This window comes from Micromonospora sp. NPDC000668 (assembly GCF_042897975.1).
Taxonomy (GTDB): domain Bacteria; phylum Actinomycetota; class Actinomycetes; order Mycobacteriales; family Micromonosporaceae; genus Micromonospora.
Genome location: NZ_JBIAYP010000001.1, coordinates 709,037 through 764,176 on the forward strand (window position 1 = coordinate 709,037; position 55,140 = coordinate 764,176).

The following is a 55,140-nucleotide window of genomic DNA, read 5'->3' on the forward strand; positions in this document are numbered from 1 at the left end:
CGGGGGGATTCACCGCGTTGCCCCGCGGTTGCCCCCGGTTTAACACAAATCCCCACCAGTATTGGGTGGGCGGGGGGGGGGGTGCCCGGCGCCCCGGGGCCGGGGGGGGGGGGCGGGGCCCCCCCCGCGACGGCGTACGCCAGGAACGGGCTGGGCTGTCCACTCCATGACACATGCAGCGCCTCGCGGGCGCGGGTGCTCGCCACGAACAGCAAGCACCGTTCCCGGAGCAGGTCGCTCTCGTGCTGCATCGGATCCACCTCGGTCGGGGTGACCTCCTTCGCGAATGGCACCGCCCGCGCGGTAACGCCCACCACCGCCACGCACCGGAACTCCAAACCCTTCATCGCGTGCATCGTCGCGAGTCGTACCCCGTCGACATCCGCGCCCGGCTGGTCTCGAACGAGCGCCGACGGAATCCCGGCATCGGCCAGCGCATCGCGCACCGCGTTCAGCGTCAGGTTGAAGCGGGCGCACACCGCGATCTCGCTGGCAGCCACGCCCTGCTTCAGCCACTCCCCCACCCGCTCCACGAGCGCCGCAACCTCAGCCTGGCTCGTCGGGTACCCCGCGGCGTGCGGCCGCTTGCCGTGCAGCAGCGACCGATAGCCGGCGAGGCTTTCGTCACCGTCGCCGCCGAGGTCCTCGATCCGCGAGCCGACGAGCACACCGGTGGACCAGGCGAGGATCTCCTCGGTGCTGCGGTAGTTGACCCGCAGCCGGCTACTGCGGCCGATGACGGAGATGCCGAGCGCGCCCAGCGAAACCCGGGAGTCATAGACGTGCCAGTGCAGTGATGTCGTCTCCGGTAGCTGGTTCTGCACCTCCACGAGCACCCGGTCCCCCCGCCGCGCCCGCAACGTCGGGCCGAGGATCGTCCCGTTCGCACCCCACGTCCTCGTCGTCGTGCGGGGCAGCAGCTCGGTACGACCTTCCGCGAGCGTGAGCCGGAATCGCCGAACCCCGGCGGCGGTGACGGACGGGCGCAGCAACGGCGGGATCCTGAGCCGGTTTCGGAACGTCAAGGTGCCGACGTTGCTCCGGACGGAGCCCAGATACAGGTGACCGGCGAACCCGGCTGTGGGCAGGACGACTAGCCCGCCCACCGCGCCGAGCCAGCCGAGCACTCGGCGGCGGGTGGTCACCGGCGGGTCCGGCGGTGGACGGCCCATGCCACGAGCGCGAGGCCGATGGCGACCACCCACCACCCCAGCAGAACCTCGGGCATCGGCACGAACCCCGGGTCGTCGAGCCACACGTGTGGGGGGACGAAGAACCACCCGAGGTTGAAGACGATGCCGACGAGGACGACGGCCATACCGGCCCAGAGGCGCCGACTGGCGAGCAGCGAAGCACGTTTCCCGGTCATGGCAGGGACCGTACGAATCACCGGGCGGGGTGCACATCCGCTCGACGAGGTACTCCGTGCGATGTACCTAACCATCCGAGCGTGATCGGGATCGGCGGGTGCGTAACGTGCAGGGGTAACGCTGACGCGACGAGGAGAGACTTGATGTCCAAGCCACCGCTGCCCGAGCCCGCGATCGCCATGCTGCGGAAGCCGAACCCGGCCGTCATGACCACGCTTCAGGCGGAGGGTCAGCCGGTGTCCGCCGCCACCTGGTACCTGTGGGAGGACGGCCGGATCCTGGTGAACATGGACGAGAGCCGGCGCCGGCTGGACCACGTCCGAAACGACCCCCGGGTCTCGCTCACCGTCCTGGATGAGGCCGGCTGGTACACCCACGTCAGCATCATCGGGCACGTCGCCGAACTGCGGTCGGACGAGGGCCTCGCGGACATCGACCGGTTGTCCCAGCACTACACGGGAAATGCGTACCCACGGCGGGAGCGCGCTCGGGTCAGCGCCCTGATCGAGATCGACCGCTGGCACGGCTGGGGCGCGCTCAAGGACAACAACCAGATCGGCTGACCAACGCGGCCCGGCCGGCGGCACCGGCGGCCGGGCCAGCGACCCCACGGTCAGGGCTACACGGTGGTGACGGCCGGGGCGCCGACTCGGGTCACCAGGTAGCCGAAGGCCGCCGCGGTGAAGAACATGACGATGCCGTAGACGGCCCCTGGGATCGCCATCTGGGTGCTGTCGAGCAGCGCCGGGCTGAGCGCGATCGTGATGGCCAGGGTGCTGTTGTGGATGCCGATCTCGAACCCGGCCGCGGTGGCGGCGCTTCGATCGACCCCGGCCAACCGGGGCACGCCGTACCCGATGGCGAGGCTCAGCAGGTTGAACGCGAGCACCGCGAGGCCGACCGAGACGAAGTAGTCGGCGATGTTCTCGCGCTCGCCGAGCACGGCGCCGGCGATCACCGCGACGAGCACGACGACGGACAGGATCCGGACCGGGCGGTTCAGGCGCTCGGCCACGCGGGGTACCCGAGCCCGGATCAGCATGCCGATCGCCACCGGGACGAGGACGATGGCGAACACCTGCAGCACCTTGTCAAACTGCAGGCCGATGCTTTTGCCGTCGGGCAGGAAGTACGCCGCCGACAGGTTGACCAGGATCGGCAGGGTGAACACCGCGATTATCGAGTTGATGGCGGTGAGGGTGATGTTCAGGGCCACGTGCCCGCCGAACAGGTGGCTGTAGAGATTGGCGGTCGTGCCACCGGGGGAAGCGGCAAGCAGCATCATCCCGACGGCCAGCTCCGGCGCCAGGTCGAAGGCGACGACCAGCCCGAAGCAGAGCGCCGGTAGCACCAGCACCTGGCACACCAACGCGATGACGGCGGCCCTGGGATGCTGAGCCACCCGACGGAAATCCTCAGTGGTCAGCCCGAGACCCAGGCCGAGCATGATGATGCCGAGGGCGATGGGCAGTCCGATCAGGGTCAAGGCTGAGTCCATGACACGACATCGTTACCACCCGGTAACGCCCCCACAATCCCCCGTGCGGCTGGTGGCTCTTGACCTCAGACCGTGGTCGGCTTAACTTCATCGATCAGATAAGTCTCTTTACTAATTCCGCTCCATTCCTCGTGGGAGTGCCGATGCGACAATTCCGTCACCGCCGCCTCACCGCCATCGTTGCCCTGGCGACCATGCTGGTCACCGCCGCCCCGCCGACCGCCGCGAGCGCGGGCGACAAGCCTGACCACCGGGCCGGTTACCACCGGGTCGGCTACTTCACCCAGTGGGGCATCTACGGCCGGGCGTTCCCGGTCAAGAAGCTCGACACCTCCGGGGCGGCCAGCCGCCTCACCCACGTCAACTACGCCTTCGGCAACGTCAGCGAAGACGGACGCTGCTTTGTGGACGGTGGGCCGGGCGAGGGCGACGCCTGGGCCGACTACCAGCGTCCCGTTCCGGCGGAGGAGAGCGTCGACGGCGTCGCCGACGGCCCGGGTCAGGCGCTCAACGGCAACTTCGGCCAGTTGGCCAAGCTGAAGGCCAAGCACCCCGGCCTGAAGGTGCTGATCTCGCTGGGTGGTTGGAGCTGGTCGACGTACTTCTCGAACGCCGCCCGTACCGACGCCTCCCGCAAGGCGTTCGTCGCCTCCTGCATCGATCTCTACCTGAAGGGCAACCTGCCGGGTGGGGACGGGAGCGCGGGTGGCCCGGGTGCCGCCGCCGGCGTCTTCGACGGCATCGACCTCGACTGGGAGTGGCCGAACTGGGCCGGTGAACCGGGCAACGTCATCCGCCCGGAGGACCGGGAGAACTTCACCAAGCTGCTCGCCGAGTTCCGCCGGCAACTCGACGCGTACGGCCGCAAGACCCGCGCGCACCACCCGCTGACCGCGTTCCTGCCGGCCAACCCGGCGACCATGGACGCCGGGTACGAGGGTCGCAAGATCTTCAAGTACCTGGACTTCGCCACGGTGCAGGGGTACGACTTCCACGGTGGCTGGGACGCGGTGGCCAACCAGCAGTCGGCGCTGCGCGTGCCGGCGGGCGCGCCGGACAACCCGGACTTCTCCGTCGAGGTGGCGATCGACGGCTGGATCGCCCGTGGTGCGCCGCGCGACAAGCTGGTCCTGGGCATCCCGTACTACGGTCGGGGCTGGACCGGCATCACCGGGGGCGGCAACGGTCTGTTCCAGCCCGCCACCGGGCCCGCGCCGGCCACCTTCGAGGCCGGGTACGAGGACTACAAGAAGCTCAAGACCCTGGCCGGCAACGGCTTCACCGTGCACCGCGACCTCCGCGCCGGGCACGCCTGGTTGTTCGACGGTACGACGTTGTGGACGTACGACGACCCGGCGGTCGTGCTGCAGAAGACGCTGTACATCCGGCGGGCCGGACTGGGCGGCGCGATGATCTGGTCGTTGGACGGCGACGACGACAACGCCACGTTGACCAAGACGATCGGCCTCGGGCTGACGACCTGGTAGCCGTACCCCGCTTGCGGCAGTCCCCCGGCCCGTCGCCGACCGATTCCTCGGCCGGCGGCGGGCCGGTGGTCCATGCGACGGCCTACCCCTGGGCGGGTGCCACCGCGCGTACCGCGGCCTCGATCAGCGCGGTCACCTCGTCCATGTCACGAGCCCGGCGCACGTCCAACTCGGCCGACCATCCGTCCGGGCCGGTGAGCGTCACCGTCACGTCGTCGCGGCGGTGCGTCAACCAGCCGGCGATGGCCTGGACCAGCACCATGACGACTCCGCCGCTGTCGACGGCCACCAGCAGCGCGTCCGTGCCATCCACCGACCTCTCGTCGGACGGCGTCGTGGCACCGGCGGCGCGCGGCGCCGTCACCTTTTCGCGAAGCCGGGCCTCGGACCGCAACCAGGACGCGAGAGAACGCCGAGAGTCGGCGGACGGAAGATCCGGATGGACCGAGAGCGTGATCGTCTCCAGAAACGCCGGCATTGTCTCCTCCTTCCGGGCGAGGACAACGAGTGCGGGTTCCCCCGTCATCCTGCCAGCCGGCGCCCGTGTCGGCACCCCACGCAGTCGCCGAAGTCGATCAGACCTTGACCGGGGTATCGACGGTTCATAGGCTCCGGCCACTGTGAGGCATTTCCCGAGAAGGGAAACACGAGACATGGCCCGATCGAGAAGTCCGTTCTGGACGGTTCCCCCGAAGCGGCTGGCGAGTGCCGCCGCGATCACGCTCCTACTCGGCATGACTCCCCTGCTCAGCGGCACGGCCGCGAGCGCCGCGCGGCCCTCCCCCTGCAGCAACGACCCGACCGCCCGGCTGAGCACCGTGCCCACTCCGGAGGCCGTGCTCGGTTTCCCGCTCGGGGTCGGCCAGGAGCGGGTCGTCACCAACGACGAAGTGCGCGGATACCTGGGGGCCGTGGACGGAGCCTCCGACCGGGTCGTCACCGGCGTGATGGCCACCAGCGTGCTCGGGCAGCCGCTGCCGTACGCGGTGGTGTCCAACGAGCGCAACGTGCGACCGTCGGAGCTGCGCCGGATCGCCGACGACGTCCGCGACCTGCGGGACCCGCGCCGGACCAGCGCGAGGACGGCCGCCCGGACGGCGAAGGACAGCCCGGCCATCGTCTGGGTCACCGCGAACGTGCACGGCGGCGAGAAGAGCGGCACCGACGCCGCGCTCAAGACGCTGTACGAGCTGGCCGCCGGACTGTCCTGCGCGGTCGCCCAGCGCAACGACAACCTGGTCACCATCATCGTGCCGACCCAGAACCCGGACGGCCGGGATGCCACCCGGCGGCAGAACGAGTTCGGCTTCGACATGAACCGGGACTGGTTCGCCCGCACCCAGCAGGAGACCGACGGCAAGCTCGAACTCCTGCGCCGGTACCCGCCGCAGGTCTTCATCGACGCCCACGAGATGACTGGCCGCCAGTACTTCTTCCCGCCCAACGCCGACCCGATCCACCACGAGATCGCTGGCGAGGCGGTGGACTGGATCAACCGGATCGGCGAGGCCAACAAGGCCGGCTTCGGCTACAACGGCGCCTGCGCCGACGACGACGCCACCGAGTGCTACTTCAACTACTCGACCTACGACATGTTCTTCATGGGCTACGGCGACACCGTGCCGACCACCGGGTTCGGTGCGGCCGGCATGACGTACGAGAAGGGCAGCGCTTCGGCGGTGGCCGACCGGGTCCAGCAGCAGTTCAACACCCAGTGGGCGACGCTCGGTTGGGCCGCCGCGAACAAGCACGAGGTGCTGACCGACTACTTCGACATCTGGACCGACGCTCTCGCCCAGGGCAGGGCGGGCACGCTGGAGCCGAACGAGGTGGTCGAGCCCACCAACGAGGTCCAGTTCCCGGTGCCCGACATCAAGATCCGCTCGTACTTCCTGCTGCCCGACCGGCAGCTCGCCGACGTACGCCAGCTCGTCGAGCGACTGCGCCGGATGGACGTCGAGGTCTACGAGGTGCAGAAGCCGACCCGGGTGCCGACCGCCCGGATCTTCGGCGGCCGGTCGGCCAGCAACGTGACCGTGCCCAAGGGCGCGTACTGGATCCCGATGGACCAGCCGCAGAAGCACTGGATCCAGTCGATCATGGGCGAGGATCCGTACACCCCCTTCCCCTACTTCTACGACGTCTCGTCCTGGAGCAACCCGCTGCTCATGGGCGTGTCAACGATCTACACCGGCGACAACGTCAAGCCAAAGGCCCAACTGGTCCGGAAAATCTCCGGCGGCCGGACCGCGCCGGCGTGGCCGTGGGGCTCGTACACGTACCCGCTGGACTCGGCGGCTACCGCGGAGCTCACCTTCACCCTGCTCGGCCGTGGTGTGCCGCTCGTGCGTGACCTGAACACCAGCGCGGTCGCCCTACCGGCGAGCAAGCTGAGCCGCGAGGTCGACGAGCTGGCCGAATCACTCGGGGTGACCCTCACCCCGGGTGGGCGGGCCACCGGGACACGGCTCGCCCTGCCGGACGTGGGGCTGTTCCAGGGCACCGGCATCTCCACCACGTCGGGCTCGCACGGCGAGGCCCGGTACATGCTCGGCAAGCGCTGGGGGCTCGACCTGAAGCCGGTGACCACGGCCGACATCAACGACAACACCGAGGCGTTCACCGGACGTACCGTGCTGCTGGTGCCGGACGGCAGCAGCCCCACCGGCGGTCTGACCGCCACCGGGCAGGCCAACCTGCGCGACTGGATCGCCCAGGGCCACACCTACATCGGGCTGCGCAACGAGGGCACCCGGGTGGCCCGGGCCGCCGGGCTCACCTCCACCACCGAGAAGCCCAAACCGGCCGGCTACCAGGTGCTCGGCTCACACCTGCGGGTCGACGTCGACCACGACAGCCCGGTGGCGCTGGGCCGCCCGGCGGAGGACTTCGAGTTCAACAACAGCGACCCGATCCTCAATCCGAGCACGACCGGGACCAATGTGCTCCGCTACCCGACGGGTGACACCTTCTGGGCCAACGGCTACACCGTCGGCGGTGACACCCTGAAGGGGACGGCGGCACTGGTCGACGAGCCCACCGGAGCGGGTCGGGCGGTGCTGTTCGCGTTCAACCCGCTCTTCCGGGCGTACAACGAGAATGGTCTGCACCTGGTGGCCAACGCGCTGCTCTACCCGGCGGGCGCGGGCGCGACCGCGCCGGACGCCCGGCGCTCGCCCGGGGTCGACGCGGCACGCGCGAGCGCCGCAGCCGCGCCGGTGACGCCGGAGTTGGGCGGCGGGTGGCGGCCGACCACCATCGAGGTAGCGGCGACGGACCTGCCACGTACCCGGGCGATCGTCGAGCGTTTCACCATGGACGCGCAGTCGTCCGAGGCGGGCGGGTCGGCCTACCTGGTGATTCCGAACCCGGAGGGACGCCAGGCCGATGAGCACCCGTTCCTGGGTGATCTGGTACGCGCCCTGCACGATGCCCAGGTGCCGCTGCGGTCCGTGGTGGGCTGACGCCGGACCTGTACAGCGAAGCGCCCGTCCCCGCGTTGGGGGGCGGGCGCTTTCGTGCGTTCTGAGATCGGCTACGGCCGCCCGGCGACCTGGGCGACGAACGCCCGCCACGACACCGGTCCAAAGACCAGCCCGACGTGGCACTGCGCGACGCGCGGCCCTGGGCGACCGGCCGATAGCGGACCACTCCACGCAAACACCACCTCGACGTAGCTGCGCCGTCGATTCCGCGCGGATCTTGGACAGTCTCCGTTCGCAGATAACGGAAACTGTCCAAGACCTTCGGGCGGAGGCGGAGTACCTGGTCCAGCAGTCCACCGTGCGATAGGAGAGGCCTGGCCCGCCAGGAGTGCGAAACGCCACGAGAGCCGACGTCCGGAGCCCTCGGTGGCCGGCGGTTCGGCGTCTCGTCGGGGCTGCGGTCCGGGCGACGCTCGCCGAGCCGACGTACCTGCATCGTGGACGCCGCGACACAACACGACGGTCCGGCCGGCCCTACGAATGGGCCGGCCGGACCACGCTGGCGGCGTCAGGCGGTGGTGCAGACGGTGCCGTTGAGGGTGAACGCCGTCGGCAACACGTTCGGACCGCTGTACGCGCCGACGAAACCGGCGCTCACGCTGCCACCGGCGGCGATCTGCCGGTTGTCGTCAGTCGGGATGACCCGCACGGCCGCACCGACCTGTTCCCAGGTGGCGCTCCAGCCGCTGCTCACCTGCTGCCAGCCGGTGGGCCAGGTCCAGGTGAGCGTCCACCCGTTGATCGGGCTCGTCCCGTTGTTGGTGATATCGATGCCGCCGATGTAGCCGTTGCCCCAGTCGCCGCTGGTGGTGAAGCGGACGGTGCACGCGCTCGCGGCCGGGCTGCCGGTGTCGAAGGTGCGCGGCGGTGAGGACCAGGACACCCGGCCGGCGGTGTCGCGGGCCAGCACGTTGACGGTGTACCTGGTGCCCTGCACGAGGTTGCCGACCGTGAACGAGGTGGCCGCCGTCTCGCCGAGTTGCTCGCCGATCGCACCGTTCTGCCGGTACACCTCGTACTTCGCGATCGGGCTGGCGCCCGGTGCGGCCGCCGGCCAGGAGATCGTCGCGGTCCGGTCGGTGACGCCGCTGGCGGTGGGCTGACCCGGCGCCGAGGGACGCCCGGCGGTCGAGCCGGCTGGGCGGAGCACCAGCGTGGTCAGCGAGTACGGCGGCAACGTCCGGCTGGTCGCGGAGCCGGACTGGCCGGTGGCGATGCCGGTGGCGCCGTTGGCGAGGGTGGACACCGTTGGCGCACCGGCGGACGGGATGAACCCCGCGTAGCCGATGGTGACCGGATACGCCGTGTCCGGGTCCTTGTTGACCAGCAGCACCGCGAGGTCACCATTGCCCCGGCGGACGGCGTGCGCGGTGACCATCGGCTGGTCGGTGCCGGCGCGGACGAACTGGTCGCCGGGCTGGGCGAAGCGCTTCATCATGGTCAGCCCGTGGTACGGCGCGAACGGCGTGTTCAGCGGCGGCTCGCAGACCGAGCCGTCCTCGGTGCAGGCGCCGCTGGAGAGCATGCCGAAGTCGCCGTAGTCGGTCTGGCCCGCCACCTCCGACACGGTGCCGATGCCGTTGTGCACGTTCCACCAGTGGGCGCTGAAGACCCCGTTCTCCAGCAGCGCGCTGTAGGCGTCGGCCAGGAAGAGCGCCGCCGGCTGGGTGGTCCGGCCGGCGTCGACGTTCAGCTCGGTGAAGCTGATGCCGATGCGTGCGGCGTTCGGGCCGGCGTACCGGGCGAGCTGCTCCCGGAGCAGGTGGGTCGCGTCGGGGATGTGGCTGATCCGGGCCAGCGACTCCGCGGCGGTGCCACCCGGGTACCAGTGCACGTCCACGAAGTCGATCTTCGGGCCGGCGAGGGAGAGCACGGTCTGGTTCCAGGAGCCGGGGTCGCTGCCGGCGGTGATCCCGTCCGGCCAGTTGCCCGGCATCGTCAGCACCGCGCCGACCTTGATGCTCGGGTCGACGGCCTTCATCGCGTCGGCGTACTCGACGACCAGCCTCGCGTACTGGGTCGCGCTCTTGTCCGGGTGGTCGTCCGCCTCCCAGGCGGCTCCATAGTGGCCGTTGCCGTAGTTCTCGTTGCCGACCGTCCAATATTTCGCGCCGTAGCCCTTGGTCACGTTGGCGTACCGCACCCAGTCTGCGGCCTCGGCCGGCGAGCCGGTGCCGTAGTTCGCGATGATCATCGGTTGCGCGCCGACCCGCCGGACCGCCGCCATGAAGGTGTCGAAGTCGGTCCCCGGTGCGACGTAACCGCCGGGCGCGGTGTGGTCCTTCCAGTGGTAGATGTCGGCGTACGAGCCGCCTGGGTAGCGCATCATCTGCACGCCGGCGTCGCGCAGCAGGTCCGACGTCTCGGCGCTGCCGAGATGCTGGTCCCAGATGGCGTGGTTGACGCCCAGTGCGGTGTCGGGCACCGTCGCCAGCCCCGCGCGGGCGTTCACGGTCACGGCGACCGAGTCGGGTGCCGCGCTGGCGGTCGGGGGGTTGATACCGGAGAGCGCGCCCACTGCGAGCAGCAGGCTCGCCAGGAGGGCCGCGCGAGCTTTCGGGTTCTGCATGGGCTGGGTTCCTTCGCGGAAATGGGTCGCCCAGCCGGTCAGGGTGCAGCGCGGCGGCGGGCAGACTCGTGGACGGATGGCGCTCGTTGGTCCATCGCTCGTTTCACCCGTCCCCCGGAATCCGTGCTGGATCCCGGCTGCCCATTGGACGGACGTCAGCCCCGCGCGCGCGGCATGTCATCGACGCACAAGAATCTCATGCTCGGTTCGATGACCTCAAGGGAGTACGCGCCGGCCTGGTAGACCAGCGCCGCTGCGTCTCAAGGACGAGCGTCGTCATCGTCTCGCCCACCATGACCTGAGCGGCGCCCCGGACACTGACGGCGGCCAGCAGAGTGACGACCGCCGCCGTCAACTGCAGCACGCCACCGAGCAGATCGACCAGGCTGGAGATGGCGGTAGCGTCGGGAACAAAGTCCATGGCGGCCTCCGGGTTCGTGCCCACCGTCCGCTTCCTGCGGAAGGCCCTCCCCCTGGCCCAGCAGACAACCGCTTGAGCGCCGCCGTCATTGTGGCACCCTCCCGCATCCAGGCGGAAGGCGAGGACTGCGGGCGGCCACACCGCCCGGTCCCGGTCGTCGCGACCGGAACCGGAATAATCCGGCGGCATGCGGGGACGATTCGGTGCGGTCAAGCGGTGGTACGGAAAGCGTCGGCGGTTCGTCCGCTACACGCTCCTCGCGCTGGTGGTTGGTGCGGTGCTGCTGACCGGCGGCACGGTGGCCAGCGTGGCGTGGATCCGCGGTGACGCCGAGGGCCACCTCTACAGCGAGGCCGACGTACCGGACGCGCCGGTCGCCCTGGTACTGGGCACCAAGGTGGACGCGGATGGCACGCCGTCCCCGTTCCTCGCGGCCCGCTTGGAGATCGCGCGGCGGCTGTTCGATGGCGGCAAGGTCCGGGCGATCCTGGTGTCCGGCGACAACATGAACGCCGACTACAACGAACCCGCCGCGATGCGGCGCTGGCTGGTCGACCGGGGCGTGCCGGCGCGGAAGGTGGTGCTCGACCACGCTGGCTTCGACACGTACGACTCCTGCGCACGGGCGGAGCAGATCTTCGGAGTGACGCATGCGACGGTCGTGACCCAGTCCTTCCACCTCCCCCGCGCCGTGGCGCTGTGCAGGCGCCTCGGCATCGACGCCAATGGCGTGGGCGACGAGACCGCGAAGCGGTACGCCCAGACGTGGCGGGTCAGCTCTTCCCGCGAGCACGGCGCCTGCCTCAAGGCCGCGCTGGACCTGGTCTCGGGTCGGGACCCGGCCCACCTCGGCCGCCGAGAGACCGGCATCGACGACGCCCTCCGGAGCGGCTGAGAACGAACGCCGAACTGCGCGGAGAGTCCTTCCGTCAGGGGTGGCGGGGTGGTGCGGCGCTGTCGCGGAGGACGAGTTCGGTGGCGAGTTCGAGGCGCTGGATCTCGGTCCTCTCGCCGCCGGCGAGCCGCAGCACGGTGCGTGCGGCCAGCATGCCCATCTCGGCCAGCGGTTGGCGGACGGTGGTGAGCGGCGGGGAGCACCACCGGACCTCCGGCAGGTCGTCGAAGCCGACCACGCTGATGTCGTCGGGCACCCGGAGGCCGCGTTTGCGGACGGCCTCGTAGACGCCGAGTGCCATCTGGTCGCTGGAGGCGAAGATAGCGGTGGGCGGCTCGGGCAGGGCCAGCAACTGCGCACCGGCCGTGTAGCCGGCCTCGTGGTAGAAGTTGCCGGCGCGGATGAGGGAGTCGTCCACCGGGATTCCGGCCGCGCCGAGGGCGGCCCGGTAGCCGTCCAGCCGCGCCCGGCTGCACGTCAGGTGCGGTGGCCCGGCGATGAAACCGATGCGGCGGTGGCCGAGGCCGAGCAGGTACTGGTTGGCGCTCAGGCTGCCCGCCCAGTTGGTGGCGCCGATCGTGGGTGACTCCTGCGGATCGACCCCGGCGGGGTCGATGATGACCACCGGGAGGCGGAGCCGGCGCAGCTCTGCCTGGAGCGGCGGGTTCACCATCGAGGTCACGAAGATGACCCCCGAGGAGGTGCGGGTACGCATGTTGTCGAGCCACTGTTTGGCCGAGGAGATGCGCCAGTGGATGGCCGAGACGACGGTGCCGACGCCGCTGCTCAGCGCGACGTCCTCCACCCCACGGATGATCTCCACAGCCCACGGGCTGTCCAGGTCGTTGAAGACCAGGTCGATGAGGGCGGCGGCATTACGGCGGCCCGCCGAACGGCGGCGGTAGCCGTACCGGTTGAGCAGTTCTTCGACCCGTTCCCGGGTCCGCGGGCTGACGTCGGAACGGCCGTTGACGACCCGGGAGACCGTGGGCACGGAGACGCCGGCCAGCCGCGCGATCATCGCGATGGTGACGTTTCGGGCGTTGTCGAAGGCCACGGTCCGTCCCTTCGTCTGGTTGGCAGTCTGTGGTCGGCTCGGTCGCTCCCGGAACTTTCGGTTTCCTGCCGGAATTACCGATCGATGGCCGGACGCTACGAGCCGTTTGCACGCTGGTCAAGGTCTCGGCTCCTATTGCGAAAGTCCGGCCGACGTACGCAGGGTTGGCGACGGTGCGGGTACCCAGGTTTCCGGAAGTTCCAGCCGCCGGACGGCGACTGCGACGGCCCTCGTAGGGTGAGGGCATGGCTGAGCGATCTCTGACCCTGATGGCGGTACACGCCCACCCCGACGACGAGGCGACGAGCACCGGTGGCATCCTTGCCCGCTACGCGGCGGAGGGGATCACGACAGTGCTCGTGACCTGCACCGACGGGCGATGCGGTGACGGCCCCGGTGGGGTCAAGCCCGGCGACCCGGGGCACGATCCGGCCGCCGTCGTGGCGATGCGCTCGGCCGAGCTGGAGGTGAGCTGCGCGGCGTTGAAGGTCACCCACCTGGAAACGCTCGGCTATGCCGATTCGGGGATGATGGGCTGGTCGAACAACGACCAGCCGGGCTCATTCTGGACGACGCCCGTGGACGAGGCGGCGGACCGGCTGGCGGACCTGATCCGGCAGTACCGACCGGACGTCGTCGTCACCTATGACGAGAACGGCTTCTACGGCCACCCGGACCACATCCAGGCCCACCGGATCACCATGGCCGCTGTCGCGAAGACGGACATCCCCGCGAAGGTCTACTGGACCACCGTGCCGCGCACGATGTTCGCGGAGTTCGGCCGGATCATGCAGGAACTCGGCGTCGAGTGGGCCGATCCGGACGCAGCGGACGAGCCGGGGCCGCAGCTCGGCCTGCCTGACGACGAGATCGACACCTGGGTGGACACGAGCAGCTACGGCTCGCAGAAGTTCGACGCGTTGGCCGCGCACGCCAGCCAGACCGAGAACATTTTCTTCCTGCAACTGGGCCGGGAGCGGTTCACCGAACTGATGGGCGTCGAGACCTTCGTCCGCGTCCAGGACAGCACTGGCGCGCCGCTACCCGAGGACGACCTCTTCGCCGGACTGCGCTGACCGGGCAGGTGCTACTCGTCGCCCGCTCGATGACCCACCTCGGTGGCCACCACGCCGTTTGCCGTCTCGCCGCGTAGGTCACGCCTACGGAGTACGTCACGCAACGCTCGAAGGAAGAACCACAGCACGCCGACGAGGACCGGAACGACCGTCCATGAGCGCCAGCTACCCTCGGCCAGGATGTCGGGGGTACGGATGCCGGAACAGAGGACCATCAGACCCGCGACGAACAGCTTGCCCCACGAACCGCCAGACCTCACCATGCCACCTCCACCTCTCGAGCCAGCCTGTCAAGGAAGCGGCCGGCCGTCACCACGACCGACCCGGCCCGGAGCTGCGTGCCTCAGCGACGGCGCGAACGAGAAGACCCTGACTTTTAGCATGACCGCATGACGATAGATCTCTTCGCGGGCATACCCGTCCGCGACTACACGACGGCAGCGGCCTGGTACGAGCAACTCCTCGGCGCCCCGCCGTCGTTCCTGCCGAACGACACCGAGGCGGTATGGGAACTGGCCGACCATCGGTACGTGTTCATCGAGGTACGGCCCGAGCATGCCGGGCACGCCATGCACACCGTCTTCGTCAGTGACTTCGACGCCCGCCTCGCCCAGATCGCCGAACGCGGCCTGGAGCCGGCCGAGCGCGAGACCTACGGCAACGGCGTTCGCAAGGCCACCTTCCGCGACCCGGACGGCAATGAGATCGGCTTCGGCGGCGCGCCGACCGCCGCCACCGTTTGACACCGAATAGACGTGCTGCTGTCTGTTAGCGCTCGCGTGGCTCCTCGCGACAACCGACGGTTGGATGTGTGCATCACATCAGCCATGCCGGAGTGTGATCAAACAACCGATCCACGGCGAGCCACAACGATCAGTTGTGCGCGCCTAAGGTGAACCAGTGGACACCGAGGCATTGCGATCGTTCGTCCGGGCGGCCGAGCTCGGACAGTTGCAACATGCGGCCGATGAGCTGGGCGTGACGCAGCAGGGAGTCTCCAAGCGGATCGCCGCCCTGGAACGCGAGCTGGAAGTCCGTCTGTTCAAACGTACGGCCCGAGGAGTTGAGCTGACGCTCGATGGTCAGGCATTTCTCCCCCACGCGCGGAGCATCGTCGCGGGTGTCGAGCGCGCCATCACCGCGGTCAGGCCGGGCTTCCGGGCCCTTCGGATCGACGTTCTCGGCCTGCGAAGCGCGCAGGCCGTTGTTCTGCACGACTATTGGCGGTCGCATCCCGAAACCAACCTCGACGTGGTGACCCTCCGGGTCAACGACCCACGCGTGGCCGTCGCCGCCGTCGAAGCGGGCGATATCGACGCCTCGTTCCGTACCGTCACTGCCCCGGACACACTGCCGCCCGACGTGCAAATGATTCACGCGTTCGACTCTCCGCTGGAGCTTCTCGTCGGCCCGAGACATCCGCTCGCCTCCGCGCGCAGACTGACGCCACTGCAGTTGCGTAAGCACCGGATATGGGTGCCGGGTATCGCGCCCCGAAGCGAATGGGCAGAGTTCTACGATCAGCTCGCCACCGAATTCGACCTACGCATCGATGCGGCAGGCCCGCACTTTGGAGACGAAGTACTCCTGGACACCCTCGCGGATTCCGCGGACGTGGCCACCCTCGTTGGGGCACGCGACCGGTACATCTGGCCGACGAACTACGACCTACGCCGCATCCCTATCGTGAATCCGACCCTCGCATACCCACTCTCTCTCGTCCTGCCCAGAACGAACCCACATCCAGGACTCCGGGCAATCATCGCCCACCTCGGAAGCCTGCCAAGGCTCCCTGAGACGGTCTGGCTCCCGTCCTGGGCAACGACGCCACGGCGCGGCGACCGCGACATCGCAAATGCTCGCAGGTCCCAGCCCCGACAAGGGTGACTCGACCGGCTGCCGACCGCAATCTCCACCAGCGCCTAGTGAGTCTTATCCAGTCGCCGATACCCCAGAAAGGATCGTGGCATGTCCAGCGACCGTCTCATGCGCATCCACAGCGCCGGGTTCCAGGCCATGGCCGAGAGGGTCCTGCGGGTCACCGAGCTCACCTCCCGCCTGAACGGGCCGAAGGCCACATTCATCACCGTCGGTCACCCGGTCGATCCTGAGGAGCGACGGGGGTGGCTGAGCGGCGCGCCCATCGATGTGGCAGAGAACGTGTGGATCGGCGCCGGGGCCACGATCCTTCCTGGCGTCAGCATTGGCCGTGATGCCGTGGTCGCCGCTGGCGCGGTCGTGACCGATGACGTTCCGCCGGCAAGCCTGGTGACTGGCAACAAGGCAACCGTGCACCGACGGTGGTGACGACCTCTCCGGGGCCACACAACGGCTAGGGTCCGGCAGGGCTGCTCAGTGGACGACGGCGGGCGCCGTGGCCTGCTCGATCTGCTGCCGCAGGGTCGGTAGGGCCGGCGCCAACGCCACGAGCATGCACAGACCACTGAGCGGGAGCAGGTCAAGGGTGGCTACCGGCAGGACGATCCCGACGAACAGCAGTGGCGCACTCCACCACCGCAGCTGCCGCTTGGCGGCCAGCATGCCCGCGAGGATGACCAGGCCGAGGAAGAAGAACTGGGGTACGACGTCGTAGAAGGCAACCTCGACCCCGGGAATGTCCTTGAAGTCCGCGGCGAGCGCGGACATTTCCGCCCGGTCCGCGGCCATCAGCCCTTCCACGATGTCGGCGCCGAACTGCACCATCGTGGCGGCGAGCCCGACCAGCGTCAGGACGACCACCCCGACTCGCCAAGGGCTGCGCGGCAGCAGGCGGGAGAGTGCGAGGACAGCCGGTACGAAGAACACCATGCCCGCGAGGCCGAGCAGATGTGCGGCCTGCCAGTCGAACCCCGGGCCGTACACCTCGTCGGACTTTCCCCACAGTCGTACCAGTCCGTAGGCGGCGATACACACGGGGCCAGCGATCACAAAGAATGCAGCGCGTCTCATGCCGGGAATCATCTGCCCGTCGGCGCCGCACCAGCCTCCGGGCAGAGCCCCGGTACGGCCCTTGATTCTGTCTCAGGTCTTTCACCGAGCGACCCTGAACAGGGACCCGGACAAGCGGCGGTCAGCGGCGGTTGAGTTCCGCCTGAAGCCGCTGGATGAGCGTCTTGCGAGCCTTGCCGGCGTGCTCGTTGCGCAGGGCAGCTTTGAGCTGTCGAGTGTCGAGGCCGCGGACGAGTTTGGCCGCCTCGACGACTGGTAGCTCCGACAGCCGTCCGGTCGACGTGGCATCCCTGCGCGCCCGCTTGGCCGGCCCGGTGTTCGCCACGTACTGCTTGCCGGATCGCGACGCCTCGCGCTTCCTGGTGTCGGTCGCGCGCTTCTGGTCATCCGACAGCTGCTCCCAGGCACGCTTGGGCAGGTACCGACTCGTCGTACCGCCACGACGTGCTCGGGTGTCGCCCTGTCTGGTCTGCCAGTTCTCGTTTCCCCACCGCTGCAGAGACTTCTGCCGCTCGTCCTTGGGGCCCTCGAATCCCCCGCCGCGCCTCTTGTACTCCTGCGTGAGCAGCTGCGACTTACGTGCCGACCACTGCCCCTGCCGGCCGCCCTTGTCGGAAGCCTTGATCTCTTCCTTGATCTGCTCTCTGAGCTCGGGCTTCGTGTAGCGCGCCATGAACGGCAGCTACCCGGGACCGCACCGTCTATGCCTCCCGCGCGCCGGGCTTGACCTCAACCTCACACGAGGTTCTAGCCTGCTCGCGGAGGTACGGCATGAGCATGGAAGTTACCGCGTGGACGTCCCTGCACCACGCGATGAACGCGCAGGACGAACGACCACTGTCCCGGGCCACCCTGAAGCGCATCGCGCGGTTCGCGCGGCCGCACCGTTCCCTGATCATCAGGTTCCTGCTGTTGAGCGTGGTGACGGCGGTCCTCACGGTGGCGGCACCGGTCCTCGCCGGTCGGGTGGTGGACGCGATCGTCGACGGCGCCGACAGCAGCATCGTGATCCGGTTGGCGGTGCTGATCGCCGTGATCGCCCTGGCCGAAGCCGGCCTGGGTCTGGTGACGCGGTTCCTGTCCGCCAGCATCGGTGAGGGGCTGATCGTCCAGCTGCGGACAGCCGTCTTCGACCACGTCCAGCGCATGCCGGTGGCGTTCTTCACCCGGACCCGTACCGGTGCGCTGGTCAGCCGTTTGAACAACGATGTGATCGGCGCGCAGCGGGCCTTCAGCGACACCCTGTCGGGTGTGGTCGGCAACGCCGTCACACTGCTCCTGACGCTGGCGGTGATGCTCAGCTTCTCCTGGCAGATCACGCTGCTGGCGCTCGTACTGCTGCCCATCTTCGTCCTTCCGGCCCGCCGGATGGGTTCGCGGCTCGCCCAGTTGCAGCGCGAGGCCGCCGAGCACAACGCGGCCATGAGCACCCGGATGACCGAACGCTTCTCGGCATCCGGCGCGACACTGGTCAAGCTGTACGGGCGTCCGGCCGAGGAGTCGGCCGAGTTCGCGGCGCGGGCGCGACGGGTGCGCGACATCGGCATCCGCGCCGCCATGCTCCAGTGGGTCTTCATCACCGCGCTCACCGTCGTCGGCTCGCTCGCGCTGGCCCTGGTCTACGGGCTGGGCGGTCTCTACGCCCTCCGGGGCAGCCTCGACGCCGGCACCGTGGTCGCGCTCGCGCTGCTGCTGTCGCGCCTCTACGCGCCGTTGACGTCGCTGGCCAGCGCCCGGGTCGAGGTGATGAGCGCGCTGGTGAGCTTCGAGCGGGTGTTCGAGATCCTCGACCTCAAGCCGCTGATCCTCGACAGGCCCGACGCCCGGCCGCTCCCTGACGGACCGGTCGCGGTGGAGTTCGACGCGGTACGGTTCGGCTACCCGTCGGCCGACAAGGTGTCGCTGGCGTCCCTTGAGGATGTGACGAAGCTCGATACGCGCGGCGGCGAGGAGGTGCTGCACGGCGTGTCGTTCCGCGCCGAAGCGGGACAGATGGTCGCCCTCGTCGGCTCCTCCGGAGCGGGCAAGTCGACGATCGCCCAACTCGTGCCGCGCCTGTACGACGTCGAGGATGGCGCGGTGAAGCTCGCCGACGTCGACGTACGCGACCTGTCGGCCGAGTCGGTCCGAACGGCACTCGGCGTGGTGACCCAGGACGGGCACCTGTTTCACGAGAGCATCCGCGCCAACCTGGTGTTCGCCCGGCCGGACGCGACCGAGGAGGAGATGTGGGAGGTACTGCGACGGGCCCGGCTCGACGCCCTGATCCGCTCACTTCCGGATGGGCTCGACACCGTCGTCGGGGAGCGCGGGTACCGCCTGTCGGGCGGCGAACGGCAACGGCTCACCATCGCGCGGCTACTGCTGGCCCGCCCCCGGGTGGTCATCCTCGACGAGGCCACGGCGCACCTGGACTCCACGTCGGAAGCCGCCGTACAGGAAGCCCTCGCCGAGGCCCTGACCGGCCGGACCAGTGTGGTCATCGCGCACCGGCTGTCCACCATCCGCGCGGCCGACCAGATCCTCGTCGTCGAGGACGGACGCATCGTCGAACGCGGGCGACACAGCGAGCTACTCGCCGCCGGTGGCCGGTACCAGGAGTTGTACCGCACCCAGTTCGACCAGGACGAGCCGGCGGCCCAGGAGGAGCCCGTCGCGGCCGTCTGAGAAACGCCTTCGTACCGCCGCCCACCACGGTGAGCCCGTGGTGGGCGGCGGCAACACGGCGTCAGTCGTCGTCGCCGGACCTGTCGTCATCGTCGTCGTCGGACTGGTCGTCATCGTCGTCGTCATGGTCGTCGTCGACCGGCTCCTGCTCGGCCTTGACCACCGTGCCGTTGTCCCGGTCGACGTCCACCTCGTGCTCGGTGTCACCGGCGACGATCTCGACGCTCCAGACCGGGCGGCCGTGCTCCTGCTCTGCCTCGATCTCGACGATCTGACCGCCGCCGGCCCTGGCGAGCGCGATCTGGCCGGCGCGCTGCTCGTTGACTGCCCCGCCCGCCGGCGAACTGCCGCCCGACGGGGTGCCGCTGGTCGGCGTACCGCTGGTCGGCGTACCGCTGGCCCCTGGTGCGGCGGGCGTAGCGCTGGTGGCGCTGTCGTCCGGTGCGTCGGTGGCCGTCGGGTCGGCGGTGGCGGCGGCGAGTGCCGTGCCACCGACCGGCCGAGAGTCGTCTGCGGCGCTGACGCCGAGCGCGACCCCGGCCACAGCGAGCACCGCCGCCCCGCCGACCGACGCCAGGAGCAGAGAGTTGCGCTTCATCGTGGTGTCCACCTTTCCTCGGTTGTCGACATTGAGGATCGGCTGGATCGGGATAGTGCCGCGCTGTCCGGAGGCTAAGGCCGGGTTAAGCCGTTCTCGTCCGGCCCGGACCCGCCGTCTGTCGGCCGCTGCTGCGGCAGCGGCGGTCCGAGCCGGAGCAGTACCTGAGCCCCGCCTCCCGGACCGGTACGCAGCTCCAGCCGTCCGCCACCGGCCTGCGCGGCCCGCCGGGCGATGTCCAGGCCGAGGCCGGTCGACCCGGCAGCGCTGGCGCCCCGCCGGACCGCCCCGGCCGGCATACCCGGGCCCTCGTCGGTGATGGTGAGCAGCACCTGCCCCGCCTCCGGGGCCAGCCGGACGGCGAAGGGCGTGCCGTCGGGGGTGTGCGCGAAGACGTTGCCGAGCAGGGCGTCCACGGCCGCTGCCAGGTCGTCGGGGGGCACACCGACGGGAAGCGGGCCGGGCGCCAGGTCGAGGGTGACGGCACGGCCGGTGTCCTCAGCCAGCACCGACCAGAACGCCACCCGGTCACCCACGATCGTCGCGGCGTCCGCGGTGACCACTCCCGCCGGTGGGCGGCGCCACCGGGCCTGCCGGATCAGTCCGGTGACCGCCCGTTCGAGCCCGTCGGCGGCAGCGGTGATCCGGGCCGCGTCATCCGGGTCGCGCAGCGACTCCGCCTCCAGCCGCAACGCCGTCAACGGTGTACGCAGCCGGTGCGACAGGTCGGCAACCTGCTCACGTTCCTGTAGCAGGAGCACCTGGATCCGACCGGCCAGGTGGTTGAGCGCGCCGGCCACCTCGCGCAGCTCCGCCGGGCCGGCCGGCACCACCCGGGCGTCCAGCTCGGCGTTCGCCAGACGGTTCGACACCGCGGAGAGTTCGCTGATCGGCCGGACCAGGGTGCGCGCCAGCCGGTCGGCGACGGCCAGCCCGATCAGCACCAGGACCACTCCGAGCAGGGCCAGCACCAGCCAGGACCGGGTCACCCCGCTGGTCAGCTCGTCCCGCGGAACCACGGTCCGGATCACCCCGGTGCCGTCCGCCCTGCCCTGCACCGCGATGACCACCTCCCGTCCGGCCGCCGACTCGCCGGTGAGGCTCTGCCCTCGCTCGGCCAGCGCCACGGCGGGCGTACGGGGTATCTGGGCGCCGAGCACCGTGCCGTCCGGCAGGAAGACGCTCACCGGCCGGCCGGACTCCGCGGCGAGTTGCTCGACGGTGAGCCGGATGGTCGCCGCGTCGGCGGTGCCGACCACCGGCACCAGGCTCTGCGCGTCGGCGGTGGCCCGGACCGTGGCACGGTCTTCGGCGACGGTGCGGACCAGCAGTGCCAGCGGCACCAGGAACGCGATCAGGGTGAGCACGCTGACCGCGGCGACCAGCAGCGCAAGGCGCGCCCTCACCGCTGCTCCCCCGGTGCCTCCAACCGCACCCCGACGCCACGTACGGTGTGCAGGTAGCGAGGCTGCACGGCGCTCTCGCCCAGCTTGCGACGCAGCCAGGACAGATGCACGTCGACGGTCTTGTCGGCGCCGCCGTACGGGATCTGCCACACCTCGGTGAGCAGTTCACGCTTGGTGACCACCTGACCCGGCCGACCGGCGAGATGGTGCAGCAGGTCGAATTCGCGCGGCGTCAACTCCACCGCCGCCCCCTCCAGGGTGACCTGCCGGGCGCGCGGGTCGATCCGCAGCCCACCCACGACGAGCGACGGGTCCGCCGCATCGGCTCCGGAAGGGCCCCGCCGGAGCACCGCCCGGACGCGGGCGTCGAGCTGTGCCGCGGTGAACGGCTTGACCACGTAGTCATCGGCGCCCGCGTCGAGGACCCGAACGATCTCTGCCTCGTCGTCACGGGCCGTGGCCACGATGACCGGCACCGAGCTGACCGCGCGCAGCATCCGCAGCAGCTCCCGCCCGTCCAGATCGGGCAGGCCCAGGTCGAGCACGACGAGGTCGGGCCGGTCGTCCAGCGCGTCGCGGAGCCCGGCCATCGCGGTCGAGGCGGCGGCCACCGCATGCCCCCGTTCCCGTAATGCCCGGATCAGCGGCGTACGGATCGTCAGGTCGTCCTCGATGAGCAGCAGGCGGGCCACAGCTGGCAGGCTAGCCGCTGCGGCCAGGGCCGGGGCGCGCGTTAACCCTGCCTTAGCGTCCGGATGTGCCGGCCACAACCATGGATCGGGGATAGTCAGGGGATGGGCCGTCGTTCGATCCTCGTCGCCACCGGGTGGGTGGCCACCGCCGCCGTGGCCACCCTGATCGGGTTGGGCGCGATCCGGCTGGTGGGTGAGAGCATCACCGGAACCCCGGGCGGGGTGCGCAGCGAGGCGGAGATCGAACGGGCACTCGCCTCGCCGGAGCCGGCGCCCGCCAACACGACAGACGCCTCACCGTCCACGCCGGGCACGGCGAGCGCCGCGCCGACCGCCAGCTCCGGGGTCCGCCGGGGGTTCGCCACCACGGGCGGCACGGCCGTGGCCGAGTGCGGCGCCGGCGGGGTACGCCTCGTCTCCTGGGCTCCCGCGCAGGGCTACCGGGTCCACGACGTGGATCGGGGCCCGGACGACGACGTCGAGGTCAAGTTCGAGGGGTCGGCCGGCGAGTACGAGCTGAAGGTGCGCTGCATCGGCTCGGAGCCGGTGGCCGTCGCCGACGACTGACGTCGCCGCAGGTCGGTGCTGGCGGGTTGTCTGCCCGAGGGCTGTAAGCCACCATGGCGATCATGTTGGCTCAGTGGCGGGACGAGTCGGGTCAGCTGCGCGCATGGCGGGTGGGCCGCCGCCGCCTCGCCTGGCGTCCGCGCTTTCCTCGACCGACGGCGCTTGAAGGCGCGGACGGCGGACCCTTCGAAATCATCGTGTTCGCCATCATTCTTGTGCTGAGCCTCGGTTACCTCCTCAACTGGTTTGCCGCGCTGCTTGCCACTGCGGTCGTATGGCCGTACCGAGCGGTCTCCGGGCGCTGGCTGGTCGTGGCCTACCCACTTGATCCATCCCTGGTCGCGACGGACGACCACCGCGGCGACCGGTCGCATCGGCGAGCGGTGACGGGCCGCCCCGCCGCCCTGGCGCTGACTGAGCAATGGGTGAGGGACATCGAACGGCAGGGCCACCTGGAAACGAGTGGCTACGGCCACGCCGGACCGTAGGTGCGCCGAGCGAATGATCGAGCCGGATGAGAATGAGCCGCCCCGACCGCCGCGGGCCATGGACCGAACTGCATGTCGAAGACGGCCATCAGCACCGTTGACATCCTCCACCGCCCTGAAGGGCGGGGATTCCCTCAGTCACCCGAGGGAGTTCCTGCTTCACGGGGAAGCGCCTTCACCGCTGACGCGGGTCGGGTCTTACCGTCCCTCCACAGGCGTTTTACCTCTCCGCCAGCCCGGCGGCGAGGATGTTGCGGGCCGCGTTGACGTCCCGGTCGTGCACGGCATCGCAGCCGGGACACGTCCAGGCGCGGACGCCGAGGGTCATCGCGGTGTTGATCCGCCCGCACGCAGAGCAGGTCTTCGTGCTCGGATACCAGCGGTCGACGGCGATAACGGTCCGCCCGTACCAGGCGGCCTTGTACTCGATCATGCTGCGCAGTTGCGTCCACGCCGCGTCGGAGATGGCGCGGGCCAGGCTGTGATTGCGCAGCATGGTGCGCACGCTGAGGTCTTCGATCACGACCGTTTGGTTCTCACGGACGAGTCGAGTCGACAACTTGTGCAGGTGATCCCGCCGCCGGTCGGCGATGCGGGCATGGATGCGGGCCACCGCAAGCCGGGCTTTGGCCCGGTTCTTGGTGTCCTTGCCCTTACGGGACAGGTCGCGCTGCGCCTTGGCCAACTTGCGCCGGTCAGCGCGCTCGTGCCGAGGGTTGGTGACCTTCTCCCCGGTGGACAGAGTCAGCAGACTGGTGATGCCCGCGTCTATCCCCACCGCAGCGCCCACCGGCGGCAGGGCCGCGACGGACGGGTCTTCCACCAGCAGGGACACGAACCAGCGGCCGGCCGCGTCGCGGGACACCGTAACCGTGGACGGTTGCGCGCCCTCGGGCAGAGGCCGGGACCACACGATGGTCAGCGGCGCGTCCATCTTGGCCAGGGTGAGCTGCCCGTCGCGCCAGCGGAACGCCGAGCGGGTGTACTCCGCCGACGCCCGAGACTTACGCTTGGACTTGAAACGCGGGTACCGCGACCGCTTACCCCAAAAAGCCGCGAACCCGGCTTGCAGGTGCCGCAGCGCCTGCTGCAACGGCACCGAGCTGACCTCGGTGAGGTAGGCCAGCTCCTCGGTGCGCTTCCACTCGGTCAACCACGCCGACGACTGCACATAGGTGCTGCGCTGCCGGTCAACCGCCCACGCACGGGTGCGCGCATCCAAGGCCAGGTTGTAGACCTTGCGCACACACCCGAAGGTGCGGTTGAGCTGATCGGCCTGCCCTGGGGTCGGATAGAAACGGTACTTGTACGCCCGCTTCACCACCTCACCCACGCCTCACATTCTATCCGCCCATCACGCAAGACGAGCATCGAGGGGAGGGAGCGGCGTTACCTCCCGGCCCTAAACGGCCGGGTTTCCACGCCGCGATCCTGATGACTGCGGCCGCTACCACTGACCAAGGCTCCCGATGACAGTCCAACTCGTGCACACCGGTCATCTCTTCATCAACTTTGCCAACCAAACATTTCAGTGGACGGATATCCACCGGTTCGTGCTGCCGGAGCCCGTTGAGCCTGACGCTGGCCTTCTCGCCGCCCTGATCAGCCACGAACGGTTCGGCAACTACGCGCCGCCGACCGCGTGTACCGGCTGCGCGACCTCGGTCGGGCCGCCTTCCACGACTGGGGCGGCGTGCACAACGACTTCCACGAGTTCGTACTCATCGACCACGCAAACCGCACCCTGGTCCTGATCGTGGCCGCTGATGACTGAACCCGTCACCCCGGTGACCGGGTGAAACCGGGCGCCGGCCACGCCGCAGCGTGAGCACTGCGCTGCGCGCCATCAGGTCGACCGATCCCGGCGTCCGGGAGGCCGGTCAACGACTGGGGCTGGCAAGCAAGGAAGCCGGCGACCTCTGGGTCAAGAATGACCCCGACATCGACATGGGTCCGGCCAACCTACGCTTGGTCGACGCGCAGCACGGGCTGCTCTCGGCGTGCGCCAACCTGTTCGGCGATCCACCGTGGGCGTTCGTCAAGCAGCCCTCGCCGAAACCCAGCAGCTGAACGGTGGCCGGCACGGGATACTCCGTGCCGGCCACGTCATCGGTGGTGGTTCAGCTGGCGTACGCCTCCAACTCCCAGAGCGAGTGTCCGTACGGGGTGCCCCGGGCGGTGCCGTAGATCCGCAGGTAGCGACCGTTGGCGCCGAGCGCGGTGTGCTCGTCCACGCCGCCGTCGGCCCCGGTCACCGTCTTCACGTTGCTCCAGGTGGTGCCGTCGTTCGAGGTCTGGATGATGTACGAGCTGCTGTACGCCGTCTCCCAGCTCAGCTTGACCCGGCCGATCGCGGTGGGGCTGCCGAGGTCGACCCGGATCCACTGCGGGTCGGAGAACGCGCTCGACCAGCGGGTGGTGAGGCTGCCGTCCACCGCCTGAGCGCCGGGCACGTCGGCCCCCTCGTTGCTGGAGGTCAGCGTCGGCTTGTTCAACAGCAGATTGGTACCGGGGCCGGTCGGGCCGCCGGTGCCGGCGTACACCTCGAACTCGAACAGGGAGTAGCCCCAGGCGGTGCCCCGGGTGGTGCCGGTGAGCCGGACGTACCGGCCGGAGCCGCTCAGCCCGGTCAGGTCGTCCACACCGCCGTCGCCGCCGGTCACCGTCCGGATCGGGGTGAAGTTGACCCCGTCCGACGAGGTCTGGATCTGGTACCCACTGCCGTACGCCGCCTCCCAGGTCAGCTTGACCCGGTTGAGGTTGTACGTGGCGCCCAGGTCCACGTCGATCCACTGCGGATCGCTGAAGGCGCTGCCCCAGCGGGTGCCGAGCACGCCGTCGAACGCGTTGGCCGCGACGAAGGCACCCTCGAAACTGGAGGCCCGAGCCGGTTTGCCCTGGGCCAGGTTGGTGCCCGGATCAGGATCCGGGTCCGGGTCGGGTCCGGGACCGCCGGGGCTGGTGGAGAGGGTGAACTCGTCCAGGTCGTACATCCCACCTCCGCCCTTGAACACCAGGAACAGGGTGCGGGTGCCGGTCGGGGCGGTGACCCCGCCGGTGACCGTGGCGAACGTGCCGTGCCCGCCGGTCGGTACCACGGTGGCCGAGCCGACCAGCGGCCCGGTGGGCGAGTCGACCCGCAGTTCCAGCGTGCCGCCGGCACCGGCCGGGGCGCCGGCCCGCGCGCTGAAGGACTGGATGCCGGTCAGGTTGTACGGCTGGAACGATATCCAGTCGTTGTTGTCGATGTAACCGATCGCGGCGCCGCCGTGCGCGCTGCCCGGGGTGACGACCTGGATGCCGGACGAGTCGCCGAAGTGCTCGGCCTGGCGCACGCGCGGTTGCAGGACCGCCTGGGTGTGGGTGGTCAGCGGTGGCTGGCCGCCGCCGCCCAGGTCGGTGTATTCGGCGTCGATGATGCCGAAGATGTTCGCCGCGGTGTCGTGCTCGCCGTCGGCCGAGGTCTGGATGACCCCGGTGCAGCCCTGCACGCTGCCGAGTTGGTGGCCGTGCGAGTCATGGCCGAGGACGTAGTTCACCTTCACCCGGGCGCAGTTGATCGCACCGTCCTGGGCATCGGTGACGGTCACGTTGAACGGCACCGCGTCCCCGAAGGTGAACGTCTGCCCGTTCAACGGGGTGTTCACTCTGACCACCGGGGCACTGTTGCCGACCGTGATGACCACGCTCGCGGTGGCCGTCTTGCCGGTGGTGTCCCGGACGGTCAGCGTCGGGCTGCGGGTCCCGTTGGTGGTGTACGTGAAGCTCGGGTTCGCCGCCGTCGAGTCGGTGGTGCCGTTGTTGTCGAAGTCCCAGGCGTAGGTGAACGGGTCACCGTCCGGGTCGAGTGTGCCGGCCGACGAGAACGCCACCGTCAGCGGCGCCGTGCCGCTGGTCGGGGTGGCCGAGACCACCGCAACCGGCGCCCTGCCCTCGCGGGCGTACTCGATCCGGTACAGCGCCGAGTTGGCGTCGCCGTTGAACCAGCCGGTGCCGTAGTCGAGCACGTAGAGCGCGCCGTCCGGGCCGAACTCCATGTCCATGACCTGGGTGCCGGTCCATGGGAACGGGTTGATCTTCAGCGGTTGGCCGGCCGGGTCGAGCTTGATGTTCTTGATCCAGCGGCGGCCGAACTCACCGGCGAAGTAGGTCCCGTCGTAGTACTGGGGGAACGCCACGTCGGAGGTGTTGTTCGGGTCGTACCGGTAGACCGGGCCGCCCATCGGGGACAGGCCGCCGCCGGTGAACTCCGGCGGGGAGCCGGAACCGCCGTACGGGAGCCAGGCCGGGACGGCCGGCGGGAGCTGGGTGATGCCGGTGTTGTTGGGCGAGTTGTTCACCGGCCCGCCCGCGCAGTCGAACTTCGGCCCGGACGGGCCGGACGGGAAGGTGTAGTCGTTGTAGGCGTCGTTGCGGGCGGTGCAGTACGGCCAGCCGTAGAAGCCGGGCCGGTCGATCCGGGCGAACTCCACGTTGCCCGCCGGTCCCCGGTTCGGGTCGGCGGTGCCCGCGTCGGGACCGTAGTCACCGAGGTAGACGATGCCGGTGGCCCGGTCCACGCTCATCCGGAACGGGTTCCGGAAGCCCATCGCGTAGACCTCGGGGCGGGTCCGCGCGGTTCCCGGGGCGAACATGTTGCCGGCCGGGATGGTGTAGCCGCCCGCCGCGCTCGGCTTGATCCGGAGCACCTTGCCGCGGAGGTCGTTGCTGTTCGCCGAGGTGCGCTGGGCGTCGAAGGCCGGGTTGCGGCCGGCCCGCTCGTCGATCGGGGTGAACCCGGCCGAGTCGAACGGGTTGGTGTCGTCGCCGGTGGACAGGTACAGGTTGCCGGCCGCGTCGAAGTCCATGTCACCGCCGACGTGGCAGCACATGCCCCGGCTGGTCGGGACGTCCAGGACCAGCGTCTCGCTGGCCAGGTTGATGGTGTTGTCCGCGTTCACGGTGAACCGGGACAGCCGGTTGACGCCGTTCCAGACGGCGAAGTCGGCCGGGTGCCGGTGGCCGGGGCACCGCCACCGGGAGTGCTCAATGGTGGCGCGTAGTACGCGTACACCCAGCGGTTGGTGGCGAAGTTCGGGTCGACCTTGATGCCCTGCAGGCCCTCCTCGTCCCCGGTGTAGACCGGCAGGGTGGCGGCGACCTTGGTGTTGCCGGCCGCGTCGGTGTGCCGGATCACGCCGTTGCGCGAGGTGTGCAGCACGCCCCGGTCGGGCAGCACGGTGAGGCTCATCGGCTCGCCGGTCTCGGCCGCGCCCTTGGCCAGCTCCACCTGCTGGAAGTTGCTGTTGACGGTGGGGCCGCAGTCGGCGTCGATCGCGCCGGCCGCGGTCATGATGCCGCCGAGCAGGTGCTGCCGGAAGTTCGCTTCGGTGTACGACGAGTCGGTGTGGCCGAGGCCGGTGTACCAGGACCGGCCGCCGGAGTAGTTCTGGCACCAGGAGATCGGGTGGTCGGACCCCATGCTCCCGCCGGTGTAGGTGCTCTCGTCCAGGGTTGCCAGCACGTGCACGTTGCCCTGGGGGTTGGCGCGGTAGTTGTACCACTCGTCCAGCCGGGTCCACCGCTGCGGCAGCGTCGCGGTGGACGGGTGTACCTGGTCGGCGACCTTGATGGTGGCGGTCTGGTCGGCCGGGTGCGAGGCGAAGTACGCCCCGACCAGCCCGCCGTACCAGGGCCAGTCGTACTCGGTGTCGGAGGCGGCGTGCACGCCCACGTACCCGCCACCGCCCTGGATGTAGCGCTCGAACGCGGCCTGCTGGGCGGCGTTGAGCACGTCGCCGGTGGTGGACAGCCAGATCACCGCGCCGAACCGGTCCAGGTTGGCGTCGGTGAACTGGGCCGAGTCCTCGGTGGTCTCGACGGTGAACCCGTTGGCGGCGCCGAGCTGCTGGATGGCGGTGATGCCGGGGGTGATGGATCCGTGCCGGAATCCGGCGGTCTTGCTGAACACCAGCACGGTGAACGGTGCGGCGCTGGCCGTGGGTGGCACGGCGACTATGCCGCCCACCACGAGGATCGTGCTCAGCACGGCGCCGAGCCACGATCTCAGGGATCTGCGCACGGTAGGTCCTTTCGCGGTGCGGGGGGACGGCGTGCGCCGATCACGCCTGGCGGTGGGAAGGGGGTGATGCGTGTCAATGCATAGTTGCGGCTGGATCACGGCCGCGTCAAGCACTCTCCCACCATCCGTGAGAGCGTTATCTCCGCAGCTCAGGGGCGACTGCGGCAGGCATGATCAGATTACGTTTTTCGGGCCCGCGATCCGTCCTGCACGGGCCGACGCCTCGACAGGTATCGATCGCCACTCGCGGATCTACTCCCGACACCTCACTCCGGCGCGCCATTGGATTCTTCACGTGTTGGCGAACAAAATGGGCGATACTACCCGTCATGCGTTCCGCCAGGCCGTCCACGTACGACGCGCTGCAGGTTGGAGATCGACAGGAGAAGGACCGACGTGTCTGAGAGCGAGAACCCCGCAATCCCCGCCCCGACTCCGAAGCCGAGTCGGCCGAGGGGCAACCAGGACTGGTGGCCGAATCAGCTGAACCTCCAGGTTCTCCATCAGCCCTCACCCCGTGCCGACCCGATGGGCGAGTCCTTCAGCTACGCCGAAGAGTTCAAGACCCTCGACGTCGACGCACTGAAGCGGGACATCATCGAGGTGATGACGACGTCGCAGGACTGGTGGCCGGCCGACTACGGCCACTACGGGCCGCTCTTCATCCGGATGAGCTGGCACTCCGCCGGCACCTACCGCATCGAGGACGGTCGCGGCGGTGGTGGCGATGGCGCTCAACGCTTCGCCCCGCTGAACAGTTGGCCCGACAACGTGAACCTCGACAAGGCGCGCAGACTGCTCTGGCCGGTCAAGCAGAAGTACGGCCGGAAGATCTCCTGGGCCGACCTCCTGGTCTTCACCGGCAACTGTGCGCTGGAGTCGATGGGGTTCAAGACGTTCGGCTTCGGCTTCGGGCGCCACGACATCTGGGAGCCCGAGGAGATCTTCTGGGGGCCTGAGGACACCTGGCTCGGCGACGAGCGCTACAGCGGCGACCGGGAGCTCGCCGGTCGTCTCGGCGCCGTACAGATGGGGCTGATCTACGTGAACCCGGAGGGGCCCAACGGCACTCCGGACCCCCGGGCCTCGGCACGGGACATCCGCGAGACCTTCCGCCGGATGGCGATGAACGACGAGGAGACCGTCGCCCTCATCGCCGGGGGGCACACCTTCGGCAAGACCCACGGCGCCGCCCCCGCCGAGTACCTCGGTCCCGAGCCAGAGGGCTGCCCGGTCGAGGCCAACGGCCTCGGCTGGCGGAACACCTTCGGCAGCGGCAAGGGCCAGGACACGATCACCAGCGGGCTCGAGGGCGCGTGGACACCCACCCCGATCACCTGGGACAACAGCTTCTTCGAGACCCTGTTCGGCTTCGAGTGGGAGGTCACCGAGAGCCCCGCCGGCGCGAAGCAGTGGCGTCCGAAGGACGGCGCCGGTGCGCAGGCCGTGCCCGCCGCCCACGACCCCTCGGTCAGGTACGCGCCGATGATGGCGACGACGGACCTCGCGCTGCGCGCCGATCCCACGTACGAGCAGATCTCCCGGCGTTTCCTGGAGAACCCGGATCAGCTAGCGGACGCGTTCGCCAGGGCCTGGTACAAGCTGTTGCATCGCGACATGGGACCGGTTTCGCGCTACCTGGGCCCGTGGGTCCCGGAGCCGCAACTGTGGCAGGACCCCGTCCCGCCGGTCGATCACGAGCTGATCGGGGACGGGGACATCGCGGCCCTCAAGGACACGCTCCTCGCATCGGGACTGACCATCTCGCAGCTCGCCCAGACGGCGTGGGCGTCGGCCGCGAGCTTCCGGGGCACCGACCTGCGTGGCGGGGCCAACGGGGCGCGGATCCGCCTGGAGCCGCAGAAGAACTGGGAGGTCAACGAACCGGCCCAGCTCGCCACGGTGCTGCAGACGCTGGAGCGGATCCAGCAGGAATTCAACAAGTCGCAGTCCGGTGGGAAGAAGGTCTCGCTTGCCGACCTGATCGTCCTCGGCGGGTGCGCGGCCGTCGAGCAGGCCGCCAGGACCGCCGGGCACGACGTCACGGTCCCGTTCGCACCGGGGCGCACGGACGCCTCCCAGGAGCAGACCGACGTGGAGTCGTTCACCGTGCTCGAGCCGACGGCGGACGGCTTCCGCAACTACCTGCGAGCCGGACAGAAACTGTCGCCGGAGACCCTGCTGCTGGACCGGGCCAACCTGCTGGCGCTGACGGCTCCGGAGATGACGGTCCTGATCGGCGGCATGCGGGCCCTGAACGCCAACGTGGGACAGACAGGCCACGGCGTCCTCACCCACCGGCCCCAGACGTTGACGAACGACTTCTTCGTGAACCTGCTCGACATTGGCACGGAGTGGCAGGCAGCCACCTCGACCGAGAACGTCTACGAGGGTCGGGATCGCACCACGGGCGAGGTCAGGTGGACGGCCACCGCCGTCGACCTCGTCTTCGGGGCGAACTCCCAGCTCCGCGCCATCGCGGAGGTCTACGGCAGTGGCGACGGGCAGGACAAGTTCGTTCGGGACTTCGTCGCGGCGTGGGCCAAGGTCATGAACCTGGACCGGTACGACATCGCCTGACGGAATGGGCCCCGGCTCCTACGAGCGAGACCGGGGCCCTCGCCGCTGCCGTGGCGCGGTGGGTCGGAGCAGGCCGTGGGCGACCAGTTCGACGGTGAGGACGACGGCGACGGCTTCCACGGCGAGCAGTCCGACGAGCACGACCAGCTGCGTCACCCCGGCGGCGAGCGGGCTCGCCCCGCCGAGCAGCATCCCGACGAACGCGCCGGGCAGGGTCACCAGGCCCACCGTCCGGGTCTGGTCCAGTGCCGGGACCAGTGCCTGGCCGGCCGCCGGACGGCACACCAGCAACACCGCGTCCCGGGGCAGCAGACCCAGAGCCAGGCCGGCCTCCACCTCGCCGCGCCGACTGGTCAGCTCGTCCAGCGCCCGGCGGCCGGCCAGCGAGGTCGCCGTCATCGCCCCGCCGATCAGGATTCCCGCGATCGGAATGATCGCGATACCGCGCAGCGGCACCAGACCCGCCAACAGCAGCCCCACCACCACCAGAATGCTGCCCACGACGATCGGCGCACCGGCCCACCAACCCCGCCGGCCGCCCGTGACACGTCGGCCGGAGGTGGCCGTGGCCACCGCGCACATCAGGGCCACGAACGCGGCTGTGGCCCACAGTGACGCCACGATGGCTGCGATCAGCAGCGACACGGCGCCCAGCTGGATCGCGGCACGGACGGCGGCGACCATGATCTGCCGGCCGTGACCCAACTCCCCCACCGTCACGACGACCGCCGCCACGAGGGTCAACACCACCAGCGCCATGCCAAGCTTCGGGCCGACCACCAGCATCGTCGAGGACATGGGTTCAGTCTTTCGCCGTTGATCGGCGATCACCATGGCGCGCTTTCCGTTGCATGGTTCAGCTCGCGACGGCGACCGGCTCCGGCTTAGGGTCCCGTGAACGTCGCTCTGCCGCGAAGCTGGCGGCGGCCAGTCCCAGCCCGAGGACCGCCAGGACCACGCCCACCCGGGCCGGCGCGAGGTAGCCGAGCCCGGCGGCGATGGCGACGCTGCCCAGGGCAGCGCCCAGGCTGTTCGCGATGTTCATGGCCGACTGGTTCATCGCCGCACCCATCAGCTGGGCTCCGGGGGCGACCGTGATCAGGCGCGCCTGCAGGACCGGGCCGAGGAAGAGACTGGTCGCGCCGACCAGGAACGCACCCACGAACAGGCCGACCTGCGTCGACGCCATGAGGCTGAACGCGGCAATGCTCACGATCATCGCGGTGAAGCCGACCATCATGCTCCGGCGCAGGTCCCGGTCGGCGAGCCAGCCGCCCAGGGCGTTGCCGACGGTCATGCCGAGACCCACCGCCACCAGCGCCCACGGCACCGTCGTGGTCGAGAGGCCGGCAACGTCGGTGGTGACCGGGGCGATGTAGGTGTTGACCGCGAAGAATCCGGCGAAGCCGACCGCCCCCGTGGCCGCGACCAGCCAGACCTGCGAGGTCCGCAGCGCCCTGAGTTCGGCGGCGGGCGAGCCGTCCACCGCGGCGGCGATCTCTGGGACGACCGCCACCACCGCCAGCAGGGTGAGCAGGAAGACTCCGGCGATCACCAGATATGCCGTGCGCCACCCGGCCGCCTGCCCGAGCCGGGTGATCAGCGGTACGCCGACCACGTTGGCCGCGGTCAAGCCGCTGAGCACTGTGGCGAAGCCACGGGCCTCTCTGCCGGGGCCCATCAGGGCCGCCGCGAGCAGGCCGGCCGCTCCGAAGTACGCGCCGTGCGGCAGCGCCGCGACGAACCGTGCCACCAGCACCAGGCCGAACGTCGGGGCGATCGCGGACGCGATCGTGCCGACGGTGAAGAGGACGAGCAGACCGAGCACGAGCTTCTTGCGGGGTACGCGCGCGCTCAGCACGGCGATCAGGGGAGCGCCCACGACCACGCCGAGCGCGTACGCGGTGATCATCCAGCCACCACGGGCCACCGCGCCCGACGACGACTGGGCGTACTGCTCGGGGAGCAGGCCGCGCGCGATCTCGGGCAGCAGGCCCATCGCCACGAACTCCGTCAAGCCGACCGCGACGCCACCCAGCGCCAGGGCCGCCACCGCCGCCAGGCGCCGACCTCTGCTCAATCCGTTCATGGGAGAGAATTTAGCAACAGCGTTGCGTAATATGGTGGTGAGATGATTCGCACCACTGCCGACGTGACGTTCCTTCGCGGCTACAACCAGGCGCTCGTCATGGCGGTGGGGCGCACCGTGCGCACGTTCGAACGGTCGACCATCGTCAACGCCACCGGCCTGACACCGCAGGCGGTCTCCAAGGTCATCGCCCGCCTGGTCGCCGACGGCCTGATCCGTTCCGCCGGCGTCCGCCGCCCGGGCATCGGCAAGCCCGCGGTCGTCTACGAGTTGGTCCCCGACAGCCGGTACGCGATCGGTGCCCACGTCGCCCGGCGGACCCTTCGGCTGGTCCTGGTCGACCTTGCCGGCACCGTGCACCACTCGGCGGTCAGACCGCTGCCCAGCGACTTCACCCCGGCGCAGCTTCTGGACGCGTTGAAGTCCGGCATCGACGCGATCACCGGCATCGACGGTCTCCGTGACCGGCTGACCGGCTTGGGCATCGGCATGATCGGCCCACTGGACCACGAGAATGGCCTCGTCCGGGACGCGCACGGCCTGCGGCACTGGCACGACGTACCGCTGCGCGAGATCGCGGAGGCGCACCTCGGCCTACCGGTGCATCTCGACAAGGAGGTCACCGCGGGGATCACGGCGGAGGCATGGCGGCACGGCGGAAAGTTCGGCGACGCGGCCCTCATCATGATCGAGTCAGGCATCGGCGGAGGCTTCTGGCTGGGCGGCGCCGCCCACCGCGGCGCACACACCAACGCCGGAGAGTTCGGCCACACCGTCGTCGATCTGGACGGGCCGCTCTGCGTCTGCGGGCGGCACGGATGCCTGGAGATCGTCCACAGCCACGCCGCCGAGGCTGGCGACATCCCACGCGCGGCCCGCGTCCTGGCCGTCGGCGTCGTCAACCTGCTCCAGACACTCGACCTCGCCCACGTGGTGCTGGCGGGCGCAGACCTGCTGCGGCACGCGGAGGTCTACCTCGCCGCGGTCGAGAAGGCCGTCCATGCGGACGTGCGACGCGCGGACTGGCTCACCACGGACGTCACGCTGTCGAGCCTGGGCGCGGACGTGATGGCCGCGGGCGCTGCCATGCAGGTCCTCGACGAGCACTACGGCATTCCGGGTCTCGCCCAACTCCAGCCGCACGCCTAGGGCCCACGTCTTCCACGGCACCGTCACCGTCGCCGCGATCTGGCTCTGGCTTCGTCCATGTTCCGCCGGATGCAAGCTTGGCGGTGAGGCGCTCGAAATACCAGTGGTGCAACGCCGCTGTGCGCCATTACCGTGCTGCGCAACCAAGCCGTCTAGGCAAGGACGTGCCGTTGTACACCCTGTGAGACCTCCCGAGCGCTGATTTGTCGCGCGTCGCGCATGTGCGCCGCGCTCCTTTTTGCTGCGGACTTCTCACTGAAACCGGTGTACCTCTGTGCTCAAAAACTGGGTGGTCGTGCCCACCTGCCTGCCGCTCGTTCGCCGCCGTTGCCACGCGTGCGCGTCCGAACTCTTCCGGGCGAGCGGTAAATTTCGCGTCAACGCCAACCACAAACTCATCGACGTCTGGCTCCTCGCGCTCTGTACCGGTTGCGGGGCAACGGCAAAACTCACGGTCCTGGAGCGGTCGACTGTGCGCTCCATACGACCTGAGCTGCTGGACCGGCTGCATGACAACGACCCTGGCCTGGCAGCTGAGCTGCTCCAGGATCCGGTCGTGCAGCGCCGTAATCGCATCGCCCTCGACTGGGACAATGCCTGGCGCCTCGACACCGGCGGATCGGATCACCTGGACCGCGAGGTGATCGACGTCTCGGTCCGCTTTGCGGCGCGGATCCCTGTCCGGCCGGTGCGACTGATCGCTGAAGGGTGCGGTCTTTCGAGGGCCGAGGTCGAGAGACTGATCAAGGACGAAAGACTCGTCTCGGCAGTCCGGCTGAGCGGCAAGCTCTCCGGCGACTTCACCTTCACGCTCAAGCGCTGACCCCTCCTCGGGACCACGGGCCTGTCCGGCATATCCGCCGGACAGGCCCGTGCGGCACCGGGCCTTCGCGCGTCGACACGTGGCTGGCAGCTCCGTCCCTCGTGGACGCGCCGGAGGGCCGTACACCCAGCGTTCCGGCGGTGGCCACGCTCAATCGATCATGAGTTCGGGTGCGCTTCCTACCTTTCCGAGCATGACTGTCCTTCCCGCATCATCGCCGCTCGGCCGTGCCGCGACGAGGTTCGTCGCGACACGTACCCGGGTCGCCGCCGTCATCGCCGCGCTCGCCGTCACCGGCGCGGCCGTCGCGGTGGCCGTCGCCACCTCCTCGCCCGCCACCGCCGAGCCGGGCAGCGTCGTCGTCTCGGAGAACTTCACCTCCGGGTCGCTTCCCGCCGGTTGGAAGGCGATCGACGGCGCCTGGAAGGTCGAGAACGGCCGCCTGTACGGAACCTCCGCCAGCTCGAGCGCGAACAACAAGATCACTTTTGGTCGACACCTGAACGACTTCCGGCTCGAGGCGACCATGCGTTTCGAGTCGGTCTCCGCCGCCACCCGCTGGGCCTCGCTCGGCATCGACGTCCCGGCCGACGGCGCCACCCCGTGGTGGATCGCCACCATGCGCAGTGGCACGACCGCCGCCAACGGTCTCGAGTTCGCCCAGCGGACCACGGCCAACGCCTGGGTGGTGACGAACACCGCCTCCGCCCCGTACGCCGCCGGCACCGGTCGGGACGTCCGCGTCGCCGTCGAGGTGCACGGCAACCAGGCCCGCTGGATCTTCGACGGGCGAGAGGCGATGCGCACGAACAGCCTCCAGCGCTCCACCGACGGCGTTCAGGCGCTCTTCGTCAACGGCGCCACCGTCTCGTACGACGACGTCATCGTCACCGAACTGCCCCCGAACGGCTACATCCGCCCTGACGGCAGCCCGTTCACCGTGATCGCGCACCGCGGCGCGTCCGCCGCCGCACCGGAGAACACCCTGGTCGCGCAGGAGATCGCGCGCAGGGGCGGCGCCGACTGGATCGAGAACGACGTCCAGCCGAGCAAGGACGGCGTCCCGTTCATCCTGCACGACGGGACGGTCGACCGGACCACCGACGGGACCGGCGCCATCCGCGACCTGACCGCCGCGCAGATCAAGGCGCTCGACGCCGGTTCGTGGTTCGGCCCGCACTACCTTGGTGAGCGGGTGCCCACCCTGGCCGAGCAGCTCGCCGACCTGCGTACCCGGGGCGGCAACCTGCTCGTGGAGATCAAGGGCAAGCACACGAAGGACGAGGTCGCGACGATCATCCAGGTGATCCGGGACGAGCAGATGATGGGCCGGGTCTTCATCCAGAGCTTCGAGGTCGACGCGCTCCGGTACACCTACGAACTCGCCCCCGAACTGCCGCTCGGCCTGCTGCGCAGCAGCCTCGACGCCGACCCCGTGGCGATCTCGAAGGAGCTGCACCTGACCGCGTACAACCCGGACGGCAACGCGCTGCTGGCCAAGCCGGAGATCGTCGCGCCGTTGCACGCCGCCGGGGTGGCAGTGATGGCCTGGACGATGGACTCCGCCGGCCTGTGGCAACGGTTGGAGCGGATCGGCACCGATGCGGTCATCACCAACCGCGCATCCGAACTGGTCGGCTGGAACTCGGCGTTCATGCAGCGGCCTTCCGCCGACCCGACCGTGGAGATCACGTCGCCGGCCAACGGGGCACGGCTCGACCGGGCCCAGTCCCCCGTCATCGCGGTCGCCACGACCAACGCGGACACCGTCACCGTCACGGTCGACGGCGGGCAGTCGGCCGCCGGGCGCACGCTCGACCTGGTCAAGCTGACCGCGGGTAGGCACACCGTCCGCACCGAGGTGACCGGGCCCGAGGGCACCGCGACCGCGACCAGCACGTTCACCGTGACGGTGAGCCAGGCCGGGCTCGGCTACCTGATCCTCACCTCCGGCGCGGAGCCGGCTGCCATCACCGCGATGACGACCAAGCTGGCCCACGCCCAGTACGCCCAGTTGGCCACCTACGTCGACCGGCAGGCCGGCAAGCTGGTACCGGCCGAGGTGGCCAGTGTCATCGCCGCCGACGCTCGGACCCTCGCCCTGAAGTAGCCCGTCGCCACACTGTGGAGTCCCCGCCGTCGATGTCGACGGCGGGGACTTTCGTCGGGCCACTGCTACTCCCCCGCCTCGGCCTTGTCACGAGCGGATGGTGAACCGTGTCGCGCCTCAGGCGCGCCAGACTGCGGGCGCGCTGGCCAGGGCGGCCTCCTGGTAGGGCGTCCGCGGCGAGTTGCCGACGAGGACCTCCACCGGCCACTTCTGCTTCAGCGAGATCCACAGCTGCGTCATCACGCCCGAGTACGTCGCAAGCTCATCCGTGCCCTCGGCCACCTGCAACACGTACAACCACGCCGCCGCGTCGGGTGCGCCGTCGAGCGGGGCCCGCCAGGCGCGGTGCAGGCTGCGGCCGTGTCGGCGCGGGGCATCGGCGGACAGGAGGGTGTCGGCCGGAGTCGGGTCGGGGGCGTCCGCGGGGCCGATCGGGCTGAACCGGTACGGCGGTGCAGGCACCTCGGCGATGAGCGGCACGTCGGCCAGGTCGGAGCCGTCGGGGTCGCCGACGAAGGAACGCATCAGCGTCTGTTCCTCAAGGGTGATGCCGACCCCGTAGTAGGCGAGGCTGAGCAGGAGCGTGTTGTCGGCCAGGTCGAACTCACCCGCGGCATAGTTCTCGCGCACGGTGCCGAGGATGTCGTCGGACAGCCGGCCCGCGAGCCGCCGGCACACCTCGGTGACCGTCGCGTAGGTCTTCGCATCCATCGTGTTCATCTCTTCTTGTACTCGCCGAGATCGGTCGTCGTGACGTTGCCCTGGGCATCCTGGACCACCCTGATGATCCTGTTCCCCTTCGGGCCCTCCCACGTCCAACTGCCGTTGCCGCCGACATCGGGATTACTGTAACGAGGCGGGACGGCATTCGGGATTCCCTGCGGAGCGGGGTTCGGCGCCGCCGGATTGCTGATGACGCCCGGATTGGTCTTGTCCGGGGGGTAGGCGGTGCGGATCTCGCCGTCGGCGAGCACGGTCGTCTTGACCTCGACGCCGTCGACCACACCGACGTAGTCGTAGGCCCACACCGGATTGCCGTCCGCGTCCTTGGTCGGGTAGGGCCCCTTCGCCGGCGGACCCTGCTGCGTCACCCTGTGCGCGGCGTCGAGGATCTTCGCCTCATCCCAGCTCTTCGGGAACTCCGTCTTGTTGGAGAAGCCGGTGCCCGCGAGATGGCCGCCCTGCCGCCCGCCGTCGCCCTCGATGATGTGTTTCTTCGAGGCGTCGCTGTGGTGGATGTCGCCAGCCGTCGGCGGCGTCGTCGGCGCGGGAGGCCGGGTGGGCCTCGCCGGATTGGAGTTGGTGGAACCCTGGCCGGCGACGCCGGGTGCGTGTCCCTGCGTCGCCGCATGGGCGGTGGCCTGCTGCGCGCTGGTGATGCCCTTGCCCGCGTTGATGCCGCCGTAGTTCTTCGGGGGCTTTCCGGAGCCACCACCGCCACCTCCGGGGCCACCACCACCCGGACCGCCACTGCCGGGATTTCCGGGCTTCGACATGGACGCCTTATCCGTTCAGGAGGCGGGTGAGGTTGGTCAGGCTGGTGATCAGTGCGCCGATGTACATGAGAATGCGGCCGGCCCACTTCACGACGGCTGTCACGATCTGCGCGGCGACCACGGGGATCGTGACGACGAAGATGGCCTCGACCGCCCAGACGATCACGCGCGCCACGAGGTCGGCGATGAGGTCGCGCACGATGTCGCGGGTGAAGGCCACCAGGTTGCCGGCACCCTCGGTGGCCGCCGCCATCGCGGCGGAGACCGCACCGAGACCGCCGAGGGCCTCGACGTTGTGGTCCATCAACCCGTGGTACGCCATTGCGGCCTGCCCATACCACTCGGGCAGGTCGGCATCGAGACGCGACCGCAGGTCGGCGGCCATGCTGTGCAGCTCGACGGCCATGTTGTTCCAGGTGGCGGCGTGCGAGGCGACCACGTCGGGCATTCCGGTGAGCTCGTCGAGCATCTCCCGCAGCGGCTCGAAGTACTCCATCGCCCAACCCAGGCCGTTGGCCAGCAGCGCACTGAACGGATCCATCACGCTCGCGGCGACATCGAGCCCGAACGCGGCGCCCGCCAGCAGGTCGTCGACCCAGCCCTCACTTCTGATCGCGTCGACCAGACCCTCGACGCTGTCGGCGAGGGAGGCGCCGGTCCAGACCTCCCGAGTCGACGTGACATCAGCGACCAGCGACAGGTCGGTCATCGCGCCGTCCTCACGGGGTCAACTGGCTTCCCACCCCGTTGATCAGGGTGGCGTTGTCGTCGTCGACCGCGTCGTAGCCGTCGGCGGTCTGGCGCAGGCCCGCAGCGGCCAGCCTCAGATTCTCCTCGACGTCGGCGAACAGCTCGTCCTGCCGAGTGTGCTTGCCCTCCAGGACCCCGGAGATCCAGCCGCACAGCAGCCCGTACGCCGAATCGTCCTGGGTGATGTGCGCGCTGGCGGCCTTCACCGCCGCGAAGCGCTCCGCCAGTGCCTCGATGTTGTGCGCGTGCGTGCGGATCTCCTCCGCCTCGACTGCGAACCCGTCGTCCATCAGACTCACCGCCAACTACGGTCGTCGTCGCCGCTCTCCGCGACCGGGGCCGGGCGCAACTGTTGCCCGACCCGCTCGGCGATCTCGCGCGCCGCCGCCGACTCGGTCCCCACGGTCTCCGCGATGATCTCCTGCGAACGGTCGGCCAGCTTCTCCCGGGCCGCACGAATCGTGTTCATGATCGTCCTGGCGACGACGTCGGGCTCGACCCGCTGAATCTGTCGGCTCAGGTGCAGATCCACCAACGCACCGGCGGAATCGATGGTGACCTCGACCATCCTGTTGCTGTCGGCCTCAGTGATCCGCAGTTGCTGGAACCGGTCGCTCATGGCTTTGGTGTCGGCCGCCAACTCGCCGATCCGCCCCTTCCACGCCGCGATCCGCTCCATCGCGCCGTCCGGGTCCAGCACACCACCACCGCCTGGATCGCCGGCCCTCATGGCTGCCCCCCTGTCATGATCATCGATGGCGGAGTTTAACAAGCATCCGCCGTCGCGGGGACCCCGGCTCCGGGCCTGCTCCCCGCCTTGCGCCCCTCCTCAACTCGCGCCGGTGCCGTTGGCCGGGGTCCGCCTGCGGCGTACCGGTCAGCGAGGTCAACGTGCGTTGATCAGTGGGGTGTAGTCGGCGCGGGTGAGCGGTTCGGTGGACAGGGAGCCATCGGCCCGGGGTACTCCCAGAGGCCTGCCGTCGCGCAGGAAGGCAACGGTGTTGACATCGTCGCGACTGGTGAGAGTGCAGACGATCTGGCCGAAGGCGAGAACCTCGTCGCTGCGGCCGGTGTCGGCGCCGGGCCCCACCACGACGATGCGGGCTTGCGTGCCGGTCACCGTCGCACCCGCGGCGTTGACTGCTCCCGGCAGCGCGCTGGCGAGGTCGTCGTTGCGTTCGCCCGCCGTTGGCCCGGCGAGTAGGTGCCGCAACTGCTCCTCGGGAGTGAATGGGCGGTCGACACGACGGACCACCGGGACGATGTGATTGTCACGGACGAGGCAGAGCGTCTCGTCGAAGCGCCCGGCCGGTGCGGTGGTCGCGGCCGGGACCGGCGCGGGGAACGGGCCTGGCGGGGGATGGACCCTCCGGGGGGTGTCTTCGGCGGGCACACCGCAGCCAGCCAGCAATGTGGCCAGCACCAACGGGGCGAGGTGACGACGTTTCATGGCAGGCTTCCCGGCAGGTCCACGCGGAAACGGGCGCCTCCGCCCGGGCGGTCGGCAACGGTGGCGTGCCCGGCATGGGCGGCAGCGTGTTGGGCGACCAGGGCGAGGCCGAGGCCGGTGCCGTCGCCGGTGCCACGAGTGTGGGCGGCCCGCCCTCGAACGAAACGGTCGAAGATCGCCTCACGATCCTCGACGGGCACGCCCGGGCCAGCGTCGTCGACCTCGATGACGCCGGTGCTGCCATCGCGGCCAAGGCGCACTGCCACGAGGCCGCCGCCGTAGGTGACGGCGTTCTCGAGCAGGTTCGCCAGCACCTGTGCGATGCGCCGCCGCTCGACCCGCCACGTCGGGGGCGCATCCGGCGCGAGGTGGACAAGGGTGGGGTGCAGGTCGTACGCGGAGCAGGCTTCTCGGGCGAGCGCCACCACGTCCACGGGGGCGCGGTGGGCGGGCTGGTCGCTGCGGGCCAGGTCGATCAGGTCGTTGACCAACCGTTGAAAACGGTCGATCTCGTCAGCGACGAGCCCGGCGGCGGTGACCGTTCGTTCATCCTGGTGTTCCCGGCGACGGGCCAGGACGCTGGCCGCCGCGGCAAGGGTCTGCAACGGTGAGCGCAGTTCGTGGCTGACGTCGGCGGCGAAGCGGCGATCCCGCTCGATACGACGGGCGAGTTGGTCGACCATCTGGTTGAACGACGAGGAGAGACGGGTCAGGTCGGGGTCGGTGGCCGGGTCGAGGCGGGCGGTGAAGTCACCGGCCGCGATCTTCTCGGCGGCGTCGGCGACCGCCGTCAACGGGCGTAACCCGTGCCGAGTGGCATACCAGCCGAGGGCGGCGCCGGACCCGGCGATCACGACCGCGACGGTGGTCAGTGCGAGCGCCAGAACCTGGAACGTGTGCTCCAGCTCGCGCAGGGAGTTGACCTCGAAGTACGCCGCCGACATGGACAGGGGCACCCCGACAACCAGGGCGGGTTGACCGTCGATGCGTACCCGCTGCACCGCCGGCTCCCCGGCGGTGACGACCCGTCGCAGGTCGCCGGGTATGGCGGCGGTGGTGCCCGGATCGGCGGTCCGGGCATACCACTCGCCGTTGAGGTGCAGCACGGGCCGCCGAGCGCCGCCTGTGTCCAGCGATCGGAGCACCGCCACCACGTCGGGGGTCTCGGTGTCGAGGCCGGCACGCACGACGGCAGCATCGAAGTAGGCGGCCCGCAGGGCGGTGCGTTCCCGCTCGTCGATCAGAGAACGGCGGGTCAACTCGTAGGAGACCAGGGCCATCGACGCGGCGAGCAGGAGCGCGCCGACGGCGAACGCGGCGGTGACCCGGGTACGCAGTCCGAGGCGCCTCATCGCTGCAACTTGTAGCCCAGACCCCGCAGGGTCACCAGGTGCCGGGGGTTTGCCGGGTCGGGCTCGATCTTCTGCCGCAGCCGGCCGACATGCACGTCGACCAGTCGCTCGTCACCGCTGTCGTACCCCCAGACCCGTTGCAGCAATTGCTGGCGGGACAGCACCCGGCCGGCGTGTTCGGCCAGCTCACACAGCAGCCGGAACTCCGTGCGGGTGACCGTGACGGGCTGGCCGGCGCAGCGCACCTCCCCCGCCTCCGGGCTGATCTCCAACTCTCCGAAGGCGACCACCGGCACGGGATTCGGCGCCGGCGCCACCACCGGGCGGGCTCGGCGGCGCAGTGCCCGAAGTCGAGCGGTCAGTTCCTTGATCGCTACGGGCTTGACGACGTAGTCGTCGGCTCCGGCCTCGAGGGCGGCGACGATGTCGTGGGTGTCGTCGCGGGCGCTGACCACCACGATCGGCACATCGTCGTCACGGCGCAGTTGCCGGATGCACTCGAAGCCGTCGAGGCCGGGCAGCATCAGGTCGACCAGGACGTAGTCAGCCGGGTGGCGGCGCTGGGCACGCAGGCCTTCCTCGGCCGTGGCCGCGCCGAGAGCGTCGTAGCCCTCGTCCTCGAGTGCGAGCAGCAGCGCCAGGCGGATGCGGTCGTCGTCCTCGATCACCAGTACGGCCGTCATGCCGGCATCATCCCCGGGCAGCCCACCAGGCTGCCAACCGCGCTCGTCGGCTGGCGGTTTTGTCACGCAACTGTCATAGATCCGCGCAGTGACCGCCAAAGCTGCCAAGCACGGTGGTAGCGGACCAGGACCATGAGGGAAGGGGTACGGCCATGACGACGCCGCTGGCGCCCGCGCCGTGCACGCTGCCGCTGGTCGAGGTCCGCGTCACCGAACTCGACCTGGCCTGCCTGCCGGAGGCGGGCGCCGTGTTCGACCGACTCCTGGCCCTGCACCCCGCGCAGGTCGTGGTCGATCTGTCCGGCTGCTGGCACATCGACGCCGCCGCCATCGGCCTGCTACTCGACCTACACCGGCGGCTGGCCCGCGCCGACGCGGTCCTCACCGTCCGCAACCCGAGCCCACCGGTCGGACGCATCCTGCGGATCGCCCGCCTGGACCATGTTCTGTCGATCGTCACCGATTCCGCGCCGGTGCCGCCCGGCGTCACGGGAGCCACCCGGCACCAACCGCACGCCGAGGAAGGACCACCAGAATGACCGTCGTCCCGGACGACCACCTGATGACCCTGATCTGCGACACCTGCGGCGACACCATCCGGGGCACCGCCTGCGTGCTTCCCGACGCCGAGGTCGTCTGGACCCTGGTGGCCGAACACGGCTGGAGCGGCTCCCCGTTCGCCACCGGGCCACACCAATGCCCGCACTGCAGCCTCCTGCCAACCTCCGGCGGCGGGCACGCGTCGTGCGCAGACCACGGTCCCGGCGGCATCCTCGGAATCGACCATCTTGATGATGTGACCGTCATCGCCGCCACCGGCGACATCGACCTCGAAAGCGGCGACACCCTGCGCACCGCCCTGCGCCACGCGGCCGACGTCGGCGGAAACGTCGTGGTCGACCTGGCCCGGGTGCACGTCATCGACTCCACCGGTCTCGGTCTGCTCGTCCGCGCCCACTGCGACACCCGGGACCGGGGCGTCACGCTCTGCCTCGCCGCACCGTCGCGGTTCATCCGCACCGTCCTGCACACCATGCGCTTGGACGGGGCCTTCCTGATCTTCGAGAGCCGCGACGAAGCCCTCACTCACCTCTCCCGTCGCGGGGTGTCCGCCGCCACGGCCTCGACTGCTGAGACAGCCGGGTCATCCGCCCGTTAACGAAAGGACACTCCCTCATGGTCACGCCCTGGCCGTACCCCGACGAACACGCCCGGCCGGTCCAGCCGCCGCCACCCGGGCAGGGCGGGCCAGCCGACGAGGACACCCGCATCGCCGCGGCGGTCGCCCAACGAATCAGCAGCGACGGCACCACCCGACGCCAGCAGATCGCCGTGAGCGTGCAGAACCGAGTGGTGATCCTCACCGGCATCGTCACCGACCCAGCTACCCGGCAGGTGGCCGGGGACATCGCCTGGGAGGTCACCGACGTCTTCGACGTCTGCAACGCACTGCGGCTGGCGCGCCCACGGCGACTGGCCCGCTGACCCGGGGTACCGATCAGGAACGGATGGTGGGCCCGGACGGCTGCGGACCCCGGTGCGGGCGCTGACAGTTGGCGAGCATCGCTCATGCTGGAGGAGTGATTCGCTTCGTACTGAACGTGCTGTGGCTCATCTTCGGTGGTGGCATCGTGCTGGCGGTCGGCTACGGCTTCGCCGCGCTGATCTGCTTCGTCCTCGTCATCACCATTCCGTTCGGCGTCGCGTCGCTGCGCCTCGCCGTCTACTCGCTGTGGCCCTTCGGCCGCACTCTGGTGCCCAAGCCTGGCGCTGGCGCCGCCTCCGGGCTGGCGAACATCCTGTGGGTGGTGCTGGCGGGCTGGTGGCTCGCGCTGTCCCACATCGTCGCGGGCATCGCCCTCTGCGTCACGATCATCGGCATTCCGTTCGGCATCGCCAACTTCAAACTCGTTCCGGCCGCGTTCTGGCCCCTCGGCCGCGAGGTCGTCGACATACCTTGAACGGTCCTGTTCGAACAGTCCCCCGGTTACTGGTCGGCGCTGCTCAGATCCGGTCTCAACGAGTCGCCGCCGTCATCGAGGTCGCCGACGAGCGAATCCGGCACACGCATGCGCCACGCGTCGGTGACGAGTTCCGTCAGACGATCGACGTCCACCCGCTCCAACCGCAGCATCACCAGGGGCAACCCGTCGTACGCGGGCGTGGTGAAGAAGACGTCGGGCTCGCCCAGGAGCAGGGCCTGCTTCTCCGCTTCGTCACCGACGTACAGCACCGCGATGTCGGTCCGGATGACGCGCGGGACACCTGGTCTCCGCTCGGGGTAGGACCAGATGAACCCCTTGTCGGCGACCCGGAAGTCGAAGCCGGCACTGTCGATCTCGACCACGTGAGGCAGTGCCAGTGCCAGGTGACGGACATCGCCAGCGTCAGCCATCGAGGTTGCTCCAGGGCACCGCGTCCTGCATAGGCACAGGCTAACCGCTACGCCGGACATGGTCCTCGGCCGGCTGAGGGTCGCGGCAGCTAGGGCGTGTCCTGCCGATCTTGTAGTGGTTGATCATTGACGATGTGCCGGTGGTACGTCGTGGTGAGGTGACCGACGAGGCGTGGACGGTGATCGCGCCGCTGCTTCCCGAGCCAGGCGGTGCGCGGGGGCGGTGGCGGGATCACCGCCAAGTCATCAACGGGATCCTGTGGAAGCTGCGCACAGGTGCGCTGTGGCGTGACCTGCCGGAACGATACGGGCCGTGGAAGACCTGCCACGAACGCCTGCGCCGATGGACGGCGGACGGGACGTGGGATCGGATCCTCGCCGCGGCGCAGGTGCATGACGACCGCATACCGGTGCAGTGGACGATCAGCGTTGACTCGTCGATCGTGCGGGCGCACCAGCATGCTGCTGGCGCCCGCAAAAAGGGGGCTCCCCGACAAGTTCGGCGAGGCCATCGGCCGGTCCCGAGGCGGACTGAGCACGAAGATCCACCTCGCCGTCGACGGACGCGGACGGCCGTTGTCGATCCTGCCCACCCCCGGCCAGGCCGGCGACAACCCGCAACTGCTGGCCCTGCTGGACGCGATTCGGATAAACGAGCCCGGAGTTGGCCGGCCCCGCAAGCGCCCGCAGGTGCTGATCGCTGACAAGGGCTAGGCCCACGACTCCACCCGCCGGGCGCTGCGCCAACGGGGGAATCCGGCACATCATCCCAGAACGCATCGACCAGGTCGCCCGCCGGGCCGCCGAGGGCAGCGCCGGCGGACGACCACCCGCCTTTGACCGGGTCATCTACAAGAAGCGCAACGTGGTGGAACGCTGCTTCAACCGACTCAAGCAGTGGCGAGACCTGGCCACCCGCTACGCCAAACGGGCATCGCTCTACCGGGCCAGCCTCGTCCTGATCGCCGCGATCATCTGGCTTCCATGACGAGGCTGGATCCCTAGTTGCCGAACCGCTCGGTAAAGTTGTGGATGAATGTCTCGGTCATGCCTCCCGCGAACACCTGGCGGACCGCACCGAACTTCGCCAGCATGGCGCGGGCCTCGGGCAAGTCGCCCGACACCGCCAGGCAGACGGCCAGAGTTCCGTACTCGACCTGCGATTTCGGCCGTCCGAGCAGGGTTTCGATCACCTTCGGCAACGTCTGGTTGCCAACTTGGAACGGCTCACCATAGGCCGTCAAGTCGGCGACCACCTGGGCAACAGCTTCGTCCACCTGTTCCGGCGACGCGACCCACCAGCGCAACGGCGTGACCTTGGACGGCTCCGCGTCCTGCACCAGGTTGATCATGCTTGCACCCACCTGGCACACGGTGCCCGTGCGACCGAAGAGTTGCCTCTGCAACTCGGCGGCGGCGTGTTCGACGCCGACGCTGGAGCTGAGCGAGACACCGTCACGTCCGGCGAGGTTAACGCTGAAGTGGAAGACGACCCCGTGGACGGGCTCGTGCACGAAGGCAACCTCGACGTCGGGCACGAAACGATGCCGCCGCCATCCACCGGCCGCCAACTGCTCGGTCAGTCGATCGGCTACCCGCATCGGGATCTGGGCGACTTGTTCCGGTCGTGACGTCACCCAGGAATCGTGGCACCCAAGGCAATGGCTCTCGCAGCGGCCCAGGCAGCGCGACGCCCGACGCGGACATGCCACGAGCGCGCATCTGTGCATTCACATGATCGGCAGGACAGGGCCTAACCGGCGAAACGAGTGAGGAAGGCGTCGTACACGGGTGCGCCCGGCAGAGAGTCGTAGATGGCGAACACCACGTGATCGAACCGGTCGACCGTTTGCAGCGCGTCGGCGAAGGCGCCCGCTACCGTGGCGGGATCGTTGCGGAACACCCCGCACCCCCACGCGCCCAGCACGATGGTTCGATGCCCGTGCGCGGCGGCCACCTCGAGGACCCGCCGTGCGCGCCGGGACAGCACCGCCGGCACCTCGGCGGCGTGCTCGGGCTGGTTGCGGATGATCGCACCCAGGTTCGGCGCCGCAGCGGTCAGAAACGAGGTGAGATGCGGCTGGTCGAGCAGGTCACCCTTGTCGTTCCGGACGACGGCACGCGTGGGGAGTAGTTGACATCCTCCACCGCCCTGAAGGGCGGGGATTCCCTCGGTCGCCCGAGGGGGTTCCTGCTTCACGGGGCCGCGCCTTCACCGCTTTCGCGGGTCGGGTCTTATCGGCCCTCCACAGGCGTTTTACCTCTCCGCCAGCCCGGCGGCGAGAATGTTCTTCGCGGCGTTGACGTCCCGGTCATGCACGGCATCACAGCCGGGACACGTCCAGACACGAACGCCAAGAGTCATCGCAGTGTTGATCCGCCCGCACGCCGAACAGGTCTTCGTGCTCGGATACCAGCGGTCAACGGCGATCACCGTCCGCCCATACCAGGCGGCCTTGTACTCGATCATGCTGCGCAGGTGTGTCCACGCCGCGTCGGAAATGGCGCGGGCCAGACTGTGGTTGCGCAGCATGTTGCGCACACTGAGATCCTCGATCACGACCGTTTGGTTCTCACGGACGAGTCGAGTCGACAGCTTGTGCAGGTGATCCCGCCGCCGATCGGCGATGCGGGCGTGAATGCGGGCCACCGCCACGCGGGCTTTGGCCCGGTTGGCGGAGTCCTTGACCTTACGGGACAGGTTCCGTTGCGCCTTAGCCAGTTTGCGCCGGTCAGCGCGCTCATGACGCGGGTTGGTGATTTTCTCCCCGGTGGACAGGGTGAGCAGACTGGTGATGCCCGCGTCCACCCCCACCGCCGTGCCCAGCGGAGGAAAAGGCGTGACGGTGGGATCCTCGACCAGCAGGGAGATGAACCACCGACCGGCCGCGTCGCGGGACACCGTGACCGTGGACGGCTCGGCGCCGTCGGGCAGGGCCCGGGACCACACGATGGTCAGCGGGGCGTCCATCTTGGCCAGGGTGAGCTGTCCGTCACGCCAGCGGAACGCCGAGCGGGTGTACTCCGCCGACGCCCGAGACTTACGCTTGGACTTGAAACGCGGATACCGCGACCGCTTACCCCAAAACCCGGCGAACCCGGCTTGCAGATGCCGCAGGGCCTGCTGCAACGGCACGGAACTGACCTCATTGAGGAACACCAACTCCTCGGTGCGCTTCCACTCGGTCAACCACGCCGACGACTGCACATAGGTGCTGCGCTGCCCGTGCACCGCCCACGCGCGGGTGCGCGCATCCAAGGCCAGGTTGTACACCTTGCGCACGCACCCGAAGGTGCGATTCAACTGCTCAGCCTGCAGCGGGGTCGGATAGAAGCGGTACTTGTACGCCCGCTTCACCACCTCACACATCCCTCGAATTTTACCAGTAGTTCATGTAAGTCTATCCCTGAGGGGAGGGAACGGCGTTTCCTCCCCCGCCTGAAGGCAGGGGTATCCACGCCGCGACGCCGATGACCCGGTCGCTGTAGCGCAGATCCCGCTGCGCGGTGGAACGCATAGAAGTCAGGTGCGGCAAGCAGGCATGGGTACAGCGCCGACGAGAGCGCGATGCTCTCCTCCTGCGCCTTCGCCCCACCGAGGAACCCGCCGCCCGATTCTTGGCCGACGCGAACACCGGACACACCGCGGCGGGCCCGAGCCGGCGGGCTGCCTGCAACGTCGACTCGTGTGTCACCTCGACGACGCCGGCCCCGGCATCGACGCCGCCCACCTCGAACACGTCGTCCGGCAGGTGGTGCCGGGTGCCGGCGACCGCACTGCGCACCGCCCCGTCGATGACGACCTCATCGCCGGCGCCGTTGCGGTACCGGCCGGACTCGGCGATAGCCGCGGTCTGGCGCGCTATCTCGCGGAGGCGACTGCTCACCGGTACGCCTGGCAGGAGGGAGGATGAAGGGTCTGCACAGCCAGCAGGTTAAGCAGCGGGCGCCACACCAACAACGATTTTCCGGCTACCGCCGCCGACGACCGGAGGCGACCGCAGCCTGGTCCTGCACACATCAGCGCGAACCCGACCTCAGCGCCGGCTTCCTTGCTCAGACCTGCAAAGCCCTCTTCCCACAAGGAAGCCCCGCCATCGGCTCAGATCATGACAAAGCACGACCAGCCGAGGATGTGTCGAGAACTGCTTGCTCGCGAGCCGCCTCGCACCGGCGTCAGGTGCGGTCACGGCAGGCAGTTTGCCGTCGGGGAGTACCGGCGGCCGTTACGGCAAACCTCCCCGGACCGGCGTCGGTTGCGGGCAAGATGAGATGGATTCGCCCAGCGACACGGTGAGCGGGGGTCGGCCGTGAACGACGGATTGGTGACCAGGCGGAGCGCCCATGACGTCGGAGAGACAATCTCTGCGCTACGGGCTGAGGCGGAACGCGTGGGCGCTGCGGTGGCGGCGGTGGTCGACCATGCGGCGGCCGCTCGCAAGGCCGGGCTGGATATGCCCGACACACAGGTAATCATCTTCGGGAACCCGCAGGCGGGCACTCCGCTCATGCAGGCCCGTCCCGAGATCGCCATCGACCTGCCAATGCGACTCATGGTGCGGGACGACGGCCAGCCGGGCTCGCTGGTCACCTGGCAGGACCCCGCGTACCTCGCTCAGCGGTACGGACTGAGCAAGGATCAGCTTGCACCCCTGAACGCCCCGGCCAAGATCGCCTCCGCGGTCGACGGCCGCTGAGCACGGCCCGAATCGGCCGCCCACACAGCCCTCGGGGCCGGGTCAGATACCCCAGTCCCGCCGACCTCTGGCCGCGCTGTCCGGCATACCCGCCCCGTGCCACGTCATTTCTGCCGGACTGGCCGTTCCGTACGTGGAGTCTCCCGCTTTGCTGGACACGCTTGACTGAGCATATGGACGTCACCAGAGATGGGCGGAGCTGGCGGATCGGCACGGTCGACGACGTCGCCTGGCTCGCTGACCAGACCACCCACGGCCTCTCGATCACCACGGCGATCCCGCCGGTGTTCCGTGCCTACGCCACGTTCTACCCGCCCGACGGCGTCAGCGTCGGAGCCCATGAACGGGCCGTGGTCGACGAGCTCACCTGGAACACCCCTGCGCAGCCCTGGTGGCTGGGCTACCTCGACACCGGCGCCCACGACATCGTCTTCCCTTTCGCTCCGACGGTGTCCCTCTACGCGGGCTGGCCCTACATGCTCGTCGAAGCCGGCCCCGAACAAGCTCTCACGTGGCGGACCGGGCACATGCGCGGCGACGGACCCCTGCCCGATCTGTTCTTCCCCGCGGATCACTCCTGGCTCGTCTCCGCTCTCTGGGACGACGCCTGGACCGACATCGGCGGGAGCACCGCCTTGATCACCGCCCTGCACCGGAACCCGCTGGTCAGCGCCCGCCCGGTCGGGCCGGACGAAGACGCCCTCCCGCCCGGGCTCACGCGCGAATAGGCGCCGGCCCGGTGCCCTCAGGCACCTGGTCAGCCTCGCGCGTCTCCGATCGCCACAGCGGAGGTCCAGGCCGGGTCGCGGCCGGTGAGCCCGATGACCCGATCGAGCAGCGCGGCCTCGGCCGGCAGGGTGATCGACGGCCCGAACAGGCCCGGGGTGCCCTCACTGCTCCCTTGCTGCGACACCAGACCGTGGACCGACTCGACGGTCTGCGGGTCGACGTCGTACGTCTGACCGGTCGCTCGTGCGAGATCCCAGGCGTGAATCACCACCTCGTTCAGCGCGACGACGCCCATGATCTGTGCCGGCAGCACGACCCCGCCGGCAGCGGTGTCGCCCGTCCAGGCGCTCGGTACGCGCCACGCGGCGACCAGGTCATCGAGCTGTGCGGGCAGAATCGTGCGCCACTCGGGGTCGAGGTTGGCCACGGTGGGATTGCCCGGACCGCCCGGCGCGGCGTCGGGCGCCTTCTCCGCAGCGATCCGGAACGCGATGGTGAGCCCGACGAGGTGGTCGAGCAGATCACCCACGACCCATCCCGCACACGGGGTAGGGAGGGTGAGCTGATGGTCGGTCACCCCGAGCAGCACCGAGGTCAACGCGCGGGACGCGGGCTCAAGGTCCGGGGAGGTGTTGAGGTCGCTCATCCAGTTGCTCCGTCCGGTTGATTGCCCGGCACGCTAGCCGAGGGGACCGACAAAGTCGCCGCATCGCCAGGAGGCGGGGCCACCCGTGCCTGGCTGCTCTCCTGGTCCGACAGGAACGACGCCAGCGCCCGACCCTGCTCGGCGACCTCGGTGCGGTCGGCGCGGGAGAGGCGGCCCAACGGAGTGACGATCACCGTGCCGGCCTCGATGCTCCAGGTCGCGGCGACCCGGCCGTCGACCAGCACGGCGCGTTCCCCGGCGACCGACAGGCCGCGGTGAGCGTCGTCGACGATCCGGCTGCGGTCGTGGTAGCCGAGTATCGCGTTGTCGAACGCCGGCAGGAACCGTACCGGGGCGGGTGTGTCGGGGTCGGGACGCGGCGCGTCGGGGAGGTCGATCAACTGACGGCCACGCTCGTCACGGAAGGTGACCAACTCCTCGCGCATCGCGGACACCGCGGTCGGCAGTCCGGCGAGGCCGCACCAGGCGCGCAGGTCGGCCGTGGCTGCGGGGCCGAACGCGGCCAGATAGCGCCGTACCAGCATCTGGCCGACCGGATCGGAGCCCTCGACGGCCGGCGGGTCGATTTCCCGGCCCAGCCAGGAGGAAAGCGGGACGTTGCGTACTCCTGCCCGGGTGCGCCACAGTCCGCGCGGCGGCAGTTGCACCATCGGGACGAGGGCGGCGACCACCATTTCGCCCAGCGCCCGCGGTCCCGGCGTCGGCCAGCGTTCGGCGAGCGCCCGCGCGATCTCGGTCATCGAGCGTGGCTCGTCGTCGGCCATCACCGCCCGGGCTGCCGCGGCGAGCTCGTCGAGGTCCACACCGTCGAGCTCAGCGCGGTAGACCCCGAGCACCCGTTGGCGGAGCATGGCGTCGTGACGCGCCCGCCAGGCCACGGTGTCGTCGGCGGTGAGGAGGTGGACGGTACGGCGCATGAGGTGTGTCCGCACCACGCGTCGCTGGGTCAGCAGGTCCGAGAGCACCGCCGGGTCGAACGCGCGCAGCCGCGACCAGAGCCCGACGAACGGTTCCTGCGGTTCCTGCGCCTGCAGGCCGCCGAGGTGTGCGACGGCGTCGAGGACCGGTAGGTCGGCGCGATCGAGCAGGAACTGCCGGGCGAGTGTCGCGCGGTTGAGCGCCCGGGTGCCGAGAACGGTCATCGGGTCAGGTCGCGGCGAACTGGCCGGCCGATCGGCGGCGTAGTGAACATCTTGTTTCCTCATCGCTGGTCGTTGGCGATCGATCGCGTGGCCGGGCGTGCGTCTCCCGGTCGGCTTGACGTAACACTCGCAGGTGAAGCGGACAGGGTGTGACCGCTTCTCATGGCAACATCGGGCTCATGCCGAAGACCTCAGCGCGACTGCTCTCACTGCTCTCGCTGCTCCAGGCCCGTCGGGACTGGCCCGGGGCGTTGCTGGCCGAGCGGCTGGCCGTCAGCCCGCGCACCGTGCGCCGCGATGTCGATCGCCTGCGCGAGCTCGGCTATCCCATCCACGCCACCAAAGGCCCCGACGGGGGGTACCGGCTCGACGCAGGTACGGCACTGCCGCCGCTGCTGTTCGACGACGAGCAGGCCGTCGCCCTCGCCGTCGCACTCCAGATCGCCACCACCGCTGGCGCCGGCATCGAGGAAGCCGCGGTGCGCGCGCTGAACACCGTCCGGCAGGTCATGCCCGCACGGCTGCGCCGCCGCATCGACACGCTCCAGGTCACCGCCGTCGAGCGGCCCGGGATCCGGTCGAACCCCCGGGCCGACACCGGCGTACTCGTGGCGCTCAGCGCCGCCGTCCAAGCCCGCGAAGTGCTGCGCTTCGACTACGCCCCCGCTTCCCCGGTTGGAGCCGGCGACGACCGCGCCGACACTCCGCCGCGCCGGGTGCAGCCTCACCACGTCGTCACCTGGGGCGGGCGCTGGTACCTCATCGCCTGGGATCTCGACCGCGACGACTGGCGCACCTTCCGCGCTGACCGGATCACGCCGCGCACCCCCACGGGCCCCCGCTTCACCCCGCGTGAACTGCCCGGAGGGGAAGTGGCCGCCTTCGTCGTCAGCAGGTTCCAGGGCTCTGGCGGCTGGCCCTGCCGCGGGGAGGTGATCCTCGACCTCCCCGCCGAGGACGTGTCCCGCTACACCAGCGACGGGCTCGTCGAGGCCCTCGGCCCGGACCGTTGCCGGCTCGTCCTGGGCTCGTGGTCGTGGCCCGGCCTGGCCGCCAGCATCGGCAGGTTCGACGCCGACATCGAGGTCGTCGGGCCGACCGAGCTCAAGGACGCCTTCGCGCACCTGGCTCGCCGGTACGCCGACGCCGCAGCCGGCTGACCCACCTTCGCCCCCACCCCTCGCCCCCACGGTCTGGGGTCCGGGCGCCCGACGACCAAAAACTTTTGGTGGTTTCCTACAACTGAGGGGCGATTGGTTCGGTGATTGCACCATGGCGCTGCCCGCCGGGAGGGGGAAGGGTGCTTACTGCCGGGGGCCGTCGTCTCGCGGTGCGCTGATCATGGATCTACCAAAGGGGTCATTCGGGTGTTCAACCGTGTCGCCATCGTCAACCGTGGTGAGGCCGCGATGCGGCTCATCCACGCGGTCCGAGAGTTGGCTGCGGAAACCGGCATCCCGATCGAGACCGTCGCCCTGTACACCGACGTCGACCGCACCGCCACCTTCGTGCGTGAGGCGGACATCGCCTACGACCTCGGTCCGGCGTCCGCCCGCCCGTACCTCAATCTGGTGGCGCTGGAGCGCGCCCTGACCGAGACCGGCGCCGACGCGGCGTGGGTCGGCTGGGGTTTCGTCGCCGAGGACCCGGCGTTCGCGGAGCTGTGCGAGAAGATCGGCGTCACGTTTGTCGGCCCGAGCGCGGAGGCCATGCGCCAGCTCGGCGACAAGATCGGCTCGAAG

At 69.7% G+C, this 55,140-nt stretch carries 55 protein-coding genes and 3 pseudogenes (1 of these 58 running past the window's edge); 26 read left to right on the forward strand and 32 right to left on the reverse strand.

The genetic code is table 11. The annotated features are described in order from the left end of the window. Both ACFY29_RS03200 and ACFY29_RS03205 read right to left on the reverse strand, forming a co-directional pair. Positions 1-1,145: 3'-5' exonuclease (locus tag ACFY29_RS03200; RefSeq protein WP_386982976.1), on the reverse strand; the 1,145-nt coding region annotated here is incomplete at its 3' end. Further along, complete coding sequence (locus tag ACFY29_RS03205; protein WP_386982978.1) at positions 1,142-1,369, reverse strand: hypothetical protein; 228 nt, start codon at positions 1,367-1,369, stop codon at positions 1,142-1,144. The genes ACFY29_RS03205 and ACFY29_RS03200, both read right to left, overlap by 4 nt. Before the next feature lie 144 nt (positions 1,370-1,513). Between ACFY29_RS03205 and ACFY29_RS03210 the strand changes: the two genes are divergently transcribed. Next, the gene (locus tag ACFY29_RS03210) at positions 1,514-1,933 is read left to right on the forward strand and encodes a PPOX class F420-dependent oxidoreductase (protein WP_386982980.1); all 420 of its coding nucleotides are present in this window, start codon (positions 1,514-1,516) and stop codon (positions 1,931-1,933) included. A 56-nt stretch (positions 1,934-1,989) separates the two neighbouring features. On the opposite strand, the gene ACFY29_RS03215 is transcribed toward ACFY29_RS03210, so the two are convergent. Continuing rightward, positions 1,990-2,868: a bile acid:sodium symporter family protein gene (locus ACFY29_RS03215; RefSeq protein WP_386982982.1), complete on the reverse strand. Its 879-nt coding sequence runs from the start codon at positions 2,866-2,868 to the stop codon at positions 1,990-1,992. A gap of 143 nt (positions 2,869-3,011) precedes the next feature. Here ACFY29_RS03215 and ACFY29_RS03220 point away from each other — a divergent pair, with 143 nt between their 5' ends. After that, entirely contained in the window at positions 3,012-4,355 is a 1,344-nt protein-coding gene (locus ACFY29_RS03220) for a glycoside hydrolase family 18 protein (protein ID WP_386982984.1), read from the forward strand. Between the two features lie 82 nt (positions 4,356-4,437). Here the strand turns inward: ACFY29_RS03220 and ACFY29_RS03225 are convergent, their stop codons facing one another. Beyond that, entirely contained in the window at positions 4,438-4,833 is a 396-nt protein-coding gene (locus tag ACFY29_RS03225) for a hypothetical protein (RefSeq protein WP_386982986.1), read from the reverse strand. A gap of 175 nt (positions 4,834-5,008) precedes the next feature. On the opposite strand from ACFY29_RS03225, the gene ACFY29_RS03230 reads away from it, so the two are divergent. Continuing rightward, entirely contained in the window at positions 5,009-7,819 is a 2,811-nt protein-coding gene (locus tag ACFY29_RS03230; RefSeq protein ID WP_386982988.1) for a M14 family zinc carboxypeptidase, read from the forward strand. A gap of 529 nt (positions 7,820-8,348) precedes the next feature. On the opposite strand, the gene ACFY29_RS03235 is transcribed toward ACFY29_RS03230, so the two are convergent. Both ACFY29_RS03235 and ACFY29_RS03240 read right to left on the reverse strand, forming a co-directional pair. Beyond that, positions 8,349-10,409 carry a cellulose binding domain-containing protein gene (locus ACFY29_RS03235; RefSeq protein WP_386982990.1) on the reverse strand — a complete coding sequence of 687 codons (2,061 nt, stop codon included), beginning with the start codon at positions 10,407-10,409 and terminating at the stop codon, positions 8,349-8,351. Between the two features lie 196 nt (positions 10,410-10,605). After that, complete coding sequence (locus ACFY29_RS03240) at positions 10,606-10,854, reverse strand: hypothetical protein (RefSeq protein ID WP_386982992.1); 249 nt, start codon at positions 10,852-10,854, stop codon at positions 10,606-10,608. Between the two features lie 163 nt (positions 10,855-11,017). Between ACFY29_RS03240 and ACFY29_RS03245 the strand changes: the two genes are divergently transcribed. After that, a complete protein-coding gene (locus ACFY29_RS03245) occupies positions 11,018-11,725 on the forward strand; it encodes a vancomycin high temperature exclusion protein (protein WP_386982994.1) in 708 nt (235 codons plus the stop codon). 34 nt (positions 11,726-11,759) lie between these two features. On the opposite strand, the gene ACFY29_RS03250 is transcribed toward ACFY29_RS03245, so the two are convergent. Then, positions 11,760-12,782, reverse strand: coding sequence for a LacI family DNA-binding transcriptional regulator (locus ACFY29_RS03250; protein WP_386982996.1), 1,023 nt, complete (start codon positions 12,780-12,782; stop codon positions 11,760-11,762). A gap of 245 nt (positions 12,783-13,027) precedes the next feature. Here ACFY29_RS03250 and ACFY29_RS03255 point away from each other — a divergent pair, with 245 nt between their 5' ends. After that, on the forward strand, positions 13,028-13,858 hold the full coding sequence (locus tag ACFY29_RS03255; RefSeq protein WP_386982998.1) for a PIG-L family deacetylase: 831 nt from the start codon (positions 13,028-13,030) through the stop codon (positions 13,856-13,858). An 11-nt stretch (positions 13,859-13,869) separates the two neighbouring features. Here ACFY29_RS03255 and ACFY29_RS03260 read toward each other — a convergent pair whose 3' ends face one another. Further along, positions 13,870-14,121: a hypothetical protein gene (locus tag ACFY29_RS03260; protein WP_386983000.1), complete on the reverse strand. Its 252-nt coding sequence runs from the start codon at positions 14,119-14,121 to the stop codon at positions 13,870-13,872. A gap of 126 nt (positions 14,122-14,247) precedes the next feature. Here ACFY29_RS03260 and ACFY29_RS03265 point away from each other — a divergent pair, with 126 nt between their 5' ends. From ACFY29_RS03265 to ACFY29_RS03275, 3 genes are all read left to right on the forward strand, one after another. After that, positions 14,248-14,601, forward strand: a complete 354-nt coding sequence (locus ACFY29_RS03265) for a VOC family protein (protein WP_386983002.1) — start codon at positions 14,248-14,250, stop codon at positions 14,599-14,601. Between the two features lie 157 nt (positions 14,602-14,758). Continuing rightward, complete coding sequence (locus ACFY29_RS03270) at positions 14,759-15,745, forward strand: LysR family transcriptional regulator (protein WP_386983004.1); 987 nt, start codon at positions 14,759-14,761, stop codon at positions 15,743-15,745. Positions 15,746-15,826: 81 nt separating this feature from the next. After that, positions 15,827-16,165 (forward strand): DapH/DapD/GlmU-related protein, encoded by a 339-nt coding sequence (locus ACFY29_RS03275; protein WP_386983006.1) that lies wholly within the window; start codon positions 15,827-15,829, stop codon positions 16,163-16,165. Between the two features lie 45 nt (positions 16,166-16,210). Here the strand turns inward: ACFY29_RS03275 and ACFY29_RS03280 are convergent, their stop codons facing one another. Together ACFY29_RS03280 and ACFY29_RS03285 are read right to left on the reverse strand one after the other, a co-directional pair. Next, entirely contained in the window at positions 16,211-16,807 is a 597-nt protein-coding gene (locus tag ACFY29_RS03280) for a hypothetical protein (protein WP_386983008.1), read from the reverse strand. A gap of 121 nt (positions 16,808-16,928) precedes the next feature. Next, positions 16,929-17,480 carry a DUF5872 domain-containing protein gene (locus tag ACFY29_RS03285; protein ID WP_386983010.1) on the reverse strand — a complete coding sequence of 184 codons (552 nt, stop codon included), beginning with the start codon at positions 17,478-17,480 and terminating at the stop codon, positions 16,929-16,931. 98 nt (positions 17,481-17,578) lie between these two features. Between ACFY29_RS03285 and ACFY29_RS03290 the strand changes: the two genes are divergently transcribed. Beyond that, positions 17,579-19,474: an ABC transporter ATP-binding protein gene (locus ACFY29_RS03290; protein WP_386983012.1), complete on the forward strand. Its 1,896-nt coding sequence runs from the start codon at positions 17,579-17,581 to the stop codon at positions 19,472-19,474. 61 nt (positions 19,475-19,535) lie between these two features. Here ACFY29_RS03290 and ACFY29_RS03295 read toward each other — a convergent pair whose 3' ends face one another. The 3 genes from ACFY29_RS03295 to ACFY29_RS03305 all read right to left on the reverse strand — a co-directional run bounded on the left by ACFY29_RS03295 (position 19,536) and on the right by ACFY29_RS03305 (position 22,170). Then, entirely contained in the window at positions 19,536-20,072 is a 537-nt protein-coding gene (locus tag ACFY29_RS03295; protein WP_386983014.1) for a PepSY domain-containing protein, read from the reverse strand. A 74-nt stretch (positions 20,073-20,146) separates the two neighbouring features. Further along, on the reverse strand, positions 20,147-21,478 hold the full coding sequence (locus ACFY29_RS03300; protein ID WP_386983016.1) for an ATP-binding protein: 1,332 nt from the start codon (positions 21,476-21,478) through the stop codon (positions 20,147-20,149). Then, a complete protein-coding gene (locus tag ACFY29_RS03305) occupies positions 21,475-22,170 on the reverse strand; it encodes a response regulator transcription factor (RefSeq protein ID WP_386983018.1) in 696 nt (231 codons plus the stop codon). The genes ACFY29_RS03300 and ACFY29_RS03305 overlap by 4 nt, the downstream gene beginning before the upstream one ends. A 102-nt stretch (positions 22,171-22,272) precedes the next feature. Between ACFY29_RS03305 and ACFY29_RS03310 the strand changes: the two genes are divergently transcribed. After that, complete coding sequence (locus ACFY29_RS03310; RefSeq protein WP_386983020.1) at positions 22,273-22,737, forward strand: septum formation initiator; 465 nt, start codon at positions 22,273-22,275, stop codon at positions 22,735-22,737. Positions 22,738-22,790: 53 nt separating this feature from the next. Continuing rightward, the gene (locus ACFY29_RS03315) at positions 22,791-23,225 is read left to right on the forward strand and encodes a hypothetical protein (RefSeq protein ID WP_386983022.1); all 435 of its coding nucleotides are present in this window, start codon (positions 22,791-22,793) and stop codon (positions 23,223-23,225) included. A gap of 220 nt (positions 23,226-23,445) precedes the next feature. Here ACFY29_RS03315 and ACFY29_RS03320 read toward each other — a convergent pair whose 3' ends face one another. Further along, complete coding sequence (locus ACFY29_RS03320) at positions 23,446-24,558, reverse strand: RNA-guided endonuclease InsQ/TnpB family protein (RefSeq protein WP_386983023.1); 1,113 nt, start codon at positions 24,556-24,558, stop codon at positions 23,446-23,448. Between the two features lie 309 nt (positions 24,559-24,867). Between ACFY29_RS03320 and ACFY29_RS03325 the strand changes: the two genes are divergently transcribed. Beyond that, complete coding sequence (locus ACFY29_RS03325; protein WP_386983025.1) at positions 24,868-24,999, forward strand: hypothetical protein; 132 nt, start codon at positions 24,868-24,870, stop codon at positions 24,997-24,999. Between the two features lie 50 nt (positions 25,000-25,049). Then, the gene (locus tag ACFY29_RS03330; RefSeq protein WP_386983027.1) at positions 25,050-25,295 is read left to right on the forward strand and encodes a hypothetical protein; all 246 of its coding nucleotides are present in this window, start codon (positions 25,050-25,052) and stop codon (positions 25,293-25,295) included. A gap of 50 nt (positions 25,296-25,345) precedes the next feature. On the opposite strand, the pseudogene ACFY29_RS03335 reads toward ACFY29_RS03330, so the two are convergent. Beyond that, a pseudogene (locus ACFY29_RS03335) lies at positions 25,346-29,286 on the reverse strand (ThuA domain-containing protein). Positions 29,287-29,682: 396 nt separating this feature from the next. Between ACFY29_RS03335 and katG the strand changes: the two are divergent. Then, positions 29,683-31,866 (forward strand): catalase/peroxidase HPI, encoded by a 2,184-nt coding sequence (katG, locus tag ACFY29_RS03340; RefSeq protein WP_386983029.1) that lies wholly within the window; start codon positions 29,683-29,685, stop codon positions 31,864-31,866. Positions 31,867-31,884: 18 nt separating this feature from the next. On the opposite strand, the gene ACFY29_RS03345 is transcribed toward katG, so the two are convergent. Next, positions 31,885-32,664 carry an ABC transporter permease gene (locus tag ACFY29_RS03345; RefSeq protein ID WP_386983031.1) on the reverse strand — a complete coding sequence of 260 codons (780 nt, stop codon included), beginning with the start codon at positions 32,662-32,664 and terminating at the stop codon, positions 31,885-31,887. Between the two features lie 58 nt (positions 32,665-32,722). Continuing rightward, a complete protein-coding gene (locus ACFY29_RS03350) occupies positions 32,723-33,955 on the reverse strand; it encodes an MFS transporter (protein ID WP_386983033.1) in 1,233 nt (410 codons plus the stop codon). A gap of 42 nt (positions 33,956-33,997) precedes the next feature. Here ACFY29_RS03350 and ACFY29_RS03355 point away from each other — a divergent pair, with 42 nt between their 5' ends. The 3 genes from ACFY29_RS03355 to ACFY29_RS03365 all read left to right on the forward strand — a co-directional run bounded on the left by ACFY29_RS03355 (position 33,998) and on the right by ACFY29_RS03365 (position 38,037). Beyond that, entirely contained in the window at positions 33,998-35,104 is a 1,107-nt protein-coding gene (locus tag ACFY29_RS03355) for an ROK family protein (protein ID WP_386983035.1), read from the forward strand. Positions 35,105-35,378: 274 nt separating this feature from the next. After that, on the forward strand, positions 35,379-35,927 hold the full coding sequence (locus tag ACFY29_RS03360; protein WP_328417955.1) for a DUF1062 domain-containing protein: 549 nt from the start codon (positions 35,379-35,381) through the stop codon (positions 35,925-35,927). Between the two features lie 193 nt (positions 35,928-36,120). After that, a complete protein-coding gene (locus ACFY29_RS03365; protein ID WP_386983037.1) occupies positions 36,121-38,037 on the forward strand; it encodes a glycerophosphodiester phosphodiesterase family protein in 1,917 nt (638 codons plus the stop codon). 117 nt (positions 38,038-38,154) lie between these two features. Here ACFY29_RS03365 and ACFY29_RS03370 read toward each other — a convergent pair whose 3' ends face one another. From ACFY29_RS03370 to ACFY29_RS03405, 8 genes are all read right to left on the reverse strand, one after another. Then, positions 38,155-38,748 carry a hypothetical protein gene (locus tag ACFY29_RS03370; RefSeq protein ID WP_386983039.1) on the reverse strand — a complete coding sequence of 198 codons (594 nt, stop codon included), beginning with the start codon at positions 38,746-38,748 and terminating at the stop codon, positions 38,155-38,157. A gap of 5 nt (positions 38,749-38,753) precedes the next feature. Further along, complete coding sequence (locus ACFY29_RS03375; RefSeq protein ID WP_328417961.1) at positions 38,754-39,533, reverse strand: EndoU domain-containing protein; 780 nt, start codon at positions 39,531-39,533, stop codon at positions 38,754-38,756. Positions 39,534-39,540: 7 nt separating this feature from the next. After that, positions 39,541-40,242, reverse strand: coding sequence for a hypothetical protein (locus ACFY29_RS03380; RefSeq protein WP_328417963.1), 702 nt, complete (start codon positions 40,240-40,242; stop codon positions 39,541-39,543). 10 nt (positions 40,243-40,252) lie between these two features. Further along, a complete protein-coding gene (locus tag ACFY29_RS03385) occupies positions 40,253-40,573 on the reverse strand; it encodes a type VII secretion target (RefSeq protein ID WP_328426698.1) in 321 nt (106 codons plus the stop codon). 5 nt (positions 40,574-40,578) lie between these two features. Beyond that, a complete protein-coding gene (locus ACFY29_RS03390; protein ID WP_386983042.1) occupies positions 40,579-41,013 on the reverse strand; it encodes a YbaB/EbfC family nucleoid-associated protein in 435 nt (144 codons plus the stop codon). Between the two features lie 156 nt (positions 41,014-41,169). Then, the gene (locus ACFY29_RS03395; protein WP_386983044.1) at positions 41,170-41,733 is read right to left on the reverse strand and encodes a GerMN domain-containing protein; all 564 of its coding nucleotides are present in this window, start codon (positions 41,731-41,733) and stop codon (positions 41,170-41,172) included. Beyond that, entirely contained in the window at positions 41,730-43,085 is a 1,356-nt protein-coding gene (locus ACFY29_RS03400) for an ATP-binding protein (RefSeq protein WP_328417969.1), read from the reverse strand. Before ACFY29_RS03400 ends, ACFY29_RS03395 begins: the two co-directional genes overlap by 4 nt. Further along, positions 43,082-43,768: a response regulator transcription factor gene (locus tag ACFY29_RS03405; protein WP_328417970.1), complete on the reverse strand. Its 687-nt coding sequence runs from the start codon at positions 43,766-43,768 to the stop codon at positions 43,082-43,084. Before ACFY29_RS03405 ends, ACFY29_RS03400 begins: the two co-directional genes overlap by 4 nt. A 152-nt stretch (positions 43,769-43,920) precedes the next feature. Here ACFY29_RS03405 and ACFY29_RS03410 point away from each other — a divergent pair, with 152 nt between their 5' ends. The 4 genes from ACFY29_RS03410 to ACFY29_RS03425 all read left to right on the forward strand — a co-directional run bounded on the left by ACFY29_RS03410 (position 43,921) and on the right by ACFY29_RS03425 (position 45,729). Further along, positions 43,921-44,307, forward strand: coding sequence for an STAS domain-containing protein (locus ACFY29_RS03410; protein ID WP_386983046.1), 387 nt, complete (start codon positions 43,921-43,923; stop codon positions 44,305-44,307). Continuing rightward, the gene (locus ACFY29_RS03415; protein ID WP_386983048.1) at positions 44,304-44,927 is read left to right on the forward strand and encodes an STAS domain-containing protein; all 624 of its coding nucleotides are present in this window, start codon (positions 44,304-44,306) and stop codon (positions 44,925-44,927) included. Before ACFY29_RS03410 ends, ACFY29_RS03415 begins: the two co-directional genes overlap by 4 nt. 17 nt (positions 44,928-44,944) lie before the next feature. Further along, the gene (locus ACFY29_RS03420; protein ID WP_386983050.1) at positions 44,945-45,253 is read left to right on the forward strand and encodes a BON domain-containing protein; all 309 of its coding nucleotides are present in this window, start codon (positions 44,945-44,947) and stop codon (positions 45,251-45,253) included. 95 nt (positions 45,254-45,348) lie between these two features. Further along, on the forward strand, positions 45,349-45,729 hold the full coding sequence (locus ACFY29_RS03425; protein ID WP_328426699.1) for a YccF domain-containing protein: 381 nt from the start codon (positions 45,349-45,351) through the stop codon (positions 45,727-45,729). Positions 45,730-45,755: 26 nt separating this feature from the next. On the opposite strand, the gene ACFY29_RS03430 is transcribed toward ACFY29_RS03425, so the two are convergent. After that, entirely contained in the window at positions 45,756-46,163 is a 408-nt protein-coding gene (locus tag ACFY29_RS03430) for an MmcQ/YjbR family DNA-binding protein (protein WP_328417974.1), read from the reverse strand. Positions 46,164-46,303: 140 nt separating this feature from the next. Between ACFY29_RS03430 and ACFY29_RS03435 the strand changes: the two are divergent. Next, positions 46,304-47,151 (forward strand): annotated as a pseudogene (locus ACFY29_RS03435) (IS5 family transposase). A gap of 13 nt (positions 47,152-47,164) precedes the next feature. On the opposite strand, the gene ACFY29_RS03440 reads toward ACFY29_RS03435, so the two are convergent. The 4 genes and pseudogenes from ACFY29_RS03440 to ACFY29_RS03455 form a co-directional block, all read right to left on the reverse strand. Continuing rightward, positions 47,165-47,800, reverse strand: coding sequence for a hypothetical protein (locus ACFY29_RS03440; RefSeq protein ID WP_386983053.1), 636 nt, complete (start codon positions 47,798-47,800; stop codon positions 47,165-47,167). Between the two features lie 116 nt (positions 47,801-47,916). Beyond that, complete coding sequence (locus ACFY29_RS03445) at positions 47,917-48,363, reverse strand: TIGR02452 family protein (protein ID WP_386983055.1); 447 nt, start codon at positions 48,361-48,363, stop codon at positions 47,917-47,919. 57 nt (positions 48,364-48,420) lie between these two features. Further along, a complete protein-coding gene (locus tag ACFY29_RS03450) occupies positions 48,421-49,533 on the reverse strand; it encodes an RNA-guided endonuclease InsQ/TnpB family protein (RefSeq protein ID WP_386983057.1) in 1,113 nt (370 codons plus the stop codon). Beyond that, a pseudogene (locus ACFY29_RS03455) lies at positions 49,518-50,050 on the reverse strand (TIGR02452 family protein). The gene ACFY29_RS03450 and the pseudogene ACFY29_RS03455 overlap by 16 nt, the downstream one beginning before the upstream one ends. Positions 50,051-50,554: 504 nt before the next feature. Between ACFY29_RS03455 and ACFY29_RS03460 the strand changes: the two are divergent. Both ACFY29_RS03460 and ACFY29_RS03465 read left to right on the forward strand, forming a co-directional pair. Further along, positions 50,555-50,860 carry a DUF302 domain-containing protein gene (locus ACFY29_RS03460; protein WP_386983059.1) on the forward strand — a complete coding sequence of 102 codons (306 nt, stop codon included), beginning with the start codon at positions 50,555-50,557 and terminating at the stop codon, positions 50,858-50,860. A 173-nt stretch (positions 50,861-51,033) separates the two neighbouring features. Beyond that, positions 51,034-51,588 carry a hypothetical protein gene (locus tag ACFY29_RS03465; RefSeq protein ID WP_386983061.1) on the forward strand — a complete coding sequence of 185 codons (555 nt, stop codon included), beginning with the start codon at positions 51,034-51,036 and terminating at the stop codon, positions 51,586-51,588. 29 nt (positions 51,589-51,617) lie between these two features. Here ACFY29_RS03465 and ACFY29_RS03470 read toward each other — a convergent pair whose 3' ends face one another. Together ACFY29_RS03470 and ACFY29_RS03475 are read right to left on the reverse strand one after the other, a co-directional pair. Further along, on the reverse strand, positions 51,618-52,235 hold the full coding sequence (locus ACFY29_RS03470) for a TIGR03086 family metal-binding protein (protein ID WP_386983063.1): 618 nt from the start codon (positions 52,233-52,235) through the stop codon (positions 51,618-51,620). After that, entirely contained in the window at positions 52,232-53,398 is a 1,167-nt protein-coding gene (locus tag ACFY29_RS03475) for a winged helix DNA-binding domain-containing protein (RefSeq protein ID WP_386983065.1), read from the reverse strand. The genes ACFY29_RS03470 and ACFY29_RS03475 overlap by 4 nt, the downstream gene beginning before the upstream one ends. Before the next feature lie 179 nt (positions 53,399-53,577). Here ACFY29_RS03475 and ACFY29_RS03480 point away from each other — a divergent pair, with 179 nt between their 5' ends. Together ACFY29_RS03480 and ACFY29_RS03485 are read left to right on the forward strand one after the other, a co-directional pair. Further along, the gene (locus ACFY29_RS03480; RefSeq protein ID WP_328417987.1) at positions 53,578-54,558 is read left to right on the forward strand and encodes a WYL domain-containing protein; all 981 of its coding nucleotides are present in this window, start codon (positions 53,578-53,580) and stop codon (positions 54,556-54,558) included. 207 nt (positions 54,559-54,765) lie between these two features. Beyond that, on the forward strand, positions 54,766-55,140 hold the 5' end (the start) of the coding sequence (locus ACFY29_RS03485; protein ID WP_386983067.1) for a carboxyl transferase domain-containing protein. 5,085 nt of this gene lie beyond the right edge of the window; only the first 375 of its 5,460 coding nucleotides appear in the window; its start codon is at positions 54,766-54,768; its stop codon lies off the right edge, out of view.

What these genes read in the sequence shown, in the direction of transcription:
- ACFY29_RS03205 (WP_386982978.1), bottom strand. Translation starts at nt 1,369, where the DNA reads ATGACCGGGAAACGTGCTTCGCTGCTCGCCAGTCGGCGCCTCTGGGCC.
- ACFY29_RS03210 (WP_386982980.1), top strand. Translation starts at nt 1,514, where the DNA reads ATGTCCAAGCCACCGCTGCCCGAGCCCGCGATCGCCATGCTGCGGAAG.
- ACFY29_RS03215 (WP_386982982.1), bottom strand. Translation starts at nt 2,868, where the DNA reads ATGGACTCAGCCTTGACCCTGATCGGACTGCCCATCGCCCTCGGCATC.
- ACFY29_RS03220 (WP_386982984.1), top strand. Translation starts at nt 3,012, where the DNA reads ATGCGACAATTCCGTCACCGCCGCCTCACCGCCATCGTTGCCCTGGCG.
- ACFY29_RS03225 (WP_386982986.1), bottom strand. Translation starts at nt 4,833, where the DNA reads ATGCCGGCGTTTCTGGAGACGATCACGCTCTCGGTCCATCCGGATCTT.
- ACFY29_RS03230 (WP_386982988.1), top strand. Translation starts at nt 5,009, where the DNA reads ATGGCCCGATCGAGAAGTCCGTTCTGGACGGTTCCCCCGAAGCGGCTG.
- ACFY29_RS03235 (WP_386982990.1), bottom strand. Translation starts at nt 10,409, where the DNA reads ATGCAGAACCCGAAAGCTCGCGCGGCCCTCCTGGCGAGCCTGCTGCTC.
- ACFY29_RS03245 (WP_386982994.1), top strand. Translation starts at nt 11,018, where the DNA reads ATGCGGGGACGATTCGGTGCGGTCAAGCGGTGGTACGGAAAGCGTCGG.
- ACFY29_RS03255 (WP_386982998.1), top strand. Translation starts at nt 13,028, where the DNA reads ATGGCTGAGCGATCTCTGACCCTGATGGCGGTACACGCCCACCCCGAC.
- ACFY29_RS03260 (WP_386983000.1), bottom strand. Translation starts at nt 14,121, where the DNA reads ATGGTGAGGTCTGGCGGTTCGTGGGGCAAGCTGTTCGTCGCGGGTCTG.
- ACFY29_RS03265 (WP_386983002.1), top strand. Translation starts at nt 14,248, where the DNA reads ATGACGATAGATCTCTTCGCGGGCATACCCGTCCGCGACTACACGACG.
- ACFY29_RS03275 (WP_386983006.1), top strand. Translation starts at nt 15,827, where the DNA reads ATGTCCAGCGACCGTCTCATGCGCATCCACAGCGCCGGGTTCCAGGCC.
- ACFY29_RS03280 (WP_386983008.1), bottom strand. Translation starts at nt 16,807, where the DNA reads ATGAGACGCGCTGCATTCTTTGTGATCGCTGGCCCCGTGTGTATCGCC.
- ACFY29_RS03285 (WP_386983010.1), bottom strand. Translation starts at nt 17,480, where the DNA reads ATGGCGCGCTACACGAAGCCCGAGCTCAGAGAGCAGATCAAGGAAGAG.
- ACFY29_RS03290 (WP_386983012.1), top strand. Translation starts at nt 17,579, where the DNA reads ATGAGCATGGAAGTTACCGCGTGGACGTCCCTGCACCACGCGATGAAC.
- ACFY29_RS03295 (WP_386983014.1), bottom strand. Translation starts at nt 20,072, where the DNA reads ATGAAGCGCAACTCTCTGCTCCTGGCGTCGGTCGGCGGGGCGGCGGTG.
- ACFY29_RS03310 (WP_386983020.1), top strand. Translation starts at nt 22,273, where the DNA reads ATGGGCCGTCGTTCGATCCTCGTCGCCACCGGGTGGGTGGCCACCGCC.
- ACFY29_RS03315 (WP_386983022.1), top strand. Translation starts at nt 22,791, where the DNA reads ATGGCGATCATGTTGGCTCAGTGGCGGGACGAGTCGGGTCAGCTGCGC.
- ACFY29_RS03345 (WP_386983031.1), bottom strand. Translation starts at nt 32,664, where the DNA reads ATGTCCTCGACGATGCTGGTGGTCGGCCCGAAGCTTGGCATGGCGCTG.
- ACFY29_RS03350 (WP_386983033.1), bottom strand. Translation starts at nt 33,955, where the DNA reads ATGAACGGATTGAGCAGAGGTCGGCGCCTGGCGGCGGTGGCGGCCCTG.
- ACFY29_RS03355 (WP_386983035.1), top strand. Translation starts at nt 33,998, where the DNA reads ATGATTCGCACCACTGCCGACGTGACGTTCCTTCGCGGCTACAACCAG.
- ACFY29_RS03365 (WP_386983037.1), top strand. Translation starts at nt 36,121, where the DNA reads ATGACTGTCCTTCCCGCATCATCGCCGCTCGGCCGTGCCGCGACGAGG.
- ACFY29_RS03370 (WP_386983039.1), bottom strand. Translation starts at nt 38,748, where the DNA reads ATGGATGCGAAGACCTACGCGACGGTCACCGAGGTGTGCCGGCGGCTC.
- ACFY29_RS03375 (WP_328417961.1), bottom strand. Translation starts at nt 39,533, where the DNA reads ATGTCGAAGCCCGGAAATCCCGGCAGTGGCGGTCCGGGTGGTGGTGGC.
- ACFY29_RS03380 (WP_328417963.1), bottom strand. Translation starts at nt 40,242, where the DNA reads ATGACCGACCTGTCGCTGGTCGCTGATGTCACGTCGACTCGGGAGGTC.
- ACFY29_RS03385 (WP_328426698.1), bottom strand. Translation starts at nt 40,573, where the DNA reads ATGGACGACGGGTTCGCAGTCGAGGCGGAGGAGATCCGCACGCACGCG.
- ACFY29_RS03390 (WP_386983042.1), bottom strand. Translation starts at nt 41,013, where the DNA reads ATGAGGGCCGGCGATCCAGGCGGTGGTGGTGTGCTGGACCCGGACGGC.
- ACFY29_RS03395 (WP_386983044.1), bottom strand. Translation starts at nt 41,733, where the DNA reads ATGAAACGTCGTCACCTCGCCCCGTTGGTGCTGGCCACATTGCTGGCT.
- ACFY29_RS03400 (WP_328417969.1), bottom strand. Translation starts at nt 43,085, where the DNA reads ATGAGGCGCCTCGGACTGCGTACCCGGGTCACCGCCGCGTTCGCCGTC.
- ACFY29_RS03405 (WP_328417970.1), bottom strand. Translation starts at nt 43,768, where the DNA reads ATGACGGCCGTACTGGTGATCGAGGACGACGACCGCATCCGCCTGGCG.
- ACFY29_RS03410 (WP_386983046.1), top strand. Translation starts at nt 43,921, where the DNA reads ATGACGACGCCGCTGGCGCCCGCGCCGTGCACGCTGCCGCTGGTCGAG.
- ACFY29_RS03415 (WP_386983048.1), top strand. Translation starts at nt 44,304, where the DNA reads ATGACCGTCGTCCCGGACGACCACCTGATGACCCTGATCTGCGACACC.
- ACFY29_RS03420 (WP_386983050.1), top strand. Translation starts at nt 44,945, where the DNA reads ATGGTCACGCCCTGGCCGTACCCCGACGAACACGCCCGGCCGGTCCAG.
- ACFY29_RS03430 (WP_328417974.1), bottom strand. Translation starts at nt 46,163, where the DNA reads ATGGCTGACGCTGGCGATGTCCGTCACCTGGCACTGGCACTGCCTCAC.
- ACFY29_RS03450 (WP_386983057.1), bottom strand. Translation starts at nt 49,533, where the DNA reads ATGTGTGAGGTGGTGAAGCGGGCGTACAAGTACCGCTTCTATCCGACC.
- ACFY29_RS03465 (WP_386983061.1), top strand. Translation starts at nt 51,034, where the DNA reads ATGGACGTCACCAGAGATGGGCGGAGCTGGCGGATCGGCACGGTCGAC.
- ACFY29_RS03470 (WP_386983063.1), bottom strand. Translation starts at nt 52,235, where the DNA reads ATGAGCGACCTCAACACCTCCCCGGACCTTGAGCCCGCGTCCCGCGCG.
- ACFY29_RS03475 (WP_386983065.1), bottom strand. Translation starts at nt 53,398, where the DNA reads ATGACCGTTCTCGGCACCCGGGCGCTCAACCGCGCGACACTCGCCCGG.
- ACFY29_RS03480 (WP_328417987.1), top strand. Translation starts at nt 53,578, where the DNA reads ATGCCGAAGACCTCAGCGCGACTGCTCTCACTGCTCTCGCTGCTCCAG.